At 71.3% G+C, this 57,546-nt stretch carries 49 protein-coding genes (1 of these 49 only partly in view); 19 read left to right on the top strand and 30 right to left on the bottom strand.

The window, feature by feature from the left end; translation table 11 throughout:
* The 3 genes in view from E1292_RS15245 to E1292_RS15235 are tightly spaced (each overlapping or abutting the next) and all read right to left on the bottom strand, a layout consistent with a single transcriptional unit that may run on beyond the window.
* Positions 1-192, bottom strand: partial view of an AMP-binding protein gene (locus tag E1292_RS15245; protein WP_132595801.1) — the beginning only. Its footprint begins 1,227 nt before the window's first position; 192 of the gene's 1,419 nt are visible here — the first part of the coding sequence; the start codon lies at positions 190-192; the stop codon falls past the left edge of the window.
* Complete coding sequence (locus tag E1292_RS15240) at positions 189-947, bottom strand: SDR family NAD(P)-dependent oxidoreductase (RefSeq protein ID WP_132595800.1); 759 nt, start codon at positions 945-947, stop codon at positions 189-191. Before E1292_RS15240 ends, E1292_RS15245 begins: the two co-directional genes overlap by 4 nt.
* Entirely contained in the window at positions 922-1,170 is a 249-nt protein-coding gene (locus E1292_RS15235; RefSeq protein ID WP_132595799.1) for an acyl carrier protein, read from the bottom strand. Before E1292_RS15235 ends, E1292_RS15240 begins: the two co-directional genes overlap by 26 nt.
* A gap of 134 nt (positions 1,171-1,304) precedes the next feature.
* Between E1292_RS15235 and E1292_RS15230 the strand changes: the two genes are divergently transcribed.
* Genes E1292_RS15230 through E1292_RS15220 form a run of 3 tightly spaced genes read left to right on the top strand, consistent with a single transcriptional unit; the run spans position 1,305 to position 5,718 of the window.
* A complete protein-coding gene (locus E1292_RS15230) occupies positions 1,305-2,198 on the top strand; it encodes a hypothetical protein (RefSeq protein WP_132595798.1) in 894 nt (297 codons plus the stop codon).
* Complete coding sequence (locus E1292_RS15225; protein WP_132595797.1) at positions 2,195-3,811, top strand: class I SAM-dependent methyltransferase; 1,617 nt, start codon at positions 2,195-2,197, stop codon at positions 3,809-3,811. The genes E1292_RS15230 and E1292_RS15225 overlap by 4 nt, the downstream gene beginning before the upstream one ends.
* Positions 3,812-3,831: 20 nt before the next feature.
* Positions 3,832-5,718: a glycosyltransferase family 2 protein gene (locus E1292_RS15220; protein ID WP_165974545.1), complete on the top strand. Its 1,887-nt coding sequence runs from the start codon at positions 3,832-3,834 to the stop codon at positions 5,716-5,718.
* Here the strand turns inward: E1292_RS15220 and E1292_RS15215 are convergent, their stop codons facing one another.
* Together E1292_RS15215 and pseB are read right to left on the bottom strand one after the other, a co-directional pair.
* Positions 5,719-6,843, bottom strand: coding sequence for a DegT/DnrJ/EryC1/StrS family aminotransferase (locus E1292_RS15215; protein WP_132595795.1), 1,125 nt, complete (start codon positions 6,841-6,843; stop codon positions 5,719-5,721).
* Positions 6,843-7,820 (bottom strand): UDP-N-acetylglucosamine 4,6-dehydratase (inverting), encoded by a 978-nt coding sequence (pseB, locus tag E1292_RS15210; RefSeq protein WP_132595794.1) that lies wholly within the window; start codon positions 7,818-7,820, stop codon positions 6,843-6,845. The genes E1292_RS15215 and pseB overlap by 1 nt, the downstream gene beginning before the upstream one ends.
* 103 nt (positions 7,821-7,923) lie before the next feature.
* On the opposite strand from pseB, the gene E1292_RS15205 reads away from it, so the two are divergent.
* Both E1292_RS15205 and E1292_RS15200 read left to right on the top strand, forming a co-directional pair.
* The gene (locus E1292_RS15205; protein WP_132595793.1) at positions 7,924-8,652 is read left to right on the top strand and encodes a cytidylyltransferase domain-containing protein; all 729 of its coding nucleotides are present in this window, start codon (positions 7,924-7,926) and stop codon (positions 8,650-8,652) included.
* A complete protein-coding gene (locus tag E1292_RS15200) occupies positions 8,649-9,626 on the top strand; it encodes a PseG/SpsG family protein (protein WP_132595792.1) in 978 nt (325 codons plus the stop codon). The genes E1292_RS15205 and E1292_RS15200 overlap by 4 nt, the downstream gene beginning before the upstream one ends.
* Here E1292_RS15200 and pseI read toward each other — a convergent pair.
* Both pseI and E1292_RS15190 read right to left on the bottom strand, forming a co-directional pair.
* Entirely contained in the window at positions 9,623-10,666 is a 1,044-nt protein-coding gene (pseI, locus tag E1292_RS15195) for a pseudaminic acid synthase (RefSeq protein WP_132595791.1), read from the bottom strand. The genes E1292_RS15200 and pseI overlap by 4 nt on opposite strands.
* Entirely contained in the window at positions 10,663-11,154 is a 492-nt protein-coding gene (locus tag E1292_RS15190) for a GNAT family N-acetyltransferase (protein WP_132595790.1), read from the bottom strand. Before E1292_RS15190 ends, pseI begins: the two co-directional genes overlap by 4 nt.
* Before the next feature lie 159 nt (positions 11,155-11,313).
* Between E1292_RS15190 and E1292_RS15185 the strand changes: the two genes are divergently transcribed.
* The 3 genes from E1292_RS15185 to E1292_RS15175 are packed head-to-tail and all read left to right on the top strand — an operon-like array spanning position 11,314 to position 14,709.
* Positions 11,314-12,753 (top strand): glycosyltransferase family 2 protein, encoded by a 1,440-nt coding sequence (locus E1292_RS15185; RefSeq protein ID WP_132595789.1) that lies wholly within the window; start codon positions 11,314-11,316, stop codon positions 12,751-12,753.
* 48 nt (positions 12,754-12,801) lie between these two features.
* Positions 12,802-13,647: a CDP-alcohol phosphatidyltransferase family protein gene (locus tag E1292_RS15180; protein WP_246090130.1), complete on the top strand. Its 846-nt coding sequence runs from the start codon at positions 12,802-12,804 to the stop codon at positions 13,645-13,647.
* Positions 13,648-13,668: 21 nt separating this feature from the next.
* Positions 13,669-14,709 (top strand): sulfotransferase family protein, encoded by a 1,041-nt coding sequence (locus E1292_RS15175; protein WP_132595788.1) that lies wholly within the window; start codon positions 13,669-13,671, stop codon positions 14,707-14,709.
* A gap of 6 nt (positions 14,710-14,715) precedes the next feature.
* On the opposite strand, the gene E1292_RS15170 is transcribed toward E1292_RS15175, so the two are convergent.
* The 8 genes from E1292_RS15170 to E1292_RS15135 form a co-directional block, all read right to left on the bottom strand.
* Positions 14,716-15,780, bottom strand: a complete 1,065-nt coding sequence (locus E1292_RS15170) for a glycosyltransferase (protein WP_132595787.1) — start codon at positions 15,778-15,780, stop codon at positions 14,716-14,718.
* Positions 15,777-18,407: a bifunctional glycosyltransferase/CDP-glycerol:glycerophosphate glycerophosphotransferase gene (locus E1292_RS15165; RefSeq protein ID WP_132595786.1), complete on the bottom strand. Its 2,631-nt coding sequence runs from the start codon at positions 18,405-18,407 to the stop codon at positions 15,777-15,779. The genes E1292_RS15170 and E1292_RS15165 overlap by 4 nt, the downstream gene beginning before the upstream one ends.
* Positions 18,408-18,494: 87 nt before the next feature.
* A complete protein-coding gene (locus E1292_RS15160) occupies positions 18,495-19,187 on the bottom strand; it encodes an SRPBCC family protein (protein ID WP_132595785.1) in 693 nt (230 codons plus the stop codon).
* Between the two features lie 183 nt (positions 19,188-19,370).
* Positions 19,371-20,225, bottom strand: coding sequence for an FAD binding domain-containing protein (locus tag E1292_RS15155; RefSeq protein ID WP_132595784.1), 855 nt, complete (start codon positions 20,223-20,225; stop codon positions 19,371-19,373).
* Entirely contained in the window at positions 20,222-22,636 is a 2,415-nt protein-coding gene (locus tag E1292_RS15150; RefSeq protein WP_132595783.1) for a xanthine dehydrogenase family protein molybdopterin-binding subunit, read from the bottom strand. The genes E1292_RS15155 and E1292_RS15150 overlap by 4 nt, the downstream gene beginning before the upstream one ends.
* Positions 22,633-23,115 (bottom strand): (2Fe-2S)-binding protein, encoded by a 483-nt coding sequence (locus tag E1292_RS15145; RefSeq protein WP_132595782.1) that lies wholly within the window; start codon positions 23,113-23,115, stop codon positions 22,633-22,635. Before E1292_RS15145 ends, E1292_RS15150 begins: the two co-directional genes overlap by 4 nt.
* Before the next feature lie 71 nt (positions 23,116-23,186).
* Complete coding sequence (locus tag E1292_RS15140) at positions 23,187-23,390, bottom strand: hypothetical protein (protein ID WP_246090129.1); 204 nt, start codon at positions 23,388-23,390, stop codon at positions 23,187-23,189.
* Positions 23,380-25,086, bottom strand: coding sequence for a PspC domain-containing protein (locus E1292_RS15135; RefSeq protein ID WP_165974543.1), 1,707 nt, complete (start codon positions 25,084-25,086; stop codon positions 23,380-23,382). Before E1292_RS15135 ends, E1292_RS15140 begins: the two co-directional genes overlap by 11 nt.
* Before the next feature lie 112 nt (positions 25,087-25,198).
* Between E1292_RS15135 and E1292_RS15130 the strand changes: the two genes are divergently transcribed.
* Together E1292_RS15130 and E1292_RS15125 are read left to right on the top strand one after the other, a co-directional pair.
* Positions 25,199-26,410: an ATP-binding protein gene (locus E1292_RS15130; protein WP_132595779.1), complete on the top strand. Its 1,212-nt coding sequence runs from the start codon at positions 25,199-25,201 to the stop codon at positions 26,408-26,410.
* Complete coding sequence (locus E1292_RS15125; protein WP_132595778.1) at positions 26,407-27,039, top strand: response regulator; 633 nt, start codon at positions 26,407-26,409, stop codon at positions 27,037-27,039. The genes E1292_RS15130 and E1292_RS15125 overlap by 4 nt, the downstream gene beginning before the upstream one ends.
* Before the next feature lie 398 nt (positions 27,040-27,437).
* Here E1292_RS15125 and pcrA read toward each other — a convergent pair whose 3' ends face one another.
* Positions 27,438-29,690 (bottom strand): DNA helicase PcrA, encoded by a 2,253-nt coding sequence (gene pcrA / locus E1292_RS15120; RefSeq protein ID WP_500690521.1) that lies wholly within the window; start codon positions 29,688-29,690, stop codon positions 27,438-27,440.
* A 95-nt stretch (positions 29,691-29,785) separates the two neighbouring features.
* On the opposite strand from pcrA, the gene E1292_RS15115 reads away from it, so the two are divergent.
* On the top strand, positions 29,786-30,505 hold the full coding sequence (locus E1292_RS15115) for a PIG-L deacetylase family protein (RefSeq protein ID WP_132595777.1): 720 nt from the start codon (positions 29,786-29,788) through the stop codon (positions 30,503-30,505).
* Between the two features lie 16 nt (positions 30,506-30,521).
* Here E1292_RS15115 and E1292_RS15110 read toward each other — a convergent pair whose 3' ends face one another.
* The 7 genes from E1292_RS15110 to E1292_RS15080 all read right to left on the bottom strand — a co-directional run bounded on the left by E1292_RS15110 (position 30,522) and on the right by E1292_RS15080 (position 36,224).
* The gene (locus E1292_RS15110) at positions 30,522-30,932 is read right to left on the bottom strand and encodes a PIN domain nuclease (protein WP_246090128.1); all 411 of its coding nucleotides are present in this window, start codon (positions 30,930-30,932) and stop codon (positions 30,522-30,524) included.
* Positions 30,932-31,147, bottom strand: a complete 216-nt coding sequence (locus E1292_RS15105; RefSeq protein ID WP_220446841.1) for a type II toxin-antitoxin system VapB family antitoxin — start codon at positions 31,145-31,147, stop codon at positions 30,932-30,934. The genes E1292_RS15110 and E1292_RS15105 overlap by 1 nt, the downstream gene beginning before the upstream one ends.
* 276 nt (positions 31,148-31,423) lie before the next feature.
* Positions 31,424-32,122 (bottom strand): CPBP family intramembrane glutamic endopeptidase, encoded by a 699-nt coding sequence (locus E1292_RS15100; protein ID WP_132595774.1) that lies wholly within the window; start codon positions 32,120-32,122, stop codon positions 31,424-31,426.
* A gap of 26 nt (positions 32,123-32,148) precedes the next feature.
* Complete coding sequence (locus E1292_RS15095; protein WP_132514991.1) at positions 32,149-32,406, bottom strand: WhiB family transcriptional regulator; 258 nt, start codon at positions 32,404-32,406, stop codon at positions 32,149-32,151.
* 174 nt (positions 32,407-32,580) lie between these two features.
* A complete protein-coding gene (locus E1292_RS15090) occupies positions 32,581-33,216 on the bottom strand; it encodes a neutral zinc metallopeptidase (RefSeq protein WP_132595773.1) in 636 nt (211 codons plus the stop codon).
* 5 nt (positions 33,217-33,221) lie between these two features.
* The gene (locus tag E1292_RS15085) at positions 33,222-34,673 is read right to left on the bottom strand and encodes a glutamate-cysteine ligase family protein (protein ID WP_246090127.1); all 1,452 of its coding nucleotides are present in this window, start codon (positions 34,671-34,673) and stop codon (positions 33,222-33,224) included.
* An 807-nt stretch (positions 34,674-35,480) separates the two neighbouring features.
* The gene (locus E1292_RS15080; protein ID WP_132595771.1) at positions 35,481-36,224 is read right to left on the bottom strand and encodes an SDR family NAD(P)-dependent oxidoreductase; all 744 of its coding nucleotides are present in this window, start codon (positions 36,222-36,224) and stop codon (positions 35,481-35,483) included.
* A gap of 350 nt (positions 36,225-36,574) precedes the next feature.
* Here E1292_RS15080 and galE point away from each other — a divergent pair, with 350 nt between their 5' ends.
* Positions 36,575-37,552 carry a UDP-glucose 4-epimerase GalE gene (gene galE / locus E1292_RS15075; RefSeq protein WP_132595770.1) on the top strand — a complete coding sequence of 326 codons (978 nt, stop codon included), beginning with the start codon at positions 36,575-36,577 and terminating at the stop codon, positions 37,550-37,552.
* A 110-nt stretch (positions 37,553-37,662) separates the two neighbouring features.
* Here the strand turns inward: galE and E1292_RS15070 are convergent, their stop codons facing one another.
* Positions 37,663-38,535 (bottom strand): hypothetical protein, encoded by an 873-nt coding sequence (locus E1292_RS15070; RefSeq protein ID WP_132595769.1) that lies wholly within the window; start codon positions 38,533-38,535, stop codon positions 37,663-37,665.
* Positions 38,536-39,198: 663 nt separating this feature from the next.
* Here E1292_RS15070 and sucC point away from each other — a divergent pair.
* From sucC to E1292_RS15050, 3 genes are all read left to right on the top strand, one after another.
* Positions 39,199-40,380 (top strand): ADP-forming succinate--CoA ligase subunit beta, encoded by a 1,182-nt coding sequence (gene sucC / locus E1292_RS15060; RefSeq protein WP_132595806.1) that lies wholly within the window; start codon positions 39,199-39,201, stop codon positions 40,378-40,380.
* A gap of 3 nt (positions 40,381-40,383) precedes the next feature.
* Complete coding sequence (gene sucD, locus E1292_RS15055; protein ID WP_132595768.1) at positions 40,384-41,259, top strand: succinate--CoA ligase subunit alpha; 876 nt, start codon at positions 40,384-40,386, stop codon at positions 41,257-41,259.
* Positions 41,260-41,740: 481 nt separating this feature from the next.
* The gene (locus E1292_RS15050; protein ID WP_132595767.1) at positions 41,741-43,375 is read left to right on the top strand and encodes a cell division protein PerM; all 1,635 of its coding nucleotides are present in this window, start codon (positions 41,741-41,743) and stop codon (positions 43,373-43,375) included.
* 153 nt (positions 43,376-43,528) lie between these two features.
* Here E1292_RS15050 and E1292_RS15045 read toward each other — a convergent pair whose 3' ends face one another.
* Positions 43,529-43,948, bottom strand: a complete 420-nt coding sequence (locus E1292_RS15045) for a hypothetical protein (protein ID WP_246090126.1) — start codon at positions 43,946-43,948, stop codon at positions 43,529-43,531.
* Positions 43,949-44,024: 76 nt separating this feature from the next.
* Here E1292_RS15045 and purN point away from each other — a divergent pair, with 76 nt between their 5' ends.
* The 3 genes from purN (at position 44,025) to E1292_RS51080 (ending at position 46,508) form a co-directional block, all read left to right on the top strand.
* The gene (gene purN / locus E1292_RS15040; RefSeq protein WP_220446840.1) at positions 44,025-44,654 is read left to right on the top strand and encodes a phosphoribosylglycinamide formyltransferase; all 630 of its coding nucleotides are present in this window, start codon (positions 44,025-44,027) and stop codon (positions 44,652-44,654) included.
* Entirely contained in the window at positions 44,651-46,192 is a 1,542-nt protein-coding gene (gene purH, locus E1292_RS15035; protein WP_132595766.1) for a bifunctional phosphoribosylaminoimidazolecarboxamide formyltransferase/IMP cyclohydrolase, read from the top strand. The genes purN and purH overlap by 4 nt, the downstream gene beginning before the upstream one ends.
* Before the next feature lie 139 nt (positions 46,193-46,331).
* Entirely contained in the window at positions 46,332-46,508 is a 177-nt protein-coding gene (locus E1292_RS51080; RefSeq protein ID WP_165974542.1) for a hypothetical protein, read from the top strand.
* A 960-nt stretch (positions 46,509-47,468) separates the two neighbouring features.
* Here E1292_RS51080 and E1292_RS15030 read toward each other — a convergent pair.
* From E1292_RS15030 to E1292_RS15020, 3 genes are all read right to left on the bottom strand, one after another.
* Positions 47,469-48,371 carry an ROK family protein gene (locus E1292_RS15030; protein WP_132595765.1) on the bottom strand — a complete coding sequence of 301 codons (903 nt, stop codon included), beginning with the start codon at positions 48,369-48,371 and terminating at the stop codon, positions 47,469-47,471.
* Positions 48,371-49,456, bottom strand: a complete 1,086-nt coding sequence (locus E1292_RS15025; protein ID WP_132595764.1) for a DUF7158 domain-containing protein — start codon at positions 49,454-49,456, stop codon at positions 48,371-48,373. The genes E1292_RS15030 and E1292_RS15025 overlap by 1 nt, the downstream gene beginning before the upstream one ends.
* A 563-nt stretch (positions 49,457-50,019) precedes the next feature.
* Positions 50,020-54,258, bottom strand: a complete 4,239-nt coding sequence (locus E1292_RS15020) for a glycoside hydrolase family 38 N-terminal domain-containing protein (protein ID WP_132595763.1) — start codon at positions 54,256-54,258, stop codon at positions 50,020-50,022.
* Between the two features lie 232 nt (positions 54,259-54,490).
* Here E1292_RS15020 and E1292_RS15015 point away from each other — a divergent pair, with 232 nt between their 5' ends.
* Complete coding sequence (locus tag E1292_RS15015) at positions 54,491-55,357, top strand: bifunctional methylenetetrahydrofolate dehydrogenase/methenyltetrahydrofolate cyclohydrolase (protein WP_132595762.1); 867 nt, start codon at positions 54,491-54,493, stop codon at positions 55,355-55,357.
* 69 nt (positions 55,358-55,426) lie between these two features.
* Here E1292_RS15015 and E1292_RS15010 read toward each other — a convergent pair whose 3' ends face one another.
* Positions 55,427-56,887, bottom strand: coding sequence for a benzaldehyde dehydrogenase (locus E1292_RS15010; protein WP_132595761.1), 1,461 nt, complete (start codon positions 56,885-56,887; stop codon positions 55,427-55,429).
* A gap of 13 nt (positions 56,888-56,900) precedes the next feature.
* The coding region (locus E1292_RS15005) for a thiamine pyrophosphate-dependent enzyme (RefSeq protein WP_246090125.1) at positions 56,901-57,546 on the bottom strand (646 nt) is incomplete at its 5' end.

Below are 57,546 nucleotides of genomic sequence, written 5' to 3'. Positions count from 1 at the left end.
CGGCCGCAGCCGGGTCAGGGCGTCGGCGGCGCGGTCGATGTGGTCGGCCAGCTCGCCGCCCGAGAGCCCTTCCTTGTCACCCGCGACGACGAGCCGGGCCTCCGGGTGCGGGAACGGCGGCTCGTCCGAGCCGCGCGGGCTCTGCCCGGGAAGCTGTGGCCCTGGGGTGGCGGCGCGCGGGTCCTGGGTCACAGCACCAGCCCGCCGTCCACGCCGAGGACCTGGCCGGTGATGAAACCGGCGTCGGAAGAGAGCAGGAACGCCGTGGCGCGGGCGACGTCGGCCGGCCTGCCGAGGCGCCCGAGCGGGGTCGCCGCGATCGTGGCCGTGCGGCTGTCCTCGTCGAGCGTGGTGAGCATGTCGGTCTGGATGTAGCCGGGCGCCACGGCGTTGACGCGGATGCCGGTGGGCCCCAGCTCCTTGGCGGCGGCCAGGGTGAGGCCGATGATCGAGGCCTTGGTGGCGGAGTAGACGGCCTGGCCGGCGCCGCCCGCGCGGCCCATGATCGAGGAGACGAGCACCACGGCGGGGCTGGTGCCCCGGCGCAGCAGCCGGAGCGAGGCCTGCAGGGTGTGCGTGGCGCCGATCGCGTTGACCTCGAAGAGGCGGCCGATGGTGTCGTGGCGGACCATGCCGAGCAGGCCCGCGGCGTGCACGCCCGCGTTGATCACCAGGGAGTCGAGCCGGCCGTGCCGCTGGTAGATGCGCCGCATCATGGCCGAGACGAGCCCCGGATCGGCCACGTCGCCGTGGACGGAGCCGGTCAGGCCGCCGGTCTCGGCGGCGACGTCGGCGGCGACCTTCGCGGCCCGCTCCTCGTCGCGGCCGTGGAGCACGACGTCGTGACCGGCGGCGGCCAGCGCGGTCGCGATGGCCCGGCCGATGCCCGCCGTCGAACCCGTGACCAGGGTGACCCTGGCCTCAGCGGGCGGCAGCGCCGACGCCATGCTTCTCCAGCAGCTCGGCCGCCTTCGCGAACGAACTCATGTCGATCATCTCGTCGGTGTCGATCATGACGGAGAACTCGTCCTCCATCGCGGCGACCAACGCCATGTGGGCCAAGGAGTCCCACTGCGGGATGGCACGGTATTCGAGCCCGTCGACGTCGGTGCCGTCAGGCAGGTTGAGCGCCGTGCGGAAGGTGGCCCGCAGGCGATCGAGATGACTCATGATCACTCACTCTCTGTCCTCAAGGCGCGACCCAGTGTAGCCACGATCGACAGGTGAGGAGAAACCAAGGCCCCGTGGTGGGTAATGGAAGCGTATAACGACGCGTGGGCCGCGCGGGGGGCTGGGAATGTCGGATGGGACACGCCAACCGTACGGGGGAAATGATGGACGAATCCAATCACTGGTACGGGCACTCCCGCATTCTCGGCAAATATTGCGGCCTGCCGGACGAGTCGCCGAAGCGCATCCAGGGGTTTCTCCAGCACGGATGGAACTATCTCCACGGGTTTCCCCCGAACGACCACTGGTGCAGCCCCGGCTATCCGCGTTTCGTCTGGTCGGACGTGCTGCGCCGCCGTGGCTGGTCCATGGGCCGCAGGGGGCACTACCTGATCGGCGCGCCCTGGATCTACCTTCTGCACCTCGAGCCGGACTTGGGCGTGGTTCCCGACCGTGAAGGTACGATCTGGTATCCCTTTCATGGTTGGGAAAAGTATTCCGTCAGTGGCGACCACGGTCGACTTGCCGACGAAATACGTGATGTCGAGACCGACCCGGTCACGATCTGCCTTTACTGGCTGGAGTTCGCAAATCCGGACATTCGGCGGGCGTACGAGTCGAGAGGTTTCCAGGTCATCTGCCATGGCGAGCGCGGATCCCGCTGGGACGCGAAGGGGCGTGATTTCCTGCGCAAGCAGCTGCTCCAGTTGCGGCGCCACCGCAGGGTGGCCTCCAACCGGCTCGGCAGCGCGCTGTTCTACGGCGCGTCGGTGGGGTGCGAGGTGGCCGTGTACGGCGATCCGATGCAGTTCGAGGACGAACGGCCGGAATACGGCGGCACGGCGCGCCGCATGAGGCTCTGGCCCGAGCTGCACGGCACGACCGTCGACCCCGGGCTGGCGGCGGAGACGGCGAGGCAGGAGCTGGGTTTCGACTATCAGGCGACACCGGAGGAGCTACGGCGAATGTTCGGATGGAAGCGGGTGCGCTGCGGATCCCCGGCGACCGGGCACGGAGCGAGGTCATGAACACGCGCATGAGCGAGGCGCCCGAGAACGTCCGGCTGATCGGCGGAGAGATGCTGCTGTGGTCCGACATGTCCAACATGGGCGGCATCACGGACTGGCGCGGCGCGGCACTCGAACTGGTCAGGCGGATGACCCCGGCGAGTGGCAGGGTGCTGCTGGTCGGGCCGCATCCACAGGTGCTCGTGGACGAGGTCGTCGCGCTGGCTTCCGAGGCGGCGGCGCTGGTGCGCTCCTTCCCCGACGCGTGCGCGCTCGGCTCGCGGCACCCGGGGCTGGAGGTGTTCTGCGGGCGGCTGGAGATGCTGGACGCGGACGAGCCGTACGACCTGGTTCTCGCGATCGACGGGCTGGCGCGCACGCACTCCGCCGAGGCGCCGGCCGCCGGCTGGAAGGAGTCGGTGGGCGCGCTCGCGGCGCTGGTCGCCCCCGGCGGGCGGCTGGTGCTCGGCGTACGCAACGACCTGGGCATCGACCGGTTCATCGAGGCCAGGCCCGCTGACCGGGAAGGCGGCGACGACCAGTGGGCGCCGCACGGTTTCGACCCCGGCTACCCCAGCGGGCCGGTGGCCGTCGACCGCGGCCTGGAGTCCGCGGGTCTGGTCGTGCAGCGCCGCTACGCGGCCTACCCCGGGCGCATGGCGCCGCGCGCGCTGCTGGCCAGTGAGGCGCTGGCCGGCGACCTGCCTGACGCGCTCACGTTCCCGCTCAGCGCGCGCGGCGGTGACCGGATGCTGGTGGCCGACCCGTTGCGGCTGACCCGCGTGGTGTTCCGGCACCGGCTGGGCGAGGAGCTGGCGCCGCTCTGGGTCGCCGTCGCCACCCGCCCGCCGGTCTCCCCCGGCGCCGCGGGTGACCTGCCGCTGGGCCTGATCGAGGAGGGCTCGGCCCTGTACGAGTTCACCGGCACGGCCACCCGGCGGCTGCCCGACGGCGCCGAGCGCCAGATCCCCACCGGCCGGGTCGTCGAGGAGATCCTCGTCGAGGCCTGCGCCCGCGAGGACGTCAAAGCCGTACGCGACCTGCTCGCCCGCCTGGCCGGCTGGCTGGAGGGCGGCGGCGCCGTCGTGGCCGCGACCGACAGCCTCGTCTACGACGGCACGCGTTTCGCCGCGATCAGCCCCGCGGCGGCGCCGTCCACGCCTCCCGAGCCGCGCGTCGTGCTCTGCCGGATCCTGTGGCGGTTCGCGGTCAGGCTGCTGGCGGCCGGGCACCACCATCCGTGGCCGTGGCCGCTGGAGGCCGACCAGCTCGCGCTGACCCTGTGCGGCATGGCCGGGCGGCCCTGCGACCGGAGCGACCTCGACCGGGCCAGGAAGTTCGACGCCGAGCTCGGCCAGCCCGCCGAGCTGGCCGAGCAGGCCCCCACCTACCGCGACCTGCTCGGCGCCCGCGACCGCCTGGCCGACCAGCTCACCGCCGCCCTGGCCAGGATCGCCCGTCTGGAGACCAAGCTGACCTACCGCGAACGCGAGCTGGTCAGGTCGAAGTCCCGCCTGCGCAGGACGCAGCGCAGGGCCACCGCCTACAGAAGAACCCTCGGATACCGCCTCTCCCGCCGCCTGGCCCGCCCTCGCAAGGTCGCCCGCCGAGTCATCCGCCTGTTGTCCGGTTGACGTAACGATGAGGAGTGCATGTGCCGGTTCTGTCGGTGATCGTGCCGTTCTACAACGTCGAGAAGTACATCGGACCCTGCCTGGACTCCGTCGCCGCGCAGACCCTGGCTGACCTCGAGGTGATCTGCGTCGACGACGGCAGCGACGACGGCGGCCCGTCCGTCGTGGCGTCCAGGCAGGCCGGCGACCGCCGGATCCGCCTCATCAGGCAGGACAACCACGGCGTCGGCCGGGCGCGCAACGTCGGCGTGCGGCAGGCGAGCGGCCGCTACCTGGCCTTCGTCGACGGCGACGACACCGTGCCGCGCGACGCGTTCGGCCGGATGGTGGCCTCGCTCGAAAGCACCGGCTCCGACCTGGCCTGCGGGAACGTCATGCGCCTGCACCGCAACCTGCTCGTGCCCTCGTGGGCGCACCGGCAGGCGTTCGCCAGGCCGATGAAGGGCACCCACATCACCCGTCACCCGCTGCTGATCCGCGACCGCATGTTGTGGAACAAGGTCTACCGCCGCTCATTCTGGGACGGCCTGGACCTGAGCTTCCCCGAGCGCATGTACGAGGACCAGCCCGTCGCCATGGCCGCCCACGTCGGCGCCCGTGCTGTGGACGTGCTGTCCAGGGTCGTCTACCACTGGCGGCAGCGCGACGAGCCCGGCGCCTCGATCACGCAGCGCAGCCTGGAGCCCGGCAACCTGCGCGACCGCCTGCTGTCGGTGGTGCAGACCGCCGCCCTGCTCGACCGTGCCGCGCCGGGGCTGAAGCCCGACTTCGACCGCGACACGATGGACATCGACATGGGCGTCGCCGTCGGGGCCGTGGCCGCGATGGGCCCGTCGGCGGACCCCGGCCTGCTCGACCTGGCCTGCCGCTACCTCGACGGCGTGTCGCCGGAAGCCTGGCTGAGCATCCCGTTCGAGCGCCGCCTCCAGGTCCACCTGCTGCACCAGCGCCGCCTGGAGGAGCTGGCCGAGGTGTCCGCCCAGGCCCGCGAGGGGCGGCTGCTGCCCAAGGTCCGCCCGGCGGGGCTGCTGCGCCGGCGCTGGCACGGCCGCCACCCGTCGATGCCGGGCCACCTGTCGGACGTCTCGGACGAGCTGCGCCTGGTGGGCCGGCTGGTGAGCCTCGACTGGCGCGACGGCGTGCTGCACGGCGTGGGCCGGGTGTCGCTGGGCAGGTTCGACGCCGCCCGGTTGCGCCGGGTCCGGTTGCGCGTGTGGTTGCAGGAGCGCGGGACGGGCGAGACCGTACGCCTGTCAGAGGCGGTCAGCGCGCCCGTCTGGGAGGACTTCGAGCAGGACGACGGCGGCTCGGTGGCCGAGCACACGTTCCCGTTCAGGTTCGCCTTCGACCCGGAGACGCTGACGCCCGCGCAGCTGGCCAGGCACGGCCACTGGGACCTGCGCGCGCGGCTGAAGGGCCACGGGCTCAGGCTCGACGGCCGGGTGGCCGGACCGCGCTGGTCACGGCCGCTCGTTCCTGAGCCGCTGCGGCTGCCGGGGCTGTGGGTGGTGCCGGTGCGCATGCCCAGGGGCGCCTGGGCCCTGCGCCTGCGTACGCCCAAGGCGGTCATCGGCTCGTGCCACGTGGACGGTGGCGAGCTGGTGTGCGCGGGGAAGATCTCCGACGCCGGCGACGGCGAGCCCGTGCTGCGGCTGCGACGCAGGAGCGACGGCGAGGAGATGTACTTCCCCGTCGCGCTGGACGGCCGGGAGTTCCGCGCGCGGGTGCCGCTGGCCGACATCGACGAGCGCGTCGGCGACGAGGCATGGTGGGAGGTGCTCATCGACCAGGGCAGGCCCATCCGCCCGCTGGTGCGGACGGGGGAGCGGCCGGTCGCGACCGTCGCCGACCGGCGCTTCCTCATCGACAGGGACGACGACGGCGGTCTGCTGCTCGCCGAGCGCTGATCAGGACAGGATGCCGGCCAGCGTCTCGGCGACCCGCTCCTGCTGGGCGTCCGACAGGCCGGGGAACAACGGCAACGACAGCTCCTCGGCGTAGTAGGCCTCGGCCAGGGGGCAGAGCCCGCGCCGGTAGCCGAGGTCCTCGAACACCGGATGCCGGTAGGCGGGCAGGTAGTTGACCTGCGCGCCGATGCCGGCGGCGCGCATGCGCTCGTAGACCTCCCGACGGCGGCCGTCGCGGACCCTGACGGGATAGAGGTGCCAGCTCGGCTCCACGTAGGCGCGCTGGGCGGGCAGGACCAGCCCCGGCACGTCGCTCAGCATCAGGTGGTAGCGGGCGACCAGTTCCGCGCGGCGCGCCCGGAAACGGCGCAGCCGCCGCAGCTGGCTCAGGCCGAGCGCGCAGAGCACGTCGGGCAGCCGGTAGTTCAGCCCGAACGCGTGCACCTCCTGGTGCCAGCCGCCCTCGCCGGGGTGGCGCTGCTCGGCGGGGTCTCTGACCAGGCCGTGGTTCATGAACCGGGCGGCCCGCCTGAACCGTTGGGAGTCGGCCACCGCCACCGCGCCGCCCTCCGCCGTGGTGACGGTCTTGGTCGGGAAGAACGAGAACGTCGTCAGATCCGCCAGCGCCCCCACCGGCCGCCCTTTGTACGCCGACCCGATCGAGTGGGCCGCGTCGGCCATCAGCAGCGCCCCGGCCTCGTCGGCGACCGCGCGCAGCTCGTCGTAGTCGGCGGGATGGCCCGCGTAGTCGACCGCCGTCACCACCCGCGTGCGCGGCGTGACCAGCGCCGCGGCGCTGACGGGGTCGAGGTTGCCCGTGTCGGGCTGCACGTCGGCGAAGACCACCCGCGCGCCCAGCAGCGCGGCCGTGGCGGCGGTGGCCACGAACGTCAGCGGCGAGGTGACGACCTCGTCGCCCGGCCGTACCCCGGCCGCGACGTAGGCGACGTGCAGCGCCGCGGTGCCGGACGTGACCGCCACGCACGGCACGCCGCCGGTCCAGCGGGCCAGCTCGGCCTCGAACGCGCCGACCGCGGGGCCCGTGGTCAGCCAGTCGCCGCGCAGCACCTCGGTGACGGCCTCGACGTCGGACTCGGCGATCGACTGGCGTCCGTAGGGCAGCATCAGCCGCTCACCATGCCGCGCAGGTCGTCGACCGAGAGCCACCGGTCGTTGGTGTCGGAGCGGTAGGCGAAACCCTCGGGGAGCAGCTCGCCGGCCTGCGGCGGCCGGTAGCCCCAGGTCGCGATCGTCGGCTGGAGCACGTAGCGGTCGGTCAGCCGCAGCGTCCTGCGCCCGTCGTCGGGCCCGATCATCTCCTCGTGCAGCTTCTCGCCGGGGCGCACGCCGATCTCGTAGACCGGGCTGTGCGGGGCCAGCGCCTCGGCCAGGTCGGTGATGCGCATGCTGGGGATGCGCGGCACGTACAGCTCGCCGCCCTGCATCAGGTCGAACGAGTCGACCACGAACCTGACGGCCTGGTCGAGCGTGATCCAGAACCTCGTCATGCGCTTGTCGGTGATCGGCAGGGAGCCGCCCTGCTCGGCCAGCCGCAGGAAGAGCGGCACGACGGAGCCGCGGCTGCCGACGACGTTGCCGTAGCGGACGACGGAGAAGCGGGTCTCGTGGGCGGCGGCGTAGTGGTTGGCCGAGATGAACAGCTTGTCGGCGACCAGCTTCGTGGCGCCGTAGAGGTTGATCGGGCTGGACGCCTTGTCGGTGGAGAGCGCGACGACCTTGCGCACGCCGCAGTCGATGGCGGCCTCGACGACGTTCTGGGAGCCGGAGACGTTGGTGCGGACGTATTCGAACGGGTTGTACTCGGCGGTGTCGACCTGCTTGAGCGCCGCCGCGTGGATGACGTGGTCGACGCCGTGCATGGCGCGGGTCAGCCGGTCGCGGTCGCGGACGTCGCCGATGAACCAGCGCAGCCGCTCGTCGTTGTCGAAGAGCTGCCTGAGCTCGTACTGCTTCAGCTCGTCGCGGGAGAACACCACCAGGCGCCGCACCCCGAGCGAGTCGAGCGCGTGTCTGATGAACGCCTTGCCGAAGGACCCCGTGCCTCCGGTGATCAAGATCGACGATCCACTGAGAATGCTCACGTGGCCCCCTGAAATCGTGCTTGCGCACTGTCGTCGTATGAGCAGGCGGTAGCATAGCGCGATCGTTCGGAGACTCAGCGTCACACGGGGGAATGGGGCTTCGGTGCGCATTGTCGGAATTGTTCAGGCTCGGATGGGCTCCACGCGCCTGCCCGGAAAGGTGCTGCGCGACCTGGGCGGCCGCTCGGTGCTGTCATGGGTCGTACGCGCCGCGCGCGAGGCGGGCGCCCTCGACGATCTCGTCGTCGCCACCACGATCGAGGCGGCCGACGACGCCGTGGCCGCCGAGTGCGGCGCGCTCGGCGTGGCCTGTCACCGGGGGCCGGTCGACGACGTGCTGACGCGGTTCATGCACGCGATGGCCGGGCGGCGGGCCGACGCGGTCATGCGGTTCACGGCCGACTGCCCGCTGCTCGACCCGGCCGTGATCAGGGAGGCGGCGCTGGTCTACCGGGCCGTGCCCGGCCTCGACTACCTGAGCACGAGCCTGGTGCGCACGCTGCCGCGCGGGCTCGACGTGGAGATCGTCGGCAGGGCCGCATTGGAGCGGGCCGACCGGGAGGCCGCCGCCTTCCACCGCACCCACGTCACCTCCTACGTCTACGAGCATCCCGGCGACGCCCGGCTGCTCGGGCTGACCTACCGGCCCGCCGCCGACGACCTGCGGGTCACGCTCGACACCGAGGACGACTGGAAGCTGATCTCCCGCGTGGTGGGCGAGTTCGGCGACCGTCACGTGCCGGTCAAGGCGCTGGTGAGCTGGTTGCGCGCCCGGCCCGAGGTGTGCGGGCTCAACGCCCACGTGCGGCAGAAGGCGCTGCAGGACGCGTGACCGGGTCTGACCGCCACAGGGTGGGCTTCCGCTGCGACGCCGGGGTCGGCAGCGGGGTGGGCCATCTGGTGCGGTGCGTGGCGCTGGCCGAGGAGCTGTGCGCCCGGGGCGTCGAGGTGGTCTTCCTCGGGCGGGTGCGCGGCTCGGCGTGGGCGCTGGCGCAGCTGGAGGAGCGCGGGCTGCCGCTGGTGGACGCGCCGCCGGCCCCCGACCGCCTGGCGGCGCTGGCCCGCGAGTTGCGGCTCGCCGCCGTCGTGCTGGACTCGTACGAGCTGCCCGCGGAGACGGGGGCGGCGCTCGGGCGGGCCGGCCTGGCGGTGCTGGCCATCGCCGACGGCGACCCCCTGGGCCAGCAGGCCGACCTCTATCTCGACCAGAACCTCGGCGCCGAGCGCCGCCACGGGCCCGGCACGGCCGGGCGGTGGCTGGCCGGGGCACGGTACGCGCTGCTGCGCGACTGCGTACGCCGGTGCGCGCGCACGCCCCGGCGTGACCGGGTGCCGCACGTGCTCTGCTTCTTCGGCGGCACCGACAGCGCCGGCGTCGCCCCCGCCTGGGCACGGGCTCTGCTGGCGACCGGCGAGCCGTTCCGCGGCACGGTGATCAGCCCGGCGCCGTTCGACGCGGGCGGGCCGATCACCGTGATCCCGCCGACGGACCGCCTGCCCGACCTGATGGCCGGCGCCGACCTCGTGGTCACCGCCGCCGGCTCGGCCATCTGGGAGCTGCTCTACCTCGGGGTGCCGACGGCGCTGAGCTGGGTGGCGGACAACCAGCTCATCGGTTATGGAGAGCTGGTCGGCCGGGGCGTCGCCGCCGGGCTGGGCGGCGAGCCGGACGCGCGGGCCGTGGCGGCGCTCTCCCGGCTGCTGGCCGACCCCGCCGCCCGCGAGGAGCACGGCAGGCGGGGGAGGGGCCTCATCGACGGCAGGGGCAGGGAGCGCGCCGCCGACGCCCTGCTCGCCCTGCTCTAAACGAGGTCCCAGGTCAGCGGCGTGCCGAAGGCGACGTCGTGGGTGAAGTGCCGGCCCATCACCTGCGCGGCGGCCTCGGGAGGCAGCCCGCCCGCCGGCCGGATCGAGCGTACGTTGTCAGGGGTCACCGGCTCCCCCGCGCGCACGTCGCGCACGACGTGAAGGGACCGGCGGAAGCGCAGCCCTTCGCGCTCGGACGGGCGCGGCCCGATCACCGGACTCCCCAGCGACTGCCAGGCCCGCTCGCTCTCCACCACCAGCGCCAGCAGTTCGCCCGGCTCCAGCGAGAAGGCCGCGTCGACCCCGCCCTCGGCCCTGGACGTCGTGACGTGCTTCTCGATCAGGCAGGCGCCCAGCGCCACCGCGGCCAGCGCGGCGCCCAGCCCCGGCGTGTGGTCGGAGACGCCGACGACCTCTCCGGTGAGCGCGGCCAGCAGCGGCAGCGCGCGCAGGTTGCTCTCGGCGGGCGAGGCGGGATAGGACGCCGTGCACGACAGGACCACCAGCTGGACGCAGCCCGCCTGGCGGGCGGCCGTCACGGCGGCCTCGATCTCCCCGGCGGACGCCATGCCCGTCGAGATGATCAGCGGCTTGCCCGTGCTCGCCGCCAGCCTGATCAGCGGCAGGTCCACGATCTCCGACGAGGCGATCTTGTACGCCGGTGTGCCCAGCTTCTCCAGCAGCTCGACGGCCGTGGGGTCGAAGGGAGAGGAGAAGGCGGTGAGCCCGTGCTCGCGGGCCCGCTCGAAGATCGGCTCGTGCCACTCCCACGGCGTGTGGGCACGCTCGTAGAGCTGGTAGAGGTGCTCGCCGCCCCACAGCTCGTGCCCGTCGCCGATCCGGAACGCGGGCCCGTCGCAGTCGACGGTCAGCGTGTCGGCCCGGTAGGTCTGCAGCTTCAGCGCGTGCGCGCCGCTGGCCGCCACCGCGTCCACGATGGCCAGCGCCTGTGCCAGGCTCCCGTTGTGGTTGCCGGACATCTCGGCGACGACGTAGGGCGGATGCCCGGCCCCGATCGGCCGTCCCGCGATGGAGATCATGCCTGCCCCTTCCTGAGCTGGATGGCCACGACGTCGCGCGGAACCCCGTCGACGTCGCGCTGATAGGAGCCCACCTCGGCGAACCCGAACCGCCGGTGCAGCAGCCTGACCGGCGCGTTGTCGGCCAGCACCTCGCCGCGGAGCGCCGTCTGCCCGAGCGGCCCGAAGGCGTGCTCGATGGCCGCCTTCTCCAGCCCGATCCACGCCCGCAGCAGGTCGCCCGACCGTTCGAGCCCGTCGAGGTCGAGGTAGAAACCCCAGGAGGCGGCGCCCGACGCCAGGTCGGCGTAGGTCACCACCCCCGCGGAGACCCCATGGTGGTCGTAGATCAGCACGCACCTGCCCGGGTCGGCGCGGGTCGCCTGCCACCACCGCAGGTGCTCGGCCTGCGCGATCTCGTGCGTGGCGAAGCTCGCGGCGCGCACGCGCGGGTGGTTGCGCCATCGGCGCATGACGGGCAGATCATCGTCACGGACGCTCCTCAGCATCGCTGCCCCTAACTCTCAGCGCGGACTCAACTGCACAACGTAGCCGATTGTGCGTCAGGTAAAGAGCTGATCAGGGATGCGGACCCGGCCCGGCGGCCACGGCATGCTGCCCTCGACCTGTCCTTTCGAGCCGGGTCCAGGAAGCAAGGAGCAATCGTCATGATCCCCCTGCTCAGCGTCGTCGTCCCGTTTCACGACGTGGAGGCGTACATCACCGAGTGCCTGAAGTCGCTGGCCGCCCAGACACTGGAAGACATCGAAGTGATCCTGGTCGACGACGGTTCCGAGGACGGCAGCCGGCGCGTTGCCGAGGACTTCGCCGCCAGGGACGAGCGTTTCGTCATCGTCACCCAGCGCAACCTGGGGCCGGGGCCGGCGCGGAACGAGGGCATCCGGCATGCCCGCGGCACCTATCTGGCCTTCGCCGACAGCGACGACGTCGTGCCGCCGCACGCGTACGAGCTGCTCGTCGGCAGCCTGGCCGAGACCGGGTCCGACCTCGCGTGCGGCGCGGTGGGACGGCTCGTGGACGGCAGGCTGGAGGAGTCGACGCTGCACGAGAAGGTGTTCAGGCGGCCGCAGCTGTGCACCCACATCACCGACAAGCAGGTGCTCGTCAGGGACCGCACGGTGTGGAACAAGGTCTACCGGCGCGCCTTCTGGGAGCGCTGTGGCCTGGCGTTCCCCGCCGGCATCTACGAGGACGTGCCCGTCGCCATGCAGGCGCACGTCCTGGCCACCAGCGTGGACATGGTGGGCGACGTGGTCTACCACTGGCGCAGGCGCGAGTCGGGGGCGACGTCGATCACGCAGCGCAGGACCGAGCCGGCCAACCTGTACGAGCGCCTCGCGGCCATCCGCGCGGTCCGCGCCTTCCTCGAGGAGCGTGCGCCCGACCTGCTCGACGGCTTCGACGCGCTGGTGCTGGAGAAGGACATCCTGTTCCTCTTCCAGGCGCTGGAGAGCTGCGACGAGTGCGGCCCGGTGCTGGAGCTGGCCCACGCGTGGCTGGCCGAGCTGAGCGTGCGGGCGCTGGCCACCGCGCCCTCGCTGCGCCGCCTGGAGCTGCACCTGGTCAAGCGCGGACTGGTGGCGGAGCTGCGCAAGGTGCGCGCGTTCCGGCGGGCCCGCGAGGGCAGCACCCGCATCGTGCCGCGCGGCCTGCGCGTCACCAACTGGTACGGCGACTACCCCTTTTTCCGCAACCGCCGGCTCCGGATCCCCGACGAGGTCTTCGACGCCCGCGACGAGCTCAAACTGGTCGCCAAGGTCGACGCGTGCGAGTGGACCGGCGCGGAGTACCTGCTGCGGGGGCACGTGTCGTTCCACCGCGTCGACAGGAAGGTGGCCAAGGTCAGCCTGTGGCTCTGCGACGGGCGCCGCCGCGTGCCCCTGGAGGTGCGGCGCGCGGGCCGCCACGGCGTGGTCGCCGCCGTCGACCCCCGCCGGCTCGGCGGCGGAAAGAACTGGAAACTCCAGGTGCGCGCCGAACTGCGCGGCCTGGTGCTGACCGGCTGGTGCAGGGACGGTGACACCGGACCCACGTGGCGGTTTTCCGTGCCGGGACGGTCAAGAACAGGCATGGAAACCACCCAGTAGTTCCAGAGAGTAATCGATCCGGCGCGTTGCGTGGCCATGCTGGAGTCCATGAGGACCTATTCGCTCGATGACGTCCACGAGACACGCAAGCGGAGAGATTCCTGGTGGACCGTGTATTTCGTGGACCCGGCCGCCTGCCGGGTCGCGCTGGCCGTGGCGAACCGTACCCAGCTGACGCCCAACGCGCTCACCGTGTTCTCCCTGGTCCTCGGTGCGGTGTCGGCCGCCTGCCTCGCGATGAACCAGCTCGTGGCGGGCGCCCTCGCGTTCTATCTGAGCTTCATGATCGACTGCGTGGACGGCAAGGTCGCCCGGCTCAAGGGCACCGGCACGCCCTTCGGGCTCTGGCTCGACTACGTGGGTGACCGCGTCCGGGTGGTCCTGTGCGCCGGAGGGCTGGCGTACGGGCAGTACGCGCTGACGGGCGATGTGCGCTTCATCGTCCTGGGCGCGGCGGTGGCCGTGCTCGACCTGTTCAGGTACGTCAACGCGCCGCAGATGAAGCGGGTGCGCGAGGCGGTCAAGGAGGGGCGGCAGGAGCCCGGCGACGAGGATGAGCCCTTCGAGCAGGATCCTTTCGACCAGGAGCCGCAGGAGCCGCAGGATCGGGTGGCGACGGGGCGGGGGCCCCGGCGGCGCAGTTTCCCGCGACGGCTCAACAGGTTCCTGGCCCGCCACCGGGTGCGCTCGCACCTGATCAGCGGCATCGAGTTCCATGCGGCGGTGTTCGTGGTCGCGCCTCTTGCGGGGGCATGGGCGCTGATCCCGCTCGCCGCGATGTCGGGGGTCCTGCTGCTGGCCAACGAGGTCTTCCTCGTCTACCGGCTGTGGCTCTTCACGCGCAGGCACGGCGCGGCCTCCTCTCAGGAGAGCCGAGAGCACGTTCTCGTCTAAGTTTTCGGGGGTTACTACGCAATGTCCGACCGGCCAGTCTTCGTCATCGGATGCCCGCGGTCTGGCACCACGATGCTCCAGCTCATGCTCCACTCGCACCCGCGCATGGCGGTGCCTCCGGAGACGCGCTTCCTCGTTCCCGCCTACTACCGCCGGCGCACATGGGGCGACCTGCGGGTCACCCAGCGCCGTCGCGCCTTCGCCCAGTGGATCGCGACCGAACGCAGCACGAAGTTCCGCGAGCTCAAGATCGACAAGGACGAGTTCGTCCGGCAGTGCGTGGAGGGCCCGGGCTCGCTCGGGTCGGTGCTCGGCACGGCCTTCCGCATGTACGCCGGCCGCTTCGACAAGCCCCGCTGGGGCGACAAGCGGCCGAGCTACGTCAAGCAGGTCGACATGCTGCTGCGGCTCTTCCCCGACGCCCAGTTCATCCACCTCATCAGGGACGGCCGCGACTGCGTGTCCTCGCTGAAGGAGATGCCCTGGTACAACCTGGACTCCTTCCACGCCGTGTCCACCTGGGCCGAGGCCATCGACGCGGGCGGCCGGCTGCGCCGGACCCTGCCCGAGGACACGTACTACGAGCTGCGCTACGAGGACCTCACGGACGACCCCGCGACCGAGCTGAAGAAGCTCTGCCACTTCCTGGAGGAGGACTTCGCCCCGTCGATGGTCTCCCCGCGCGAGGCGGCCCAGGTGGCGGTGCCGCAGCACAAGGTCTGGCACAGCAACACGCATGGGGATGTCCTCCGCAGCCGGGTGGGCAGCTGGGCGAACCGGCTGGAGGACTGGGAGATCTCGTTGTGCGAGCACATGCTCGGCGACCGCCTGGAGTCCATGGGGTACGAGCTCACCGGCGCGCCCAGGCCCTCCAAGGAGCACGTGATCGCCTGCCAGAAGACGATGCAGAAGCGCAAGGCCAGCCGCATGCGCAAGGCCATGCGCGACCGGCTGAACCGGCTGCGCGAGCCGAGCCCGGTGGCCGCGATGCTCACCTCGGGCCAGTGCTCGCTCGCGGGCGTGCCGCAGCAGCGTTCGGAGCTGGCCGAGCCGGCGGTGTAGCCCGCCTCAGCGGTCGATGTGGGCGAACATCGACTCCCAGCGGTCCAGCACGTGGTCGAGGCGGAATGCCTCGGCCCGTGCGCGGGCGTCGGCGCCCGAGCGCCGCCGCTCCTCCGTGGAACGGACGAGCCGGCCCAGCGCGGCCGCGAAGGCGGTGACGTCGCCGGGCGGCACCGCCACCGGCCCGGCCGAACGCACGCCCCCCGACACGTCGAACGCCACCGCGGGCACCCCGTGCGCGGCCGACTCCAGCAGCACGACGGGCAGGCCCTCGTGCTCGCTGGTCAACCCGAGAACCGAGGCCGCGAGATATTCGCCGGGCATGCGCGCGGCGGGCACCCGCCCTCTGAAGACCACCCGCTCACCGACGCCCTCCCTTGCCGCGTGCTCGCGCAGCCGCGCCAGCTCGCCGCCGTCGCCGATCAGATGCAGCTCCCACGGCGGCGGCGCGCCCGACCGGGCGAACGCGGTGATCAGCCGGTCGAACCGTTTGACCCCCTCCAGCCTGCCCACGCCGAGCACCCGCGGCGCGTCGAGCGCGGACATCTCCTCCGGCCAGGTCGCCAGGGGGTTGGGCAGGCTCCACGCGTTGGGCAGCAGCGCGTGCTCCGAGAACCGCCACGCGTCGTCCTCGCTGAGGAACACCGCCTGGTCGAGCTGGGGGTAGTGCCTCCTGATCGAGGCCAGGTGCCAGGTGTCGCTGGCGTGGTCGTAGGAGCCGTGATACTGCCCGATCGGCCGGAACGCCGGCGGGAGCAGCCCTGCCATCCTGGCCACCGCCGAGGGCGAGGTCATCACCGCGTAGCCCGGCCGGACCGTTTCGAGCAGCTCCTTGAGCTTCCTGTCGGCCCTCCTGCGGGCCAGCCGTCCGGTCGTGTCCATGGTGCGGGGGCTGATCACGTGGTGGTGGTAGAGCGGCCGGTCCACGTACCGGAAGGGGGCGGCGGAGCGGTGCAGGCCGATCACGTGCACCTCGTGGCCCCGGCCGGCCAGCCCCTGCGCGACGGTGTGCGTCACCTGCTGGACGCCGCCGAGCGAGTCGGCGTCCAGGCAGGCGAAGACGACGCTCAATGGGCGCCCTCGAAGAAGTCGGCCACGATCCTGGCGGCCGCGTCGCCGTGCTCGTCGGCGCACCAGAGCTCGCGGAAGGCGGCGTACCGCTCGGCGCAGGCCGCGTGCCGGGCGGGCAGGTCCCTGATCGCGGCCACCAGGTCCTCGGTGGTCGTCACGCACGGTCCCGGCGCGATGGCCGGAAGGTCGTGGTAGACGCCGCGCTCCGAGAGCCGGTAGTCGTCCCAGTCGTCGACGAAGAACACCATCGGCTTGCCCGTGAGCGCGTAGTCGCACATCACCGAGGAGTAGTCCGTCAGCAGCGCGTCCGAGGCGGGCATGAGGTCGTTGATCTCCGGGTAGGACCCGGCGGTGCGGACGAAGTGCCGCAGGTGCTCGGGCACGCGGTACCGCTCGACCGGGTGGGTGCGCAGGACGACTACCCACTCGCCGGCCAGCTCGTCCGCCATGAGCTCCAGGTTCACGCGCACCGACCGGCCGCTGCCCTTGGCCCGGTCCCGGTAGGTGGGCGCGTACAGCAGGATCTTCCTGCCGGGCGGGATCTCCAGCCGCTCCCGCACGTCGCGCGCGCCCTCCCCGCTTACGAGGGCGTCGCAGCGGGGCGTCCCGCACCGGTAGACCTTGCCCGTGTAGCCGTTGGAGGGCAGGAACACCCGCGAGAACTCCGCGCTCGGCGACACCAGCGCGTCCCACCGGGCGACCGCGGCCCGCCACCGCGCCCGCGGCCGGTCGAAGTCGCCGCGCAGGTCGGGCGCGTCGAAGCCGATCGACTTGATCCCCTGCCCGTGCCAGGTCTGCAGGTAGCGGGTGCCCCGCGGCTTCGGGTAGTCGAGCGGGAACCCGTGGCTGTCCACCCAGATCCCCGCGCGCGCCATCGTCCAGACGTGGCGCCAGCTGCCCCTGCGCACCCGCCGCACGCCTCGGGGAAACCCGCCGCCTCCCTTCGCCGCGGACCAGACCACCTCGATCGGCAGCCCGCGCCGCCGCATCTCCTCGTGGACGGCCCTGGGGCTGCCGCTGTAGCCCTTCCCGACGTCCGACTCGAACAGCGCGAGGTCCCCGCGCCGCGGCAGCACGCGGATCAGCACCTTGTACGCCCGCAGCTTGTTCCGCGGCGTGCTGTACCGCTTCAGCAGCCGCCGCTTGACCCGCTGCCACACGGGCCGCGGCCTGGTCGCGGGACGCACGCACAGGTACGCGGCGTGGCCCTCAGCCTGCACCGTGCGGCCCGGCAGCTCGATGGGCTCGGTGTGCGGGTCGACGATGATCCGGTCGGTCGTGGTGTGCCCGTCGGAGGTCCTGGTGAAGCCGATGCGCGGATCGCACTTGCCGGTGGGCGTGAAGACGACCTCGCTGACGTACCCGCCGTCGCCGGACGGCCGCGGCGTGATGGGCACGCGCTTCCTGCCGAGCTGCAGGAACGCCTTCCACTCCAGCGGCAGCTTGCCGAACGGGTCGTAGCTGCGCACGGTCATCCGTACGCGCTCGCCGTCGGAGGAGAGGGCCGTGGCCTCGTGCCGCAGCCTGGACGCCGAGTAGGGCAGCTCCGCCAGCCGCAGCCGGGTGATGTCCATGCCGGGCGAGACCGACGTGCCCCAGTACGTTCGCCCGTCGAGCTGCACGGCGGCCCTGGGGGCGGCCCTCGGCCCGGTGAGCGAGCCCGCCGCGATCCGCAGGTCCTCGATCCGGTCGTCCAGGATGAGCTGGCAGCAGACCCGGTCGAGGGGCGCCATCTCGTCCAGCGCGGCCCCGGGGATCTCCTCCAGGTACGGCCGCACGACGGAGGCGAACTCCTTGATCCACACCAGGTCGCGGGAGGGCAGCGGGTTGAGGTAGACGCGCAGGTCCTGGCGGAGGAAGCGGCGCTGGCGGTGCGGCACCAGGTCGCCGGCCCCGTGCCGGCGCAGGGCGTCGTCGCTCATCCGGGCGGCGGTGACCCGCTGGCGCACGTTGTCCAGGTCGTCGATGCTCAGCGAGATCGACTCGTTCGTCGGCGCCCTGTGCCAGTGGTAGACCGTCCACGGCACGACGGCGAACCTGCGCGACAGCGCGTACAGCTCGGCGGCGAAGACGTGGTCCTCGTAGTGGACGTCCTCGGGGAAACGCAGCCGGGCGGCGCGCAGCCGGCTCAGGTCGTAGAGCTTGTTGGTGGTGAAGCTGTCGAGGAACAACGCGGGCTCCTCGCGGATGCCCTCGACCACCCGCCGCCGGGCGAACAACCACGGATAGTACGGCCGCAGGCGTCCCGACGACTCGTACAACCGCGCGATCTGCCCCGACACGAAGTCGGCGCCGGTGCGCTCGATCTCGGTGAGCAGGCTCTTGCACGCGTGCCGGGGCAACTCGTCGTCGCTGTCGAGGAACATGACGTACGGCGCGGTCGCCGCGTCGATGCCGTCGTTGCGCGGGGCCCCGCACCCGCCGCTGTTGTGGTGCCTGCGCAGGTAGCGGACCCGGGGGTCGCCGGCCACGAGCCGGGCCGCCACCTCCGGTGTGCCGTCCGTGCTGGCGTCGTCGGAGATGATCACCTCCAGGTCGCGCAGCGACTGCCCGAGCACGGAGCGTACGGCCCTGGGCAGGCGGGCCGCGTCGTTGTACGTGATGACGACGACGGTGCAGTCCGGCATGCCAAGTCCCCCCAGTAGTCCCCTGCGGGACTGGCTGCCCCCGCCGGAAGGGAAGCGTCAGGACTTGATCGAGTGTTTGCCCAAAAATCAGCGCATAAGCCGACGAATCACCCAGGCGATGACCAGCAGCGCCGCGACCGCGCCCGCGATGGGCGCCAGCCGCTTGAGCAGCGGTTGCCCGGCGATCTCCAGCAGGTCGAGCGCCTCCTCGTCGGCCGTGCGCGACGTGCGCAACGTGCCCACGGGCCGCACCTCCTGCCGGACCTCCTCGGGCTCGCCGGGCTCGGGCACCGCCGCGAGGGGCCGATCCTCCTGGGGTGGGGCGGGCTCGACGGTCGACTCGGACAGCAGCGCGGCCAGGTTCTCGGCGAACTTGTCGATGAGCTTGGCGCCGACCTCGGCCATCACGCCGCGCCCGAACTGGGCCGGCCGGCCGGTCACGTTGAACGTCGTCTCCACGGCCACCGCCGTGGCCCCTTCGTGCGGCGTCATCCGCGCCCTGACCGTGGCGGAGGCCGTGCCCGAACCCCTCGCCTCCTTGCCCGACGCCTTGAGTGTCACCGTATGGGAGTCTTTGTCCACTTCCTCGAACGCGGCCGAGCCCCGGTACGTCACCGTGATCGGACCGACCTTGACCTTCATCCTGCCGGTGAACTCGTCGCCCTCGAAGACGTCCAGGCTCGCCCCCGGCAGGCACGGAGCGACCCGCTCGACGTCGAGCAGCACCGCCCAGGCCTGCTCGACCGGAACGGGAACCGTGAACTCGTGTTCGATCCGCATCGCATCTCCGGATAGGATTGATCTTGTGCTTTCGGGCATCGGTCAGGGCTTGGCCGTCGTCTCCCGCGTGAGCGGGGCGAGAAGCCGCTCCCTTCACGGAGCGGAGGAGTCACAGATCCGCTCCTTCTCTGGTTGCGACACTACGCCGGGCGGGGGCACCCCGGAAGGGATGCCCCCTTGAGGTCAGGGCGATCCGGCCGCCGTGCGTACCGCTCGGTGGGTCAGCACCCTGGCCAGGTGCCGCCGGTAGTCGGGCTGCGCGTGCAGGTCAGCCGGCGGAGAGGTGTCCGCGGCCGCCTCCTCGCACGCCAGGCGCACCTGGTCACCGAGCTCCACGCCCCGCAGGGCCGATTCGGTGGCGCGGGCGCGCAGCGGCTTCTCGCCCATGTTCGTCAGCCCGATCCTGGCCTCGGTGATCGCGCCGTTGGAGCGCTTGACCGCCGCCGCCACCCCGACGATCGCCCACGACTGCGCGGTCCTGTGGAACTTCTCGTAGTGGAAACCCCAGCCCGCGCCCAGCTTCGGGATCTTCACCCCGGTCAGGATCTCGCCCGGCTCCAGCGCCGACTCCAGGTAGTCGACGAAGAAGTCGGCCGCGGGGATCTCCCGCTCACCCCCGGCCGACCTGGCCACGAGCACGCCGTCCAGCGCCAGCACCACGGCCGGCAGGTCGCCCGCCGGATCGGCGTGCGCCAGCGAGCCGCCGAACGTGCCCCGATGCCGGATCGCCCGGTCGGCCACCATGGCCGTGGCCAGTGCCACCAGCGGGCAGCCGGCGGTGACCACGCCGGAGCGCACGACCTCGTCGTGCGTGGTCATCGCGCCGATGAAGACGTGGTCGCCGCGGTCGTGCACGCCCTTCAGATCCGGCAGCCGGCCGACGTCCACCAGCGTCGACGGGTACGCCAGCCGCATCCGCAGCAGCGGCAGCAGCGACTGACCGCCCGCCAGCACCTTGGCGTCCTCGTCGGAGGCGAGCGCCTGGCAGGCCTCGTCCAGCGAGGCGGGCCGCGCGTAGTCGAACTGCGCGGGGATCATGGCCGTACTCCTTCCGGCGCCTGAGCTTCGAGGGCCCGCCAGATGCGTTCCGGCGTGCACGGCATCCGGACGTCGTGCACGCCGCGCGGGCGCAGGGCGTCCACGACGGCGTTCACCACGGCCGGGGTCGAGGCGATCGTGCCCGCCTCGCCGACGCCCTTGACGCCCAGCGGGTTGCTGGTCGCCGGGGTCTCGGTGCGGTCGAGGGTGAAACCCGGCAGGTCCGCCGCCGACGGCAGCAGATAGTCGGCCATCGTGGTGGTCAGCAGGTTGCCGTCGGCGTCGTAGACGGCCTCCTCGAACAGCGCCTGCGCGATGCCCTGCGCGATGCCGCCGTGCACCTGGCCCTCCACGATCAGCGGGTTCACCACCTTGCCGACGTCGTCGACCGCCACGTACGAGCGGATCTTCACCATGCCCGTCTCCGTGTCCACCTCCACCGCGCACAGGTGGGTGCCGTGCGGGAAGGAGTAGTTCTCCGGATCGAACGTGGCCTCGGAGTCGAGCCGCGCCTCCACCCCGTCAGGCAGGTCGTGCGCCGTGAACGCGGCCAGGGCCAGCTCCTGGATCGTCCGCTGCGACTCGGTGCCGCGCACCTTGAACGCCCCGGCCTCGAACTCCAGGTCGTCCGGCGAGCACTCCAGCACGTGCGCGGCCAGCCTGCGGGCCTTGTCCTTGACCTTGTCGCACGCCTTCAGCACCGCGACGCCGCCGATGACCAGCGAGCGGGAGCCGTAGGTGTCCATGCCCTTGTGGGCGATCGCCGTGTCGCCGTGCAGCACCGTGACGTCCTCGAACGGCACGCCGAGCGCGTCGGCCGCGATCTGGCTCCACGACGTGACGTGACCCTGCCCGTGCGGCGAGGTGCCGGTGATGACCTCGACCTTGCCCGTGGGCAACATGCGCACCGCGCCGTGCTCCCAGCCGCCGGCGCCGTAGTTGGCCTCGCCGAGCATCCTCGACGGCGCCAGGCCGCACATCTCCGTGTACGTGCTGACGCCGATGCCGAGCTGCACCGGGTCGCCCCTGTCACGCCGGTCGGACTGCTCGGCCCGCAGCTTGTCGTAGCCGAACAACGCCAGCGCCTTGTCCGTGGCCGCCTCGTAGTTGCCCGAGTCGTACGTCAGGCCCGAGATCGTCGTGTACGGGAACTCCTCGTGCCTGATCCAGTTGCGCCTGCGCACCTCCACCGGGTCCATGCCCAGCTCGGCGGCCAGCTCGTCCATCATCCGCTCGATGGCGAACGTCGCCTCCGGGCGGCCCGCGCCCCGGTACGCGTCCGTGGGCATCTTGGTGGTGAACACGCCCGTGCAGGCGAACTCGTACGCGTCCATCTTGTAGATCGCGTTGAACATCGACGCGCCCAGCATCGGGATGCCCGGCGTCACCAGCATCAGATAGGCGCCCATGTCGGCCAGCAGGTCGACCTGCAGCCCTCGGATGCGCCCGTCCGCGTCGGCGGCCAGCCTGATGTGCTGGATCTGGTCGCGGCCGTGGTGCACGGTCAGGTTGCCCTCGGAGCGCGACTCGGTCCACTTGACCGGCTTGCCGAGCTTGCGCGTGAGCAGCAGGCCCAGCACCTCCTCCGCGGTGACCTGCAGCTTCGAGCCGAACCCGCCGCCCACGTCGGGCGCGATCACGCGGATCCGGTGCTCGGGGACGCCGGTCACCATGGCCAGCATGACCCGCAGGACGTGCGGGATCTGCGTGGACGTCCAGAGCGTGAACGACTCGCCGTCGGTGTCGGCCAGCACCGCCCGCGGCTCCATCGCGCTCGGGATGAGACGCTGCTGCACGTACGTGCGGTCGATGACGACGGGAGCGCCCTCGAACGCGGCGTCGACGTCGCCCGCGGTGATCTTCGCGCTGAACGCCTTGTTGCCCGCCTCGTGCACCTTCGGGCTGCCGTCGGCGAGGGCTTCGTTCATGTCGAGCACGGCCGGCAGCGGCTCGTAGTCGACCTCGATGGCGTCGAGCGCGTCGGCGGCGCGGTAGCGGTCGGTCGCGACCACGCAGGCCACCGCCTCGCCGACGTAGCGCACCTCGGACACGGCCATCGGCGGGTGGTCGGGGATGACGATGTCCTCGCTCACCGGCCAGGCGCACGGCAGGCTGCCCTGCTCGGCGGCGAAATCCTCCCCGCTGAACGCCGCCACGACCCCCGGCAGGTCACGCGCCCCCGACACGTCGACCCTGGTTATCCTGGCGTGCGCCATCGGGCTGCGCAGGTACATCACGTGCAGCATGCCGGGGCGCGAGAGGTTGTCCGTCCACTGCGTCCGCCCCGTGAGCAGCCTCGTGTCCTCTTTGCGCCGCCGCGGCCTGCCCACCTCGGAGCGGTCGGTCGGCTCGTTGAGCTGGTCGCTCTGAGCGATCTGCTCGGCGACCAGGCCGGCGTCCATCTCGGTCATTGCTTGCTCACCGCCTGCCCCATCTCCTGCGCGCCCCTCCGTACGGCGCTGACGATGTTGCAGTAGCCGGTGCAGCGGCACAGGTTGCCCTCGAGGCCCTCCCTGATCGTCTCCTCGGACGGGTCGGGATCGTCTCTGAGCAGGTCGATCGCGGCCATGACCATGCCGGGCGTGCAGTATCCGCACTGCAGCGCGTGCTCTTCGTGGAAGGCCCGCTGCATCGGGTGCATCGACCCGTCGGCGCCCAGGCCCTCGATGGTGACGACGTCGCCGCCGTCGGCCTGCACGGCCAGCACCGAGCAGCTCTTCACGCTCTTGCCGTCGAGCATGACCGTGCAGGCGCCGCAGTTGCTGGTGTCGCAGCCGACCGGTGTGCCGGTTTTGCCGAGCCGGTCTCTCAGCAGGTGGACGAGCAGGAGCCGCGGCTCGACGTCCTCCTCGTAGGTGATCCCGTCGACGGTGACGGTGATTCGGGGCATACGTCCTCCCTCAGGAGCAGGGGGAAAGGCGGACACTCCGAACGTACGCCGGTGTTATTCCCGGTCAAGGTCTACTTGCCGCGGAGCCCCTTGGCGATGATCGCCACCAGCCCCGCGAACGCCAACCCCAGCACCATCACGCCCCAGAGAACCAGCCAATCCGTGATCGCCCTTGTCACCACCAAAATACCCAGAACGACAAAAAGCACGCCGCTGAGCAGGGCCATCCAGTCCGTCCTGTGCACGCGGCGCGGCCGCTCGACGTCACGCGGCACGTCGCACCTCGATGTCACCGACGCCGCTCCGCAGATCGAGCACGAGGGTGGCGGGCTCGCCGTCCGGTTTCACCTCGGGTTGCAGCACTTCGTTCACCCGCACGTCCACTCCGCCCTGGACCGACTGGTCCAGTGTGATGTCGCCGACCTTGTTGGAGGCGTGCACCTCCACTCTCGCCGTCGGTGGCACGACCACCACCAGCTCGCCCGCCTTGACCGAGGCGGTGAACGTCGTCGTCGACCCGGGCGCCAGCTCCAGCTCCGACAGGTCGAGCCGGCCGTCGCCGAGCCCGACGTCATAGTGCCGGCTCGCCTCCGTGACGCTGGCCGGGGCCCACTCCGACGACCCGACGTTGCTGGGCACACCGCCCAGCATCAGCCCCGTGCCCACGAGCAGCGCGACGAACGTACCAGCGGCGACCAGCCCGGCGCCCCGCCCCCACCAGGCGGCGATCAGCAGCCCGGCGCCGATGGTGATGAGCATGGCGCCGCCGACGATGGTCGGGCTCACGCCAGCGGCCGTCCTGGCCTGGGCCGCCATGACGATTCCTCCAATGATGAAAGCCAGCAACAGGGTGAAGGCGCCGATGAACGACCTCGGGCGGCGCGCCGGCCGGGGCCGCTCAGCGAGGGCCGGGCGGGCGTACAGAGCGGGATCGTACGGCGAGTAGCCGCCGCCTCTCCTGGCCGGGTCGAGCGGCTGGTAGGGGCCGTTGGGGGCGAACGGGTGGCCGTAGCCGGCGGCCGGCTGCCGGCGGCCGTGGGCGGGCGGCTGGTACGGCGGCACGGCATGTTCTGCCGTCACCGCGTCGCCGAGGGCCGGATCCGGCTCGATGGTGTCGTGCGCCCTGGCCGGCCCGGCGGGAGGCGGCTCCTGCGCGCTCTCGCGTACCGGGCCGGGGAACTCCCGGGTCGGCTCCGGGGTCGGGTGGCGGGTCGTCTCCTGCGCCGACTCCGGGGTCGGGTGGCGGGTCGTCTCCTGCGCCGACTCCGGGGTCGGGTGGCGGGTCGTCTCCTGCGCCGACTCCGGGATCGGGTGGCGGGTCGTCTCCTGCCTCGGCTCTTCGATCGGGTGGCGGACCGTCTCCTGCGCCGGCTCTTGGACCGGGTAGCCGGGCGTCCCCTCCGCCGGCGACGACGTCCGCGCGGTCTCACCCAGGCCGGTGGCCGCGGACTGCGGTCGTACCGGAGACGGCGGCGTGGCAGGAGTGTAGGACGGCGCCGGCTGCCCGTCGCCGGTCCTGCGCCTGCTGAGCCGCTCGGGCATCGACCGGGCCAGCCCCAGCAGGTCGACCCCGCTCGCGTGCGCGGCAAGCAGCGACACAGCCAGGAACACGCCCACCACGAGCGTGCCCACGCCCAGCCACACCGTCGCCATGTTGATCCCCAGGCCGCACGCCAGCACCGCGGCCAGCAGCACCATCACGGCGTCGGCGTCGAAGTCGCGGCGGGTCCACTGCTCGATGAGGCCGGGCTTGCCGTTCGGCTCCTTCATCAGCAGGAACGCCGCGAGGTAGAGGAACAGGCCGATGCCCGAGCCGAACATCAACACCGCGAAGCCCACGCGGAACACCACGGGGTCGATGCCGGTGTGCCGCCCGAGGCCCGCGCAGACTCCCATGAGGAAGCGCCCCTCGCTGCTGCGTCGCAGCACACGGTGAGGGGCGGCCGGTTCCCTGGGCGGAGCTTCTGTCATGCCACCATCGTGTACCTGCGTGCGGTGTGCCCGCATCCGGGACACCCCTGACCCGACCCGGGGGTCGTTCCCTGATGCCCCTGTGCCCGGGACGTGTGACTATGGCCATGTTATGGCTGACCAGAAGACACTTGCCGAGCCCAGCGGCGAAACGCCTTACCGGCGGATGATGCGCCCCATGGAGGGCCGCCTGATCGGCGGCGTGGCCCAGGGCCTGGCGACGCAGCTCTCGCTTGATCCGGTGGTGATCAGGCTGATGTTCGTGCTGCTCAGCGTCGTCGACGGCATCGGCATGGTCGCGTACGCGGTGCTCTGGATGATCGCGCCGAAGCAGCCGTACCAGGGGACCGCTCCGCCGCAGCGTGACTGGAGCCAGCTCGCCGCGTTCAGCGCGATCGGGGTGGCGCTGCTCGCGTTCGGCTGGCTGACGGGCGCCTCCCAAGGCGGCATCGGCATGTTGCCGTTCGCCGTGGGCGGGATCGGCGCCCTCATCCTCTGGCAGCAGGCGGACCCGGAACGCCGCAAGACCTGGATGAGCGGCGCGGCCCTCAGCATGCGGAAGAACCGCGTGCGCTCGCTGCTCGGCGTCGTGCTCGTCGTGATCGGCGCGACCGGGTTCCTGGCGGCCCAGGGCGAACTGGCCCAGGCCAGCCAAGGGCTGCTGTTCACCGCCGTCGTGGTCGGCGGCCTGGCCGTCATCGCCGCACCCTGGCTGGCCGGCCTGTGGAAAGAACTGCAGCTCGAACGTCGTGAGCGCATCAGGCAGGAGGAACGCGCCGAAGTGGCCGCCATGGTGCACGACTCGGTGCTCCACACCCTCACGCTGATCCAGCGGGTCGCCCACGACCAGCGTGAGGTCACCCGCCTGGCCCGCGCGCAGGAGCGCGACCTGCGCAACTGGCTCTACCAGCCGGCCCAGGACGCCGACGCCACGGTGGCGGCCGCCGTACGCAGGATCGCCGCCGAGGAGGAGGACGCGCACGGCGTGCCCATCGAGGTCGTCTGCGTCGGAGACATCGATCTCGATTCGGCGGGCAAGCTGGCCGCCATGCTCAAGGCGTCGCGGCAGGCGATGGTCAACGCCGCCAAATACTCTGGCAGTCCGTCCATTTCCGTCTATGCGGAAGTAGAAGGTGAAGAGGTCACGATTTTCGTGAAGGATCGTGGCAAGGGGTTCGACTTCGAAGCCGTGCCCCTCGACAGGATGGGGATCAGGGAGTCCATCATCGGGAGAATGGAACGTCACGGAGGCGCGGCCAGGGTCCGCACCGAGCCCGGCGAGGGCACGGAAGTGATGTTGACCATGAAGGTGGAGAAGGCATGACACGGGTGTTGATCGTCGATGATCACCGGCTGTTCCGTTCCGGCGTACGCGCCGAACTCGGCGACTCGATCGAGGTGGTGGGCGAGGCCGAGGACGTGGACTCCGCGGTCAAGGCGATCACCGAGCTGCAGCCCGACGTGGTGCTGCTCGACGTGCACATGCCCGGGGGCGGCGGCCAGGAGGTGCTGCGCCGCGTCCTGGGCTCCGGCTCCCAGGTGCGTTTCCTCGCCCTGTCGGTCTCCGACGCCGCCGAGGACGTCATCGGCGTGATCCGGGGCGGCGCCAGGGGCTATGTCACCAAGAACATCAGCGGCAAGGAGCTGACCGACGCCATCCGCAGGGTGTCCGAGGGCGACGCGGTCTTCTCGCCGCGGCTGGCGGGCTTCGTGCTGGACGCGTTCGCCTCGTCGGAGGCCCCGCCCATCGACCCTGAGCTCGACTCGCTGACGCAGCGCGAGCGGGAGGTGCTGCGGCTGATCGCGCGCGGCTACGCGTACAAGGAGATCGCGAAGGAGTTGTTCATCTCGGTCAAGACCGTGGAGACGCACGTGTCGTCGGTGCTGCGCAAGCTCCAGCTCTCCAACCGCCACGAGCTCTCACGCTGGGCCACCGCCCGCCGCCTGGTCTGAGTCTCCGACGTGAAGGGGCCCGACGGCCCCAACGCCCCCCACCGCGTTTCGCGCACGCACCTTTGCTGGCCGACCGTACGCTCGGTCGCCCGCCACCAGCGATCTCACCACCGTCGGCGGGTGACACGCCCACCGCCACCCCGGAGTCGGCGAGACGGCGTCCCAGGCCTCGCACTCTCAGCGCCAGCCGGTCGGCGCGAACTCCATCGGTCGGTCGACGCGGCTCCAGCCACCGGTGTCCTGGGCCGCGCCGGTCCTTTCACGCCGGTCGGCCGGCGCGGCAGCGCGCACCGGCAGCGGGACGGCGCGCGGCTTCGGCCGCCGGTCGGCCGGCGCGGGTCCGCTAACAGGCAGCGGGACGGCGGGTGCTCGGTCGCGGGTCGGCCGGTGCGGTTCTCTCACAACTTCTCGAGCGGTGCGTACGCCAGCAGCAGCGTCTTCTCACCACCGCTGCCGAAGTCGATCTTGACCTTGGTCTTCTCCGCCACCCCGTCGACGGACACCACCGTGCCCAGCCCGAACGCGTCATGGGTGACCCGGTCGCCCGGCGCCAGCGACGGCACGGTGCGCCCGCCGCTCTTCGCCGGGGCGGGCCGGGCGGCCGGCTCGCGCCGCGTGGCCGCGCTCCATGCGGACTTCTCCGGGTCGGTGCGCCAGTCGATGAGCTGCCCCGGCACCTCGTTGACGAAGCGGGAGGCGGGATTGAACGACGGCGCCCCCCAGGAGCTGCGCACGGCCGCCCGCGTGAGGTAGAGCCGCTGCTGGGCCCGGGTGATGCCGACGTAGGCCAGGCGCCGCTCCTCCTCCAGCTCCTTGGGCTCGCTCAGTGACCGGATGTGCGGGAACACGCCGTCCTCCATCGCCGTCAGGAAGACGACGGGGAACTCCAGCCCCTTGGCGGTGTGCAGGGTCATCAGCGTGACGACGCCCTGCCCGCCGTCGGCGTCGGGGATCTGGTCGGCGTCGGCCACCAGCGACACCTGCTCCAGGAACTCGACCAGCGTGCCCTCCGGGTTGGCCTCTTCGAACTCGGAGGCCACGGAGATGAGCTCGTTGAGGTTTTCCAGGCGCGACTCGTCCTGCGGATCTTCTGAGGCCTCCAGCTCGGCGCGGTAGCCGGTGGCCACCAGCACCTCCTCGGCCAGCGCTGACGGCGGCACGCCCTCGGCCTTGGCGATCAGCTCGTCGATCATCGCGACGAACTCGCGCACCGCGTTGAGCGAACGGGTGGCCATGCCGTGCGCCTCGTCGGCCCTGCGCAGGGCGTCCCAGAACGAGATGCGCTCGCGCGACGACAGCGCCTCGATCATGGCCTCCGCCCGGTCGCCGATGCCGCGCTTGGGCACGTTGAGGATGCGTCGCAGCGACACCACGTCGGCCGGGTTGGCCAGCACCCGCAGGTAGGCCAGCAGGTCTTTGACCTCCTTGCGCTCGTAGAAGCGCACGCCCCCGACCACCTTGTAGGGCAGGCCGGTGCGGATGAAGATCTCCTCGAACACGCGGGAGGCGGCGTTGGTGCGGTAGAAGACCGCGACGTCGCCGGCCTTGACGCCCTCCTCGTCGCTGAGCCGATCGACCTCCTGGGCCACGAACATGGCCTCGTCGTGCTCGTTGTCGGCGACGTAGCCCACGATCTTGGGGCCGTCGCCCTGGTCGGACCAGAGGTTCTTGGGCTTGCGCGACTCGTTGCGCGCGATGACGGCGTTGGCGGCGGCCAGGATGTTCTGGGTGGAGCGGTAGTTCTGCTCCAGCATGATCGTGCGCGCGTCGGGATAGTCGCGCTCGAACTCCAGGATGTTGCGGATCGTCGCGCCGCGGAAGGCGTAGATCGACTGGTCGGCGTCGCCCACCACGCACAGCTCCGACTGGTCGGCCCCCGACCGCACCAGGTCGCCGTCGGTGGTGCGCAGCTCGGGATGCCCGACCAGCTCCCTGATCAGGATGTACTGGGCGTGGTTGGTGTCCTGGTATTCGTCGACCAGCACGTGCCTGAAGCGCATCCGGTAGTGCTCGGCCACCTCGGGGAAGAGCTGGAACAACGTCACCGTGTTCATGATGATGTCGTCGAAGTCCATCGCGCCGGCCTCGGTCAGCTTGAGCTGATAGGCCTTGTACGCCTGCGCGAGCGTCTTCTCCAGGTGCGAGCCCGCCTTGTCGAGCGCGGTCTCGTAGTCGACCAGCTCGTTCTTGAAGTTGCTGACCTGGGCGGAGAACGAGCGCGGCGGATAACGTTTCGGGTCGAGCTCCATCTCCCTGCAGACCATCGCCATGAGCCGCTGCGAGTCGGCCTGGTCGTAGATCGAGAAGCTGGAGGGGAACCCCAGCCGCTTGGCCTCCCGCCGCAGGATGCGCATGCAGGCGCTGTGGAACGTCATCACCCACATGGCCTTGGACCGCGGCCCGACCAGCTGGTCGATGCGCTCCTTCATCTCCTTGGCGGCCTTGTTGGTGAACGTGATCGCGAGGATCTCGCCCGGATGCGCGTCGCGCTCGGCCAGCAGATAGGCGATGCGATGCGTCAGCACCCGCGTCTTGCCCGACCCCGCCCCCGCGACGATGAGCAGCGGACTGCCATGATGGATCACGGCCTCGCGCTGCTGTGGGTTGAGGCCATCGAGCAAGGGGTGGTCAACAGAGACTTGGGTCGGCACCCACCTAGGTTAAGACGCCCCACCGACAAACGTCGCACGGAATGCGATCGCCGGGGTCCCGGTTGTGCTCGACGGAAGGTCCAGAAAGGGGAACCATGCTGCCGGAAAGCGAGATCAACCGGGTTCTGGTCGTGACCGCCCACCCAGATGACGCCGATTTCGGCGCGGCGGGGAGCGTGGCGCTGTTCGTCGACCGGGGCGTGGAGGTCACATACCTGCTGGTCACGGACGGCGACGCGGGCGGCAACGAACGCACTCTGGACAACTCGGGCATGGCCGAGCTGCGCAGGACCGAGCAGCTGGCCGCCGCCAAGGCGGTCGGCGTCACTGATCTGCGTTTCCTCGGCCATCCGGACGGCCAGGTGGTGCCGTCACTCGAGCTACGGCGTGACATCGCCCGGGTGATCCGGCAGGTCAGGCCCGACCTGGTCATCACCCACCACCCGGACCGCAACTACCGGTTCGTCGCGCCCAGCCATCCCGACCATCGCGCGGTGGGCGGCGCCGCCCTCGACGCCGTCTACCCCGACGCCCGCAACCCCTACGCGTTCCCCGAGCTGGCCCGGGACGAGGGCCTGGAGGCGTGGACCGTGCGTGAGGTGTGGCTGACCGGTGGCCCCGCACCGGATCACTGGGTGGACGTCACCGGCGCCATGGACCGCAAGCTCGCGGCCTTGCAGTCACACGTGAGCCAGGTCGCACATGTGGAGGGCTTCGCCGACTTCGTCAAGAGCCGCTTCGGCGCCTGGGGTGAGCAGGCCGGCTTCGGCGAGGGCCGCTACGCGGAGGGTTTCCAGGTCGTCTCCACGGCCTGAACTCCGCCGCGCGGCGCTACGGCACCGATCCGGGGGTCACCACCCAGAGCGCGGGCTGCCCTGTGACCTCGGAGATGACGTCGAAGGCGCGGTCATAGTGCAGGATCGTCGCCCCATGCACCTCGGCGCAGGCGGCGATCAGCAGATCGTTCGGTCCGATGCCGCGGTGCTGAGAGATCGCTACGAGCTGTTTCTGCACGTCCAGGGCCCGTGCCTGCACCTCCTGGTCCATCGGGAGCAGCACGCACTCGCGCTGGGCCCGGAGGATGCGTTGGTAGTGGGCGATGTCGCGGGCGCTATAAAGGACTTCGAGATCGATGATGCTGCAGGTCGCCACGGCCCGCGCCGCGTAGAGCGGATGAAGCGCCTTGGCGACCGCGTCGCTGGTGCGGATGCGCGCCAGCGCGCTCTTGTCCAGCAGATACATCAGTCCTGCCGTCGCCACGCATTCTTCATGATCTCCGGGTCGAGCAGATCCGGGCTCCCCTCCGTGCGCCAGAACTCGAAGGCCTCTATCGCGCTGGCCCTCTCCGCGTCCCTGTCGATGACCACCCGCAGTGCGATATGGACCGTCTCCTTCATGGTCGGCGTCCCCAGCTTCTGCTGGGCCTCCTCCAGAAGTTCCTTGTCGATGTCGATCACTGTACGCATACAACACCACCTCCGTACCTCCAGCGTATATCAGAACCTGCGATCTTGATATACGCCCTCCCCGAGGAGGAGCGATTCCCGGGAAGGGCGCGTCGCAGACGTTAGAGCATCGAGGTGGGAGCTGTCTGGAACGATCCAGAAGGCGCCGGAGGGATCTTCACTCCCGGGTGGAGAACCTTCATTCCCGGGCAGGCAGATGGTCTACCGCAGGGCGGGAGAGGCGGTCACGATACGTAGTCAGATCGGGGCGAGCGGGTCATCTCAGACTCAGGCGGGAGGGCTTGGCTTTCGCTTGGGGGCGAGGCGGGCGAAGAGGTAGCCGAAGGAGTTGGTGGCCAGGTGCAGCATCACGGGGGTGAGCAGGCCGCCGCGGCGGCGTAGCTCGCAGAACAGCACGCCCGCCGCCGCCGTGGACACCACGCTGCCCGCCACCACGCGGGCGGTGTCGAGGCGTCCGGGGGCCTCGTCGGCGACCAGGGCGCCGAGCGCGGGGTTGGCGCGCGCCATGTCGATGGCCGGAAGGATGTGCCAGAGGCCGAACAGGGCGGAGGAGACCCCGGTGGCGGCGACCGTGCCGTGCCTCTGGCGGAGCAACGCGTGGAGGGCGCCCCTGAAGCCCACCTCTTCCAGCAGGACCGTGCCGAAGGGGACCTGGATCAGGGCCTCCTCCCAGACGCGGGCGCGCGAGAGCGACAGGGCGCGGTCGTCGTGGAAGAGCGGCCTGGTGCGCGGCATCGAGATGCCGACCGTGTAGACGGCGGCCACCCCGGCGGCCAGGGCGCCGCCCGCGATCGCGCCCCGGCGGCCGCGCTCGAAGCCGAGCTCCTGCCAGGACAGGCCGGACCTGCGAGCCATCGCCACCAGGGCGGCCGTCGCGGCGGCGGACGTCACCGGGCCGAGCCGGGGGGCGATCTTGTTGTTCATGATGTTGGCGGCGGCGAGGATCGCGATCGAGCGGAGCAGCACCCCTGCAGGCTACGTCGCCCGCGTCGTCAGGAGGCGGCGGGACGGCGCCAGCCCTCGGGGAAGCGGGTGCGGCGGCGCTCCTCCGGGGTGAGGCCGCCCCAGATGCCCTCCGCCTCGCCCGCCCTTAACGCGTAGGAACGGCACTCCTCGATGACCTGGCAGCCGGCGCAGACCGCTTTGGCCCGCGCCTCCTGCAGCGGTGTGGGGGCGAGGGGGAAGAAGAGGTCAGGGTCGCTGGACCTGCACGCGCCCCTGCGCAGCCAGCCGATCTCCTCCAGTGACATGGGTCAAAGGTAGAGCGTGGTCATGATCAGACACATCATCCTCTCGGTTGACGCGCTCGTACATCCCTGGGTTGGGGACCCGCCCGGTCCGTACGACGTGCGCAGGCGCTTCGGAGCCCGCCCGGTCCGTACGGCGTCGGCGGGCGCTTCGGAGCCCGCCCGGTCAGCACGACGTCAGCAGGCGCTCACCCCGTCCTGGTATCCCCTCGCGAACGAGGCCTGACGCTGCGCCGCCGTGCCGTGTGCCGAGGGGTCGAGCCAGTCGTCCGTGGGGTCGCCCGCCGCCTCCAGGCTGTAGAGCAGTTCGTCCTCGTCGCCCTCCTCCGCCCGCAACGCGCCCGAGTTCACCAGGGCGGACAGGGTGCCGCCCGCGTAGCAGTCGGCCTGGAGCTCCGCCTGCACGTTCAGCTGGAAGCCGGTCCGGAGCTGCGCCTGTACGGCGTGCCCGATCTCATGCGGGATGATCACATAGACGGATCCGTCGCCCATCTCCGTCCACAACGCCTCCATCCAGTCCTGGTCGTAGGCGACGAAGTGGCCGAGCGGACAGTAGAAGGCGTTGTTCGGGACGGCCGGTTCGTTGCCGCAGGCCGGGCCGGAGCGGCCCGAGTAGGGGATGAAGGCGGCCAGCGGCCGATACGTCCGGCCTAACTGCTCGAACTGCTGCTTCCAGAACGCCTCCGACAACGTGCGCGCCGTGCGGACGTCCTCCGCGAAGGAGTCGGCGCCCTCCGTGTCCATGGACGCCGGCCGGGTGATGCCGCACGCGCCGACCAGCAGGACCAGGGCGAGAACCAGGGCTCGGGTCACGGGCTTCACACATCCCAAGTGTGCACGGGTTCGTTGCTGTGCATGCGCTCGATGTACTCCAGCGTCATGGCCCGCAGCGCCTCGTGCCGGTCACCTCCGTGCGCGTGCACGCGCTCCACCTGCCAGCTCGTGCCCGTACGGCCGGCGATGCAGCGTCCCTCGACGATGCCCAGCAGCCGGTCGGCGACGGGCCCGTCCACGCCCCACGCGGCCAGCCCCTCCCGCGCCATGGGCAGCAGGCGGCGCAGGATCAGCTCGGCCGCGGGCACCTCGCCCACCCCCGGCCAGTACAGCCGCGCGTCCAGCCCGTGCCGGGCCGCGGCGGCGAGGTTGTCGGCTGCCGCCTGGAACGACATCCGGCTCCAGAGCGGCCGCTCGGCGTACGGCAGGACGCGCATCAACCCGTAGTAGAAGGCCGCGTTGGCGGTGATGTCGGCCACGGAGGGGCCGGCGGGCAGCACCCGGTTCTCGACGCGCAGGTGCGGCACCCCGTTCACCACCGCGTACACCGGCCGGTTCCAGCGGTAGATCGTGCCGTTGTGCAGGGTGAGCTCGTGGAGCTCCGGCATGCGGCCCTGTTCGAGCTCCACGCGCGGGTCCTCGGTCTCGCAGAGGGGCAGCAGCGCAGGGAAGTAGCTGACGTTCTCCTCGAACAGGTCGAAGACGCTCGTGATCCACCGCTCGCCGAACCAGACCCTCGGCCGCACGCCCTGGGTCTTCAGCTCCGCCGGCCGCGTGTCCGTGGCCTGCTCGAACAGCGCCATCCTGGTCTCGCGGTGCAGTTCCTTGCCGAACAGGTAGGGCGAGTTGGCCGCCGCCGCGACCTGGGGGGCGGCGATGATCTGGGCCGCGTTCCAGTGGGCGGCGAACGCCTCGGGGCTGACCTGCAGGTGGAGCTGCACGCTGGTGCAGGCGGCCTCGGGCGTGATGCTGTCCGCGTGCGTGTCGAGGCGTTCGACGCCGTCGATGGACAGGTGCAGGTCCTCGCCGCGGGCCGCGAAGATCTGCTCGTTGAGCAGGCGGTAGCGGGGGTTCGCGGAGAGCGTGCCCTCGCCGATGTCCTGCTCGCGCAGCGTGGGCAGGATGCCGATCAGGACCAGGTGGGCGTCCTGGGGGCGGGCGCGCTCCTCGGCGTGGTTGAGCCGCGCCCTGATGTCGTTCTCCAGGCGGAGCGCGCCGTCGCCGCCGAGCTCCCGGGGTTCGATGTTGATCTCGATGTTGAACTGGCCCAGCTCCGTCGCCCAGTCCGGCCGCTCGATGGCGGCGAGCACCTGGGCGTTGCGCATGACGGCCTCGCCGCGCGCGTCCACGATGTTGAGCTCGATCTCCAGTCCGGCGAGCGGGCGTTCGAAGTCGAAGCGGGATTCGCGCAACATCTGGGCGAAGACGTCGAGGCACCGACGCACCTTTTCCCGATATTTCCGGCGGTCGTCCCGGCTGAAGACGACGACTGGCACGTCCCTGCCCATATCAGGAAATGTCGCACGCCAACGCCGCCAAGACCAGAGCGCAGGCCAGTCTTTACCGCAGCCTGAGCCGCCGAATGAGGTCCCGTGGATTACCGCCACAGCGCCACCGGCCGACCTCGGCACCCTCGCCCTCGTCCGGCAGCTTCTGGACGGGACCGCCGCTCGCCTCACCAGGGCAGACGCCGCGACGGACGGCTGCCTCCGAGGGCTTCATGCCGCATTCGGAGGATCGCCCCGGTACGCCGCTTCGCCGACGCACCCACCCCGGCCAGGCGGGCCTGGCGAGCGTGCCGGTCAGGTGGAAGCTTGACCAGGCCTCTTCGAGCGACTCCGGACAGCCGGATTCGAGGAGGTCGAAGATGGTGTGCAGCGCGGCCAGGGGGTCGGGTTCCGTGCCCCTGGCCGCGCCAGGGGGTCGGGTTCCGTGCCCGCGTGTTCGGGGATCTCCAGGACGTGGCGGGCGAGAGCGCGGACGGGTGAAGACTGCGCGGGCTGCCAGGCGGCGGCGCAGGGCTTCCGGCACCGACCGGCCGGGAGGCCGGTCGCGGACCGCGGTGACCAGCCGGACGCGCCGTTCGGCGCCGTCGTCGAAGATCAGCGCCTCCTGGCCGTCCGGCACGTGCGCGAACAGGGCCTCGGTCCGGGCTCGAACCTCAGGTGAGCCGAGGGTCGAGCTCCATCGTCCATGAGGCCGCAGTGCCGTGGACCGTCGTAGGCCGGTGGCGTCGTCGTCGGACGCTCCGCCGGTTCGGGACGGCCCTGAGCCGCCTGCGTCGCCACGGCGGCCCGGACCCTCTAGAGCTGGTTCTCGCCGCCGTCGACGTAGATGTTCGCGCCGAGGACGAAGCTGCTCTGGTCGGAGGCGAGGAAGGTCACGGCGTCGGCGACCTCGTCCGACGTCCCCATGCGGCCGAGGGGCACGTTGGCGGCGAAGCCGGCCTTGGCCTCCTCGGCGTTCTCCTCGCCGACGATGCCGGCGAGCGCGGGAGTGTCGATGGTTCCCGGCGAGACGGCGTTGACGCGAATGTTCCGTCCTTTGAGCTCGTTGGCCCACGTACGCGTGTACGAGCGCAGCGCCGCCTTGGACGCGGCGTAGGCGCCGAAGGTCTCGATGCCGTCGTCGGCGCGGACGGATGAGTTCACGATCACGGACGCGCCCTTGTTGAGCAGCGGCAGCGCCTTCTGCACCGTGAACACCGTCCCGCGCACGTTGACGTCGAAGATGCGGTCGAAATGTTCCTCGGTGGTCTCCTCAAGGGTGGCGAACGCGCCCGTGCCCGCGTTGGCGAACAGCACGTCCAGGCCCTTGTCGCGCTCGCGCACCGCGTCGTACAGGCGGTCGAGGTGGTCGAGGTCGGAGATGTCGCCGGCGATCCCGGTGGCGGATCCGATGGTCTCGACGGCGGCGGCCAGGTCGCGTTCGCGCCGGCCGGTGATGAAGACGTGTGCGCCCTCCGCGGCGAAACGCCTGGCCGCGGCGAGGCCGATGCCGCTGCTTCCGCCGGTGACGATCGCGGTCTTGTTCTCGAGCTGTCCCACGTGCGGTCTCCCCTATATTCAGTACCGATCGGTACGAAAGTGGACACTACCAGTTCTGTATCGAGCGGTAAAGAAGTCGCGGAACCGGTCGTACGCGATCCGTGCCTCGCCGGCGGAGCCCGTGTCTCCGTCGAACGCGGCGATCTCAGCCAGGGGCCGGGCGCCACGGGGCGACCGGTTGCCACGGAACACGGCCCACGGGGCGCGCCGTAGCGGCGGCGCGCCGCTGAAGGGTCAGAGAGCGTTGCCCTGGAAGGTCCCCGGCCGACGTGCGGTGGATGGCCTCACGTGGGCGGAGCCGTAAAGGATGGAGGTCATGAAGCGCGCACGAGCGAGGCTAGGGTGCTGGGATGCGTGTTCTGATTACTGGTGGGGCGGGTTATATCGGCAGCACGGTCGCGTCGGCGTGCCTGGATGCCGGGATCACGCCCGTGATTCTGGACAGCCTCGTGACGGGGCGGAGGGAGTTCGCCGAAGGGCGGGTGTTCTATGAGGGGGATATCGGCGATGGCCCATTGATAGACAAGATTTTCGCCGAAAATCCGGATATTGAGGCTGTCGTCCACTGCGCGGCGCTCATCGTGGTCCCGGATTCCGTGGCCGACCCCATCGGCTACTATCGCGCGAACGTCGCCAGGAGCCTCGAACTCGTCGACCACCTGCTCCGCAACGGCTGCGAGCGGATGATTTTCAGCTCATCCGCGTCGATCTACCAGGCCGGCGCGGACCACACGGTGGACGAGGACTCGCCGCTCGCTCCTCAGAGCCCGTACGCGCAGACCAAGGCGGTGTGCGAGGCGATGTTCGCCGACATCGCGGCCAGTCGCCCGATCAGGATCCTGTCCCTGCGCTACTTCAACCCGGTCGGCGCCGACCCGCGGATGCGCACCGGGCTGCAGCTGCGCCGTCCCAGCCACGCCCTGGGCAAGATGATCGAGGCGTACGAGGACGGCGTGCCCTTCCAGATCACCGGCACCGGCTACCCGACGAGAGACGGCACCGGCATCCGCGACTACGTGCACGTCTGGGATCTGGCGACCGCGCACGTGGCGGCCCTGCGCCGGTTCGACGCGCTCGACACCGGCGTGATCAACCTGGGCACCGGCGCGGGCACCACGGTCCGCGAGCTGGCCGAGGCGTTCAACCGCGTCGTCGACCGTCCCATCGAGGTCGTCGAGGCCCCCGCCCGCCCCGGCGACGTGCCCGGCGCCTACACCCGCAGTGACTGGGCCCGCCGCCTGCTGGACTGGCAGGCCCGCCACTCCCTCGATGAGGGCATCAGGCACTCTCTCGAATGGGCGGCTCTCCGGGAGTCCAGACTGGGCTGAGCCCGGCCGCCCCTCTCCCGCGCGGCCGCGCCCGCCCCACCCGGTGGAGCCCATCCCGCCCGGTCGCGCCTCTCCCGTCCGGGACGGGAGAGGCGCGGACGATCGGCAGGTCAGCCGGTGACGGCGTACGCGCCGAGGGGGATCTCGGTAAGGCTGGAGATGTCGTCCTGGCCGTCCTCGAACGTGGTCGCGACGTCCTTCGCCGGCGGCGCCTTGATCGACACGGCCTTGCCCCAGCCGGTGTACCTCGTGTCCACGCTCACGGTGCCCTCGTCGCCGGTGCCGTTCACCAAGGCCGAGAACGTCGTCACTAGGCGGGTCGGGAGGCCGGCCGCGTTCACGGTGAGCCTCCACTTGATCGGGCTCTTCAGCGCCTTGGCGGTCGGGGCGCCGAGCGATCCGGCGCGCAGCCAGGGGGAGGCCTTCCACAGGGTGCCCAGCTTGATCGTGCCCGTGTAGCCGTGGCTGGTTGCCTTGGCACCCTTGAGCAGGGTCTTGAGCGTGGAGTATTCGCCCAGGTTGACGGGCTGGCCGAACGTGCCGGTGACGCCGCCGGTCGGGCCCTTGGGCGCCTTGAACCAGGTCTTGCCCTCGGGCAGCAGGGTCGCCCACATGTTGCCGGAGAGGTAGGACGTGGTGCCGACCCTGATCGTGCGCTCAGGCTTGGCCACCGCCCTGAGGATCTCGCCGAAGTCGCTGTCCGGCACGTCGCCCAGGTCCTTGGACGTGATGTTGAGCTTGCCGGTGATGTCGGAGGCGGCGATGCCCGTCTTGCTGAACTGCAGGGTGCCGCTGCGCCGGAGGAACACCTCGCGCGTGCCGTCCTGGGACACGGTCGTGCGCTCGGTGAAGCTCACCCCCTTGCCGGGGGCCATCCGCTTCTTGACGGCCACCACGGGGTCCTTGGGGGCGGCCATCGCGGGAGTGGCGGTCACCAGCGCCGCGGTCGTGGCTAACGCCACGCCGGTCAGGATTCGCTTCATGCGGGTTTCCTTCGTCGAAGTTCTGTTGTCGAGGTCAAGGCGGAAGTGCGGCCTTGTGGAGCGGCCCGGCGGAGCCGGCCATTACGGAATGCCGCCGAGCGAGTTCAGGAGTAGATCGGGTCCTCCTCAAGGAACCCGCGTGCCCCCGTGAGCGCGGCCGTGGTCACCGCCAGGCCTAGCGACAAATCGGTTCATACGAGTTTCCTCTGGTTCCAAAAGGAAGAGGAGTGGATTCTGCCAATCGAAGATCACGACCGTATATCGAGAACCGGGGCGTATGCCGTCGAATCGGTGCAAAATTCGTGCAGGTGCCGTCGTGGAGAAGTGAGATCACCGTCACATAGCGCGAGAACCCCCACCCGATGACCTGGTCAGGTCAAGCTTCGGGCTAGGCTTCACTGGCGGAAAAGCCCGGCACGCACCCCTGAGCGTAGGAGCTCGCCGTGAGAGAGCGAGGCACGATGCCACCGAACGGCGAAGCGGACGCGACCGTAAGTGCAGTTGCCCGGGCCGTCGTACATCAGTCGGACAAGCGTCGAACATTCAGTCGGATAAGCAAGGAGCGAACCCGACGCAGCGAGCGGAGTGGAGGGCCGGCGCAGAAGGCACTCCACGGAGCGAGTGAGGAGGGTGAGCGACAAATGGGAAGAGGACGGACCCCTCGTGGACCTGTTCGAACATCAGGCGAAGGAACTCTTCGCTGACTACGGCATCCCGGTGCCACGCGGCATCGTCGCCCACACCGTGGAGGAGGTGCGGTCGGCGGCCGAGGAGCTGACAGGCCGCGTTGTCGTCAAGGCTCAGGTCAAGACCGGTGGCCGCGGCAAGGCCGGCGGCGTGAAGGTGGCGGCCGACGCCGCCGACGCCGTCGAGAAGGCCACCGCCATCCTCGGCATGGACATCAAGGGCCACACGGTCCACAAAGTGCTCGTGGAGGAGGCCAGCGCGATCGCGGAGGAGTACTACTTCTCCTTCCTGCTCGACCGCGCCAACCGTACGTTCCTCGCGATCTGCTCCGCCGCCGGCGGCATGGACATCGAAGAGGTCGCCCACACCGCGCCGGAGAAGGTCGCCAAGGTGCCGGTCTCGGCGCTGAACGGCATCGACCGCGCCAAGGCCCGCGAGATCGCGGTGGCCGGCGGCCTGCCGGACAAGGCGCTCGACGGCGCCGCCGAGCTCATCGAGAAGCTGTGGTGCTGCTTCGTCGACGAGGACGCCACACTCGTCGAGGTCAACCCGATGATCCTGTCGGCCGACGGGCAGGTGAAGGCCCTCGACGGCAAGGTCACTCTCGACGCCAACGCGGCGTTCCGCCAGCCCGACCACGAGGCGCTCGCCGACAAGGCGGCCGAGGACCCGCTCGAGGCCAAGGCCAAGGAGAAGGACCTCAACTACGTCAAGCTCGACGGCGACGTCGGCATCATCGGCAACGGCGCGGGCCTGGTCATGTCCACGCTCGACGTGGTGGCCTACGCGGGCGAGCAGTTCCCCGGCAAGCCGTCCCCCGCGAACTTCCTCGACATCGGCGGCGGCGCCTCGGCCGAGGTCATGGCCGCGGGCCTGGAGATCATCCTCTCCGACCCGAGCGTCAAGTCGATCTTCGTGAACGTCTTCGGCGGCATCACCGCCTGCGACGCCGTCGCCAACGGCATCGTCTCGGCGTTCAAGCTGCTGGAGAGCCGTGGCGAGGCCGTGACCCACCCGCTGGTGGTCCGCCTCGACGGCAACAACGCCCAGCTCGGGCGGCAGATCCTGGCCGACGCCGCGCTCCCGCGGGTCGAGCTGGTAGACACGATGGACGACGCGGCCAAGCGGGCCGCCGAGCTCGCTGCGGCAGGTGTGTGACCCATGGCCATCTGGTTGACTGAGAACAGCAAGATCATCGTTCAGGGCATGACGGGCGGCGAGGGCACCAAGCACACCCGCCGCATGCTCGCCTCCGGCGCCCGCGTGGTCGGCGGCGTCAACGCCCGCAAGGCCGGCACCACGCACGAGGGCCTGCCCGTGTTCGGGACGGTCAAGGAGGCGATGGAGCAGACCGGCGCCGACGTGTCGGTCGTGTTCGTGCCCCCGGCGTTCACCAAGGACGCGGTCAAGGAGGCCATCGACGCCGAGATGCCGCTCTGCGTGGTGATCACCGAGGGCGTGCCGGTGCACGACTCGACCGAGTTCTGGGCGTATGCGGTGGCCAAGGGCAACAAGACCCGCATCATCGGCCCCAACTGCCCGGGCATCGCCTCTCCCGGCGCCTCCAACGCCGGCATCATCCCCGCCGACATCACCACCGCCGGCCGCATCGGCCTGGTCTCGAAGTCCGGCACGCTCACCTACCAGCTGATGTACGAACTTCGCGACTTCGGCTTCTCCACCGCCGTGGGCATCGGCGGCGACCCGGTCATCGGCACCACGCACATCGACGCGCTCCAGGCGTTCCAGGAAGACCCCGCCACCGACGCGATCGTGATGATCGGCGAGATCGGCGGCGACGCCGAGGAGCGGGCCGCCGCCTACATCGAGCAGCACGTCAGCAAGCCGGTCGTGGCCTACGTCGCGGGCTTCACCGCTCCAGAGGGCAAGACGATGGGCCACGCGGGCGCCATCGTGTCCGGCTCCGCCGGCACCGCCCAGGCGAAGAAGGAGGCACTGGAGAAGGTCGGCGTCCGCGTCGGCAAGACCCCCTCCGAGACGGCCCGCCTGATGCGCGAGATCATGCAGGCTCGCTGAGCGTCGCACATTGACAGCCCCGCACGGCCCCTCCCGTGCGGGGCTTCTCGCCTTCCTCCCCACGCGCCGCGCCCATCCTGTACGCGCCGCCGTGCCCGTGCCCTCGTGCCCGTGTCCTCGTGCCCGCGCCGTCGTGCCCGCGCCGTCGTGCCCGCGCCGTCGTGCCTGCGCCGCTGCTCCCTGTGTACGCCCCCCGGGCCGACCAGGGGGTCTGCTGCTCGGCTGCGATCACGGGCCACGCGTCGGCCACGGAACACGGCCGACGGGGCGGCGTGGCGGCGGCGCGCCACTAACCGGCTCAGAAGCGTCTCCCTGGACCGACGCCGGCCCCGGTCGGCGGTTGGGGCGACCACGGCAGCGCCGTAAAGGATGGAAAGGGAAGAGCCTCGCGCGACCGGGGACGGGATCGGCGGCCACAAAGTAAGGGCGGGCGGCGCGTCAACCAAGCGCTGGTCGGGAAAGCTTGAGAAAATCGCCTACTGTGACGGCGATTCTCGACCAGCTACGTGCCGCCCCCCGGTCGGTGCTCGGCCGACTGCCCGGGGTCTCGAGCGACGACGACGAGACCAGGCGGCCGCTGCCCGTGTCGGGGATGCTGGCGGCCGCCGCCACGCTCGGCGTCGGGCTGGCGGCGCTCACCACGCTCACGCTGGTCGGCTGGATCGCCGCGCCGCGCGGCACGCTCGAAGCCGGGCTGCCGGGCGTGTTCCGTACGGCGGCGCAGCTCTGGCTGGCCGCGCACCACGCCGGGTTCGCGATCCCCGGCGGGCGGGTCGGCCTGCTGCCGCTGGGGCTGATGTTGCTGCCCGCCGTGCTGCTCTACCGCGCGGCGCGATGGATGGCCCGTGACGCCGACCTGCGGCTGCGCTTGCCCGCCCGGCTGCCGAAGAACAGCCCCAAGGCGCAGGCGGGGGCCCGGCGGCGGGCCCAGCTGGTGCTGGTGGTGCAGGCGGGGGTGTCGCTGGCGGCCCCGTACGCGCTGCTCGCCGGACTGATCGCGGTCGTCGCGCGCAACGAGATCACGCAGCCGTTCCTCGGCGAGACGCTGTTCAGCCACTTCGTGCTGGCGTTCCTGGCGGGCTCGCTGGCCACGGCGCGGATGATCGGGCCCTGGCGGGTCATGTTGCGGCTGCTGCCCGAGCGGGTGCGGGCGCTGACCGTCGGCACGGCCGTCGCCACGGCGGTGCTGCTCGTGGCCGGGCTCGCTCTCGTGCTGGTCGCCATCGCGCTCAACTTCGGGCAGATCCAGGAGCTGTCCAGCGTGCTCTCGCCCGGGTTCGTGGGCGGGGTGCTGCTGTTGTTGCTGCAACTCCTCTACGCGCTCAACGCCGTCGTCTGGGCCTTGTCCTACATCGCGGGGCCGGGGTTCGCGATCGGCGCCGACACCCTGGTCGCGCCGACCGGGGTGCAGCTCGGCACGGTGCCGAGCCTGCCGCTGCTGGGGGCGCTGCCGGAGAGCGGCACCGTGCCGGCGTGGATGATGGCGGTGATCGCGCTGCCGTTCGCGGCCGGAGCGGTGGCGGGCGTGATGGTGGCCAGGATCTCGCCGTCGCCGTCCTACGAGGCGGCGCCGCTGTGGGGCTTCCTCAGCGGGGTCTCGACCGGCCTCGTGGCGGGGGTGCTGGCGGCGCTGTCCGGCGGGCCCATCGGCGGTGGCAGGCTCGCCACGGTCGGGCCGTCCCCCTGGGAGGTGGCGCTGTCGGTGGCGCTCGAGGTCGGCGTGGCCGCCGGCATCTCCGCCGGCGTGACCAACCTGCTGCTGCTCAACAAACGTGCCCGTACGCCGCTCGACAAGGCGGCCGCCCCCGTACGCAAGGCCGGGGCGGCGCTGGCCAAGGCGGCGAGCAAGGTGGGGCTGGCCGAGTCCGACCCGCGCCCGCTGCCCGGCCACTGGATGGACGCGACGGAAGCCGACACCCAGGAGATCCCCGTCATCAGGGACGACTGGCAGGACGAGCACGCGTCGGCGGCGGCCGAGACGCTGGCCCAGTCGCGCTCGCGCGCGCCGGAGCCGGGGCCGGACGCCCGCCCGCCGCGCAAGGACATCGTCGACGAGTCGGACGACCGCGGCGGCCACGTCATCTACGTCGACCCCTACGCCTGGGACCGCGACTGACCGCCGGACGGCCTCCGCGCAACCGCGACCCAGCGACCGGACCGGCGCCCGAGACGGGTGAGGGCGGAGTCCGCCGGCTCGCGCAGGTGCCCCGGGCCGTGCGGGGGCCTCGCGGTCCCGGCTGGTCCCGGGTGGTGACGGCTTGACGGCTTGTTACGGCTGCATGGCGCCGAGCAGTTCGAGCACGTCGGCCGGGAGCTTGCGCTCAGCCGCGTCCCTGAACTGCGTGAAGCACTCACCCTGTGACGACACCGTGCCCGCGCCCTTCATGCACTCCTGGTAGGCGGAGTATTCGTCCATGAGGTAGAGCTGCATCCCCGTGGCCATCGTGGACAGCGCCAGGGCGATCGCAGAGACGGTGATGCCGCCCACGGCGACGCCCGTGGGCTTGCCCTCGCCCTTGAGCAGCGGCAGCGCCTTGATGCCGGCCATGAGCGCGAACAACGCCATGACCAGGCCCGCGAGCGGCAACATGAACGTCATGGCCAGCGCTGCGATGGACAACCAGATCGCTCGGCGGCCCGCCGATTCAGCGGGCTGCTGGCCTGCCGGTGCCTTCACCGGTGTCGACACCTGACCTCCTCTGCGTCGCCGGGTGAGGAACAGATACGCTGACAGCCCCACCCTGTTACCTCTTGGGAGAGTGTGCGTGTCTAAGGTTGGGCGGCTCGTCGTCCTCGTCTCCGGCTCTGGAACCAACCTACAGGCCCTGCTGGACGCTTCTGCCGACCCGTCTTACGGTGCTCGCGTGGTAGCGGTCGGCGCCGACAGGGAGGGGATCGAGGGGCTGGTCAGGGCCTCGAAGGCAGGCATCCCGACTTTTGTGGAAAAAGTGAGTGATTACGCGACGCGGGCGGAGTGGGATGTGGCCATCGCGGCCAGGATCTCCGCGTACGAGCCCGACCTCGTCGTGTCGGCGGGTTTCATGAAAATCCTCGGCAAGCCCACTCTCCAGGCCTTTCCCCTGCTCAACACCCACCCCGCGCTCCTGCCGTCGTTCCCCGGCGCCCACGGCGTGCGCGACGCGCTGGCCCACGGGGTCAAAGTGACCGGCTGCACGGTGATACTGGCCGACGAAGGCGTCGACAGCGGGCCGATCGTCGCCCAGGAAGCGGTGCCCGTGCTCCCGGACGACGACGAGGCCGTCCTCCACGAGCGCATCAAGACCGTCGAGCGCCGTCTGCTCGTCGAGATCGTCGGCCGGATGGCTCGCGAGGGCTGGACGGTCAGCGGACGCAACGTCCGCATCGGCAACCACACAGGAGGGGAATCCACGTGACTCGCATCGCCATCCGGCGCGCGTTGATCGCTGTATACGACAAGTCCGGTCTCGAAGAGCTGGCCAGAGCCCTCGACGGCGCAGGGGTGGAGATCGTCTCGACCGGTGGCACGGCGGCCGCGATCTCGTCCTTCGGGATCCCGGTGACGAAGGTGGAGCAGCTGACCGGGTTCCCCGAGTGCCTCGACGGACGGGTCAAGACCCTGCACCCGCGCGTGCACGCCGGGCTGCTGGCCGACATCACCAAGCCGCACCACGTGACCCAGCTGGAGGAGCTGGAGATCGACCCGTTCCAGCTGGTGGTCGTCAACCTCTATCCGTTCCAGGAGACGGTGGCCTCGGGCGCGTCCGACGAGGAGTGCGTCGAGCAGATCGACATCGGCGGGCCCGCCATGATCCGTGGCGCCGCGAAGAACCACAACACCTGCGCGGTCGTGGTCGACCCCGGCTCCTACGGCGACGTGCTCGCCGCCGTGGCCGAGGGCGGGTTCACGCTGGCCGAGCGCCGGCGCCTGGCCGGCATCGCCTACGCCCACACGGCCTCGTACGACGTGGCCGTGGCCAACTGGTTCGCCGGCACGTACGGCGAGGAGGGTCATTTCCCGTCGTTCACCGGCGGCGCCTACCAGCGCAAGGCCACCCTGCGCTACGGCGAGAACCCGCACCAGGGCGCCGCCCTCTACACGGGCGGCACGGGCGGTCTCGCCAACGCCGAGCAGCTGCACGGCAAGGAGATGTCCTACAACAACTACCTCGACTCCGACGCCGCCTGGCGCGCCGCGTGGGACTTCTCCGAGCCCTGCGTCGCCATCATCAAACACCAGAACCCCTGCGGCATCGCGGTCGGCTCCGACGTGGCCGAGGCGCACCGCAAGGCGCACGCGTGCGACCCCGTGTCCGCCTACGGCGGCGTGATCGCCGTCAACCGCGAGGTCACGGCCGAGCTGGCCAGGCAGATCGCCGACGTCTTCACCGAGGTCGTCATCGCCCCCTCCTACGCCGCCGAGGCGCTGGAGACGTTGCGTGCCAAGAAGAGCCTGCGCCTCCTGGTGTGCCCGCAGGGCCCGTCACGGCGGACGGAGCTGCGCGAGATCGACGGCGGCCTGCTGGTGCAGTCGGTCGACAAGGTGGACGCGCCCGGCGACTCGGCCGCCCAGTGGGAGCTCAAGACCGGCACACCGGCGACGCCGGAGCAGCTCGCCGACCTGGAGTTCGCCTGGCGGGCCTGCCGCTCGGTCAAGTCCAACGCCATCCTGCTCGCCGCTGACGGCGCGACCGTGGGCGTCGGCATGGGCCAGGTCAACCGGGTCGACTCCTGCCGCCTGGCGGTCACCAGGGCGGACGAGCGCGCCGCCGGCGCGGTCGCGGCCTCCGACGCGTTCTTCCCGTTCCCCGACGGCCCGCAGGTGCTGATCGAGGCGGGTGTGCGGGCGATCGTCGAACCCGGCGGCTCCATCCGTGACCAGGAGGTCATCGACGCGGCCGAGAAGGCGGGCATCACCCTCTACTTCACCGGCACGCGCCACTTCTTCCACTGATCACCCGCAACGTCCACTGATCATCCGCTAAAGGGCGACATGGCTGATCATGTCGCCCTTTAGCCGTTTTGCGTCGAGCATCCTTTGTCTCCGGTTAACCTGATGCCTTCCCCAGTTTGCTCGTTCTCCGGAGTCTTCCTTGCTTGACGCGATCCTGCAGGCCCTCGTCACTGTGAACGGCCTCGCTACCAGCCCCTTCGTCCTCCTGGTGCTCGCCTTCATCGGTGCCTATCTGGGCAGCCGCGTCGTGGAGATCATCCCCTTCACCCGCCGCATCATCGAACGCCGCGAGGCCCGGCTCACCGAACCCGAGTAAGCCCTGCAACCCGCGCCGCCCCGAGTGTTACCGCAGGCGACACAGGACGCCGTCCCCGCAGCCGGAGACGGCGAACGTACCCGACCCCCAACACGATCGCCGTGCCCCCGCCCTGGTCACGGAGGCCGCCGTGCCTGGCCAGGTGAGGGCCGCCGTCCGTGGCCTGGTGACCGGGGTGGCCGTGTCCGCTCCGGTAGCGAAGTGACCGTGCGTGGCCTGGTGACGGGGCCGCCGTGCCCGGTCTGGTTGCGGGCTGCCCACGTACCTTTGCCACGTTCGGCCGGAGCCCCGCAACGGAAAGTCCTTCGCACGAGAGCCGCTCGTCCGGCCACCCGCCCGCCGAAGGCGAACCGACGCGGGTAGTGGTGGCTGCGCCCGAGTGAGGGTCGAGGGGGTGCGGGTGTTCAGGTGTGACAGGCATACAAGGACGGGCGTGCAAGTGTGAGCGAGCATGCAGCGGTAACGGACGTGCGGGGGTGAGCGGGCGTGCGGGGTGATCGGGCGTGCAGGGGTGAGCGTGCGTGCAGGCGGTGAGCGTGCGTGCAGGGGTGACGGACGTGCCGGGTGACGAGCGTGCCGGGTGACGAGCGTGCCGGGTGACGAGCGTGCCGGGTGACGAGCGTGCAGGGGTGACAGCTGCAGGGTGACGGACGTAGGGGTGATGGTTGCAGAGGCGACGGCGTGCAAGGACGGGCGTGCGAGGGTGTGACGGCGGCGCTGAGGTGAGGTCGCTGGAGATGCGCCCGCGCGAGGTGCCCGACGGGCTGAAGGCAACTGATGGGTGACGGTGCCTGATGGGTGAGGGTGCCTGATGGGTGAGGGTGCCTGACGGGTGAAAGTGCCCGATAGGCGAAGGTGCCTTATGGGCGCCCGACGGTGTGGAGGCCGGAAGCAGCAAAGTACTGCGCCGGGCGGTTGACGATGTGAGGTGACGGGCGGTGCCGGTCGCCGCCCGTCGGGCTATGTCGGTGGTGAGTGGTCCAGCGCGAGCTTCGCCGCGCCGGCCAGAGAGGCCCGGACCCCCAGTACGGAGGGCACGACGCGGACGGCCCGGACGAAGGCGAGGCCCGCGACGTCGTCGAGCGCACGCGCCAGGGGTTCGAACAGGACCTTGCCGGCCATCGACACACCACCACCGACCACCACCTTCGTGGTTTCGGTTGCGGCCGTCACCGAGGCGATCATCCCCGCGAGCGCCCTGGCCCCCCGCTCGAACGCGGCCAGCGCGACCGGGTCGCCCGCCGCCGCGTCCTCGGCGAGAGTGCGGGCGTCGGCAGGTTCGCCCTTCCAGCCGTGACCGACGGCCCAGCGAACCAGGTTGGGGCCACTGGAGTAGCGCTCCACGCACCCACGGCCGCCGCACTCGCACCGTTCACCGTTCGGGTCCACGGACATGTGCCCCACATGTCCGGCGTTCCCTGTCGGGCCGAGCAGAGGGGAGCCGTTGATCACCAGGCCGCCGCCGATGCCCGTGGAGACCACGATGCCGAGCAGCGCGTCGCTGCCCTGGCCCGCGCCCAGCCAGTGCTCCCCGAGTGCGAAGCACTGCGCGTCGCCCGCCAGCATGGTGGGCAAGCCGGTCAGCTTCCGTACTTCGTCGCGCAGCGGGAATCCCCGCCAGCTCGGCATGTTGACCGGGCTCACGGTTCCGGTGGCGAGGTCGATGGGACCCGCGCAACCGATGCCGGCGGCCACGGGCGGCGGACCGCCTGTCTTCACCTCCGAGACGAGGGCTGCCAGCGCGTTCATGACGTCCGTACGCGGTGTGGGCCGGGTCGCGGAACGCAGGATCGAACCCGTCTCGTCCACCAGTGCGGCGGCGAGCTTGGTCCCTCCGATGTCGATGGCGAGTACGCAGGTCATCAATGTTTGTGATGATTGTCGGGCTGGCGTGGGTCGCCAGGATGCTCAAAGCCGGGAACGAGCTTCACCTTCTTGGCACGTAGGTCGTCGAGCCATCGCGCGAACGCCTGCCGCCGCGCCGCCTCCAAGAGGTATGGATCTTGGTGCGATGCGCGGGACATCCGATGCGATTGTTGCTCCTCCAGGGCGGATCCTCCCATAAAGCCCTCCACAGCCGCCCTCGGGGTCATGGTTGCGGCGGTTTCCTGAGGTGGCAGTGAGATCGCCTCGGCGGCCAGGTCGGAGATCGGGTCAGGGGTCAAGCCCGGGCCGGTGCGGGCCATGCCTGCGGTCGGTCGCCGGGTCGCGGTCGTGGAAGGCCCGGGGGGCGATGGTGAAGTCGTATGTGAGGCCGGGTCTGGGGCCGTTCGAGAGGTCAGGTCTGAGGCTGGGACCGGCGGTGTGGTGGGTGCAGGGGCTGAAGGTGGGGCCGGAGCCGAGGTCGAGTGGGCGGGCAGGCTCGGGGTCGTGGCGGGGCTCGCGATGGCGACATGCCAGCCGAGGCCGTCCTCGATCGGGCCGACGAGCGTGTCGTACGGGTGCGCCTGGAGGGCTTTGGCGATGGCGGTCGGTAGCGAGTCGAGCGCGATCGGCCCGAGAGGTTCGAGATCGGCGGGGGAGGCTTCGCTCGCCCGCTCGCGATCGGTGAACAGACGATGTCGTACGAGGTGCCGTGCCAGGGAGGCGGGGCCGGGAGACGGTCTGCGCCGCCATTCCGGCGGGGTGATGACATCGGCTGTGACGTGGTCGAACATGGCGCGCACCCACGGGCTGCCGTTGTAGGCGGCGGCGTTGATCGAGCCCAGTTCGACGGCGGACAGCCGATCCAGTGGCGGTCTCTCCCGCGGGCGCAGGCCGAGACCGGTGGCCGTGCTCTCGCACAGTGCCTCGGTGAGGATGACCTGGGTGAGCCACCTGGCGAGCTGGCGGTCCTCGGAGGTGCCCGGCACCGGAAGCGCCGCGCTGAGCGGGCCCTCCCGCAGGGCGGTGAGGCGCTCGTCGAGGAGCTTGCGGGAGATCGGGCGGCCATCGACCCAGCCGATCACCTCCCGCTGACCGGGATGCGCCTCGTGCCGCGTACCCGGACCTGTGGTCGAGCCGGATGACTGGGCCGGTTTCCGACCTGCCGGCGAGCCTGGCGTGCGAATTGCCTGCGGATCCGGTGCTGAGTACGGTGCCTGACCCGTCTGCCGGCCTGCTGCTGGGACCGTTTCCTGATGCGTCCTCGGGCCCGCCGCAGAGCCCGTCAGAGGCTCCGCGCCCGAAACCGCCTCCGTTCCAGCAGGAGGGGTCTGCCGGCGAGCCGCTTCCCCCGGCGAGAGGGTCAGCGGGGAAGCCGCTTCGCCCGGCAGAGGGTTTCGCGGGGTAGCCGTTCGGCCCGGCAGGGGGGTTTGTGGGGGTGCCGTTTGGCCCGGTCGGGAGGGTTGTGGGGAAGGTGTTCGGCCCGGCAGGGGGATCTGTGGGGGTGCCGTTTGGCCCGGCTGGGAGGGTTGTGGGGATGCTGTTCGGCCCGAGTGGGAGGGTTGTGGGGAAGTCGTCTGCGGGGATGGTGTTGGGCTCGGCAGGAGGGTCTGCGGGGTGGCTGCCGTGGGGCCATGAAGGTGGTGGGTCATCGGGTCACCTCCAGACGGATGGCTGGGGTGTACTGGCAGCGGCCGAACCACATGACCTTGGCCAGGGCCCAGGCGTGGCCGTCGGTCGCGTCGGTGGGGACCTCCACCGGGAACGACACCTCCGCCGTCTCGCCCGCGGCCACCGTGAAGCCCTGGATGACCTCCGGGAGCATGGTCCACGTGCCCCAAGGGGATGCGAGCTGGGCCTCGCCGCGGATCTCGTCCGAGGTCGTGTTGGCGAGCCTGAGCGTGAGCGAGGTGCGGTCGCCGGGCCGGAGCGCCAGCGACCCGGTGGCGGGGGTGATCGACAGGCCCGTCGGGCGGGCGTCGGCGGACTTGGTGCCCCGGTTGGCTCTGCGGGGTTCGGCGGGGGTGCCGGCCACGGGCAGCTCGGGGGCCTCGCCGAAGGCGACCGTGGTGACGTCTTCGATGAGCTGGCCGCCCGCGGTGGTGCGGGCCGAGACGAAATAGAGGCCGGATCCTGGAAGGGGCGGGGGCGTCACCGTCACCGGGAACCGGAGGTGGCCGCCGGGAGGGAGGCGGAAGGGGCGCTGGGCCGGGGTGGCGGTCCACCCTTCGGGCACGCGGACCTCGGCCACGCCCTCATGGGGCTCGTCGGTCAGGTGGGCGGAGACGACGACCTCCACCTCGAACGGCTCCTGCGGTGAGGTGACGAGGCCGGGGTCGATGGCGACGGAGATCGGGAGGTAGCCCAGCGGTGCGGGGCCCTTGTTGTGCAGCCAGTAGCGGCTGTAGACGGGCTGCGCCGGCTCTATTTCCAGGCCGAACTCGGGTGCGCCGGCGGCGGGCAGGGCTGTGGGGGCGATGTAGGTGGCGATCTCGGCGCCGGTCAGGGTGAGGTCGGTGGCCGGCGCGCCGGGACGTTCGAGCAGATCGGCCTGGGTGAGCCGGTCGAGGGGGAGCACGGGAGAGGCGAGCCCGGCCTGGGAGCCCAGCCCGGTCGACTCGACCAGGCGGATGGTGACACCGTCGTCCGGCCGGCCGGCGCGGCCGTGGGCGTGCGGGTTGCCGGTGGCCTTGAGGGTGCTCAGCAGCACGTCGCGAGCGGGCGTGAGGGTCAGCAGGGAGTGCACCTCAGGGAGGGTGCCCCGCTGGGCGGCGTCGACGGTGCGGGGGAGCAGCGGGGTGATGTGCTCCTGCGCAGCCGCGGGCAACCGCAGGGCCCGCCAGTCGCCCTCACCGGCCACCAGGGAGTAGGAGAACTCGTGGGTCCAGTGCTGGAGCTGGAAACCCGAGCCGTCGGGCGTCGTGCGGTGGGGCGGGTCGAGCCAGATGCCCGACGGCCAGCCCGTGCACGAGCGCATCAGGGAGAGGTGCAGGGCGCCCGACGGGTCGACGGCGAAGCCGGGCAGGCCGTAGGTCAGCAGGGCGACCGTGCGGTCGTCGAGCCGCTCGGCGCCCAGCGGGCAGACCGCCTCGATCGTGGCGTCGGCGAGGTCGGCCACCAGGTCGGCGACCGGGCCGGTGACGATCAGGGCGGGCAGGGCGCGTACGTCGCGCAGGTCGGCGCTGGGCTGCCAGACCTCCGTCAGCGGGCGCTCGGCGGGCACCCACACCCGGGACGCGCCCGACTTGAGCGCGTCGAGGTAGGCCGGGTCGGCGCGGGAGAGCAGCTCGGCGGCCAGCGGGTTGTCGTCGGGGCCGCCGATGACGATGCGCACGTCGGGCAGGTTGGAGTCGACGTCGAGCCAGCCGTAGCGGGTGCCGGGCGCGGAGGACGTGGTGGCGGTGACGCCGACGCGGGCCAGGGCGGCCACCAGGTCGCGGGCCTGGGGGGCGTCGTCGAGGGCGGGCACGACGACCTCGGCCACGCCCAAGGCCCGCGCGCCTGCTTCGCCGAGGTCGACCTTCGCCGTGGTGGACAGACCGAACCAGGTGTTGGCCGGGTTGTCGAGTGTCCACGGGTGCTCGGCGGTGTCGACGTCGGGCAGCGCGAACCCGCGCCCCACCACGGCGCCGGCGACGTCGGACACCGGCAGCGCCCCGTCGACGCGGGCGGGGAAACGCACCCGGAGCAGGCGGTCCGCGCCGGTGTGGTCGAGGACGCGGGTGGTGAGGTCGATGCGGTCGGAGCCGGCCGTCAGGGTGACGGTCTGCTCGTAGGCGATCTCTCCGACCTGGCCCGTGACCGACAGGCGGTGGCCGATCGGGCTCGTCTGCGCGGACGCCGACAGTGCCCGTGTCTCGGCCGAGCCTTCGGCCTGGCCGGTGGGGATGAGATGCCAGGGGCCCTCGCCCATGTCGGGATGCTGCGGGTATTCGTGATAGAGGCGCAGTTCGTTGCCGGGGCCGGTGAGCAGCTCGCGGCCTGAGGCACGATCGAGGATGGAGGTCAGCGCCCCGCCGCGTGCCGGGTCGGCCGTGACGCGCCACCGGTCGTTCTCGATGGTGACGGGCGTCGACGCGGGGACGGGGCTCGGACGCGAGGTGTCCGGGGCGACCGGCGTCGGCCGGGCCTCCGGCTCGGTGGCGTCGGTCACGGGGGTCCGAGCCTGCCAGGAGCCGGGGAAGCCCTGCACCACGCGGTAGGTGCGCCAGCCCATCGAGGGCACGTCGCGGGCCAGGAAGGTCAGCGTGCCGCCCTCCGCGACGGCGGGGACCTCGGCTCCCGAGAGGTCGGCCACGGTGTGCCCGGCGGGGACGCTCACGCGGACCAGGCCGTCGCGGGCGAAGGGCAGGGTGTTGGTCACCACCACGCTGTGGCCGTCGAGCGTGATCTGGCCGGTCAGGGCGTCGAGCGCGCGGTCGCGGGCGGTCGCGGCCAGGTCGTGGGCCTCGCGCCAGCCGGTCAGCAGGTCGATGTAGACCTGGTCGGACTCGGAGCCGGTGATCGCGTCGTGGTGCGCGCCGTAGGCCAGCTGCCGCCACACCTTGTCGAGCGCGGTGTGCGGGTAGCGGCCGAGCCCGAGCAGGGCGGCGAACGTCGACAGGCGCTCGGCGTCGAGCGCCGCCACCTCGGCGGCCCGCTGGGCCTGCTTGGTGTCGATGTAGGAGACGTCTTTGCCGGTGTAGATGGGGTTCATGTCGCGCGTCTGAGGGCTGAACGACGACCTGCCGGCGCGAACGGCGTCGAGGAAGTCGCGGGGTGTGGCGCAGACGAACCTGGGCCACACGTAGCGGGAGGCCCAGGTGCGGTGGATGTCGGTGACCCACTTGTTGGGCGGTGTGTAGTCGGTGCCGACCGGGAGCAGGATGTTCTTCGTCGCGGCGACGGGCTTGAGCGAGCGGTAGAGGTCGTAGACCGCCTGGCAGGCCTCGTCGAGGGAGGGCGAGGAGTCCATCGACCAGCCGGCGGAATAGTGGGCGGGCATGTAGTGGGTCAGCACACCCTGCCCTGACGGCGAGATCCACTCGAACTCGCTGGGGAACTGCATCAGCGCCGCGTCGTTCTTGGCCTGCTTGAAGTTCTTGCTGATCGGGCCCCACTGATGGAACGGCCCGCGCGCCCACGCGCTGCCGGTCAGCCCGGCCGCCGCGAGGTAGCCGGGGAACTGGGGGTCGTGCCCGAACACGTCGAGCTGCCACGCGGTGCGCGGGTCGCCGCCGAGGATGTCGCGCTGGTAGCCGATGCCGTAGACGAGGTTGCGGATGGTGGTCTCGGCGCCGGTCAGGTTGGTGTTGGGCTCGTTGTAGGTGCCGCCGATCAGCTCGACGCGGCCCTCCGCCATGAGGGCCCGCAGGTCGGCCCGCCGCTCGGGGTGGGTGTCGAAGAACGGCTTGAGATAGTCGACCTCGGCCAGCACGAAGCGGTAGTCGGGGTCGCGCAGCGCCAGCTCGATGTGCGCCTCGACCAGCGCGAACGCGTTTCGCTCATAGAGCGGCCTGGTCGTGGAGTCGGCGGAGAGCAGCTCCCACGGGCTGGTGTAGGCGGCCTGCGTGTTCCACCACACCGGGTCGTAGTGGAAGTGGGAGACCATGTGCATGGTCCAGCCGGGCTCCTCGGCCGTGACGGTGACCTCGAGGGACTCCTCGCCCAGGGTGAGCAGGCAGGGCACGGCGGCGCCCGGCGGCGCGGACACGGCCATGGGGATCTCGAGCACGCCGGCCGTGGCGGGAACGCGCACAGGCCCGGCCAGGCGGACGCCCTCGCCGCGCAGGTCGAGCGACGTCTCATGGTCGCCTGCGGCGACGGTGACGCGCAGCACTTGGTGCGGCTCGTCACGCGAGCCCACGAACAGATCGGTCGACTCTGCGGACAACAGGCGGGTGGGCAAGGGGGACCTCCTGAGCTTGTTGCTGGCGCCCGCAACACTAAGCCCTCAAAAGATCGATGACAACGATGTCAAGAGGCGCCTGTGGATAACCGGATCTAGCTGCCTGGGGTCTGTGGATAACGGGAGGCCACACCCGGTTCTCCGCCGCGCGCGTGATCACGGGTTCCCCGTTGCCGCGGGCGCCCCGCGCACCCCGTACGAGGGCCGTGACGAGGCATGGAAGGATTGCCGCATGAGCGCAGTGAAACTCGATGGCAAGGCCACCGCCGCCAAGATCAAGGCCGACCTCACGACCAGGGTGGCCGCGCTGAAGGAACGCGGCATCACGCCCGGCCTCGGCACCGTGCTCGTGGGCGACGACCCCGGCAGCCAGATCTACGTCGCGGGCAAGCACCGCGACTGCGCCGAGGTGGGCATCGCCTCCATCCGCGTCGATCTGCCGGAGACCGCCACGCAGGCAGAGGTCGAGGCGGCCATCGACGAGCTCAACGCCTCCCCCGAGTGCACCGGCTACATCGTCCAGCTGCCCCTGCCCAAGCATCTCGACACGATGGCCCTGCTGGAGCGGATGGACCCGGCGAAGGACGCCGACGGCCTCCACCCGATCAACCTCGGCCGCCTCGTCCACATGGTCGACGCGCCCCTCCCGTGCACCCCGCACGGCATCGTGCTGCTCCTGCAGGAATACGGCGTGCCGGTCAAGGGCGCCGAGGTGGCCGTGGTCGGCCGCGGCATCACGGTGGGCCGCTCGCTGGGCCTGCTGCTGACCCGCCGCAGCGAGAACGCCACCGTCACCCTCTGCCACACCGGCACCCAGGACCTGGCCGGCCACGTGCGCAGGGCCGACATCGTGGTGGCGGCGGCCGGCGTTCCCGAGCTCATCACCCGTGACATGGTCAAGCCCGGCGCGGCCGTGCTCGATGTGGGCGTCTCCCGGGTCAACGGGAAGATCGCCGGAGACGTGGCGCTCGACGTCGAGGAGGTCGCGGGCTTCCTCACCCCCAACCCGGGCGGAGTCGGCCCCATGACCCGCGCCCTCCTGCTCTCCAACGTGGTGGAGGCCGCTGAGCGGATCCAGCCCGGCGCCTCCGGCGGCTGACGCGGGCCGTACGCGGCGACACGCACCGCCGTACGGGCCGCGGGCCCCGCAAGTGTAGGGGTCCGGGCGTCAGAACGGGTACGCCGCGATGTCGCCCTGCATGGTGACCCACTGCGTCTCCGTGAAGGCGTCGATGTTCGCACCCGGCCCGCCCAGCCTCGTGCCCGTCCCCGACGCGCCCCGCCCGCCGAACGGGGCCACGGCCTCGTCGTCCACCGTCTGGTCGTTGATGTGCACGATGCCCGTCGGCACCAGGTCCGCCAGGGCCAGGCCCTTCATCACGTCGCGGGTCAGCACGCCGAGCGACAGCCCGTACTCCGAGTCGGCCGCCAGCGCCGCCGCCTCCTCCAGCGTGGCGAACGTCGTCACGGGGGCGACCGGCCCGAACACCTCCTCCGCGTACGCGGGCGCCCCGGCGGGCACGTCGGCCAGCACCGTGGGCCGGTAGAACAGCCCTTCGTACGTCCCGCCCGCCGCCAGCCTGGCCCCGGCCGTCACGCTCTCCGTGACCAGGCGGTGCACCCGGTCGCGCTGGCCGGCGTCGATGAGCGGGCCGAGCGCGACCTGGCCGGTGGCGGGGTCGCCGACCGGCATGCCGGCGGCCTTGGCGGCGAGGCGTTCGACGTACTCACCGGCCACGGACTCGTGCACGAGGTGGCGGCCGGAGGTCATGCAGATCTGCCCCTGGTGGAAGAACGACGCCCATGCGCCCGCCGACACCGCCGGTTCGAGGTCGGCGTCGTCGAACACGACCAGCGCCGAGTTGCCCCCGAGCTCCAGGTGGACGCGCTTGAGGAGGCGGGCCGCCGTCTCGCCCACCATGCGCCCGGCCGAAGTCGAGCCGGTGAAGGAGATGACGTCGGTGTTCGGGTCGGCGACCAGGGCCTGGCCGGCGTCGGGGCCGCCGGGCAGCACGTGCAGGAGCCCGCCGGGCAGCCCGGCCTCTTCGAAGACGCGGGCGATCGAGAACCCGCCGCACACGGCGGTGCGCTGGTCCGGCTTCAGTACGACGGCGTTGCCCAGCGCGAGTGCCGGGGCGACGGACCTGATGCCGAGGATCAGCGGGAAGTTGAACGGCGCGATCACGCCCACGACTCCGGCGGGCACCCGGCGCGCGAAGCTGAGGCGCTTGCGCGCGGTCGGCAGCACCTCGCCGAGCGGCTGGGAGGCCAGCGCCGCCGCCTCGTAGCATTCCTGCGCCGCCACGTGCGTCTCGAAGCCCGCCTTGCCGGGCACGCCGCCTGACTCGCGGACGATCCAGTCCTGGATCTCCTGCGCGTGTTCCTCGAACAGCCGTCCGGCGCGCCGCAGCACGGCCGCCCGCTCCTCGTACGGGGTCGCGGCCCAGGCCCGCTGCTCCTCGCGGGCGCGTACGGCGGCCGCCGCGACGTCGTCGGCTCCTGCCGTGCCCGCCCGGCCGAGTTCGTTGCCGGTGGCCGGTTCGATGACGGGGGCGTCTCCGGAGCGGGAGGCGGTCCAGCCGCCGCCGAAGACGGAGCCCGTCCAGATCTTGGGGTCCAGGAACGTCATGGCAGCAGCCTCCTCAGGGCTGGAAGTCGGGATCAACGGCCACGGTCACGTCGAGCAGCAGGGGTTCCTCGCGGGCGGACAGCCCGGGCAGGACCTCGTCGAGGGTGGCCGTCAGCTCGTCGTACGAGTGCACCCGCCGGGCCGGGCAGCCGAGCGACCTGGCCAGGCCGCGCACGTCCACCTCGGTGAACGGTGGCCACGGCGCCTTGCCGCCCTGTTTGTCGGCCAGCCGGTCCATGACGGCGTACCGGCCGTTGGCGAGCACGACGAACAGCGCGCCCACGCGGTAGTGGGTGGCGCTCCAGAGGGCGTGCAGTCCGTAGAGCGCCGACCCGTCGCCCACGACCGCGACCACCGGCCGGTCGGGGAGCGCCATGCGCAGCCCTACGGCGGCGGGCAGGGCGAAGCCGAGCCCGCCCATGGCCGCGGAGACGAAGCCGAGCGGGGTTCTCGCGGGCACGAGGCGGTGCAGGTCGGGGCGGGAGGACGGGGTCTCCTCGATGAGCACGGTGTCGGCGGGCAGCCGGCCTGCCAGCGCGCGCAGCACGTGCGCCGCCCGCAGCGGCCCACCGTCAGGGGGAGGCTCGCCGAGGTCGGATTGGGGTGTGGCCGGGGTGCTTGCTTCGGACGTGGTGCGGGTTTCCGGTGGGGGGTGGTGG

The organism is Nonomuraea deserti (assembly GCF_004348685.1).
Classification (GTDB): Bacteria; Actinomycetota; Actinomycetes; order Streptosporangiales; family Streptosporangiaceae; genus Nonomuraea; species Nonomuraea deserti.
This window is presented reverse-complemented; position numbering and strand designations above follow the sequence as displayed.

What these genes read in the sequence shown, in the direction of transcription:
- E1292_RS15115 (WP_132595777.1), top strand. Translation starts at nt 29,786, where the DNA reads ATGCTGCCGGAAAGCGAGATCAACCGGGTTCTGGTCGTGACCGCCCAC.
- E1292_RS15160 (WP_132595785.1), bottom strand. Translation starts at nt 19,187, where the DNA reads ATGCGGATCGAACACGAGTTCACGGTTCCCGTTCCGGTCGAGCAGGCC.
- E1292_RS15095 (WP_132514991.1), bottom strand. Translation starts at nt 32,406, where the DNA reads ATGTCACTGGAGGAGATCGGCTGGCTGCGCAGGGGCGCGTGCAGGTCC.
- sucD (WP_132595768.1), top strand. Translation starts at nt 40,384, where the DNA reads ATGGCCATCTGGTTGACTGAGAACAGCAAGATCATCGTTCAGGGCATG.
- pseI (WP_132595791.1), bottom strand. Translation starts at nt 10,666, where the DNA reads ATGATCTCCATCGCGGGACGGCCGATCGGGGCCGGGCATCCGCCCTAC.
- E1292_RS15175 (WP_132595788.1), top strand. Translation starts at nt 13,669, where the DNA reads ATGTCCGACCGGCCAGTCTTCGTCATCGGATGCCCGCGGTCTGGCACC.
- E1292_RS15015 (WP_132595762.1), top strand. Translation starts at nt 54,491, where the DNA reads ATGAGCGCAGTGAAACTCGATGGCAAGGCCACCGCCGCCAAGATCAAG.
- E1292_RS15110 (WP_246090128.1), bottom strand. Translation starts at nt 30,932, where the DNA reads ATGTATCTGCTGGACAAGAGCGCGCTGGCGCGCATCCGCACCAGCGAC.
- E1292_RS15230 (WP_132595798.1), top strand. Translation starts at nt 1,305, where the DNA reads ATGGGACACGCCAACCGTACGGGGGAAATGATGGACGAATCCAATCAC.
- E1292_RS15125 (WP_132595778.1), top strand. Translation starts at nt 26,407, where the DNA reads ATGACACGGGTGTTGATCGTCGATGATCACCGGCTGTTCCGTTCCGGC.
- E1292_RS15165 (WP_132595786.1), bottom strand. Translation starts at nt 18,407, where the DNA reads ATGCCGGACTGCACCGTCGTCGTCATCACGTACAACGACGCGGCCCGC.
- E1292_RS15215 (WP_132595795.1), bottom strand. Translation starts at nt 6,843, where the DNA reads ATGCTGCCCTACGGACGCCAGTCGATCGCCGAGTCCGACGTCGAGGCC.
- E1292_RS15070 (WP_132595769.1), bottom strand. Translation starts at nt 38,535, where the DNA reads ATGAAGCGAATCCTGACCGGCGTGGCGTTAGCCACGACCGCGGCGCTG.
- E1292_RS15130 (WP_132595779.1), top strand. Translation starts at nt 25,199, where the DNA reads ATGGCTGACCAGAAGACACTTGCCGAGCCCAGCGGCGAAACGCCTTAC.
- galE (WP_132595770.1), top strand. Translation starts at nt 36,575, where the DNA reads ATGCGTGTTCTGATTACTGGTGGGGCGGGTTATATCGGCAGCACGGTC.
- E1292_RS15235 (WP_132595799.1), bottom strand. Translation starts at nt 1,170, where the DNA reads ATGAGTCATCTCGATCGCCTGCGGGCCACCTTCCGCACGGCGCTCAAC.
- E1292_RS15155 (WP_132595784.1), bottom strand. Translation starts at nt 20,225, where the DNA reads ATGATCCCCGCGCAGTTCGACTACGCGCGGCCCGCCTCGCTGGACGAG.
- E1292_RS15225 (WP_132595797.1), top strand. Translation starts at nt 2,195, where the DNA reads ATGAACACGCGCATGAGCGAGGCGCCCGAGAACGTCCGGCTGATCGGC.
- E1292_RS15180 (WP_246090130.1), top strand. Translation starts at nt 12,802, where the DNA reads ATGAGGACCTATTCGCTCGATGACGTCCACGAGACACGCAAGCGGAGA.
- E1292_RS15185 (WP_132595789.1), top strand. Translation starts at nt 11,314, where the DNA reads ATGATCCCCCTGCTCAGCGTCGTCGTCCCGTTTCACGACGTGGAGGCG.
- E1292_RS15150 (WP_132595783.1), bottom strand. Translation starts at nt 22,636, where the DNA reads ATGACCGAGATGGACGCCGGCCTGGTCGCCGAGCAGATCGCTCAGAGC.
- E1292_RS15135 (WP_165974543.1), bottom strand. Translation starts at nt 25,086, where the DNA reads ATGACAGAAGCTCCGCCCAGGGAACCGGCCGCCCCTCACCGTGTGCTG.
- E1292_RS15145 (WP_132595782.1), bottom strand. Translation starts at nt 23,115, where the DNA reads ATGCCCCGAATCACCGTCACCGTCGACGGGATCACCTACGAGGAGGAC.
- E1292_RS15190 (WP_132595790.1), bottom strand. Translation starts at nt 11,154, where the DNA reads ATGCTGAGGAGCGTCCGTGACGATGATCTGCCCGTCATGCGCCGATGG.
- E1292_RS15010 (WP_132595761.1), bottom strand. Translation starts at nt 56,887, where the DNA reads ATGACGTTCCTGGACCCCAAGATCTGGACGGGCTCCGTCTTCGGCGGC.
- E1292_RS15030 (WP_132595765.1), bottom strand. Translation starts at nt 48,371, where the DNA reads ATGACCTGCGTACTCGCCATCGACATCGGAGGGACCAAGCTCGCCGCC.
- E1292_RS15240 (WP_132595800.1), bottom strand. Translation starts at nt 947, where the DNA reads ATGGCGTCGGCGCTGCCGCCCGCTGAGGCCAGGGTCACCCTGGTCACG.